Origin of the sequence: Streptomyces sp. NPDC002088, assembly GCF_040296605.1 — a bacterium.
In the GTDB taxonomy this organism is placed as follows: domain Bacteria; phylum Actinomycetota; class Actinomycetes; order Streptomycetales; family Streptomycetaceae; genus Streptomyces.
Window position 1 is genome coordinate 112630 of sequence record NZ_JBEOXO010000013.1, and the last position, 56064, is coordinate 168693.

The following is a 56064-nucleotide window of genomic DNA, read 5'->3' on the forward strand; positions in this document are numbered from 1 at the left end:
GTCGACTACTAATACCTTTGCAAGCAAAGCATCTTTGTCATCAAAGGTAAATGCTGAGGAGTGCGTGATGGCTGAATCCGCGCGGCGTAAGGCCGGGGCGGACGTGGACGCCGCGGTGCGTGAGCTGCTGTTGCTCATGCCACGGATGGCGAGCCGGGTGAAGCGCATTCCGGTGCCCGAGGTGCTGCAGCCGCAGGCATTGGCGCCACGTCACCTCTCGTTGCTGTCCTGCCTGTTGTTCGACGGGCCCATGACCGTCAACGAACTGGCCGCGCGCCTGGAGGTGGCGCCCACCACGGTCAGCCTGATGGTCGGGGACCTGAACGGGAAGGGCATCCTGGACCGGCGCGAGGATCCGTCCGACCGGCGGCGCCGGATCGTGGCCATCACCCCCGACCAGCACGACGCGATCGCCGCCTGGCTCGCCCCCGGCGCCGCTGCCTGGCGCCGCGTACTCACCCCGCTGACCCCGGCGCAGCGACGCCTCTTCGTCGACACCCTGCGCGCCTACGAGGTGGCGGTGGCGGAAGAGCGGGAGCACTGAAACTCGCCGAAGGGGAAAGAAAGCTGTCCGCCGGCACGGGCCCTGCTGCCGGCGGACGCCATTGTGATCCAGCCACCAACGCAGGTGCGTGACGTCCTCGATCTCGTCATGTGTCGGCGTCAAAGGAGATGGCGTCCAGTGCGCTCGGCCACCGAGCCGCCCAGCTGTGGGAGAGGTCCGACCGCTACCGCCGCCTCGGCCTCGAACTCCCGTCCGGCGCCGAGCCCCGCACCCGCGACCTGGAGGAACACCACCGCCTCGTCGCTCTCGTCGTCGACGGCCGAGCCGCCGAAGCGGGCCGGCTCATGCGCGACCACATCACGCCACGCCTCACCGCGACCGCCATCAGCGCCCGCGAAAACCGCGAAAGCCACCGCAACGACTGACTCGACCGCTGCGCTGCGGTGGCGGTGGCGGTGTACCGCGCCCTGTTCATCGTCTACCCGGCCTACCGGCTCCTCGAGCACGGACTGCGCCACACCCCCGCGTCGATGGCCACGTCGTTGCCCCTGGCTGAGCCCTCCGTTGCAGCGGTTCCGGGCGTCACCGTCCTCGGTGAACGCCTGCCGACCGCCTCCTGGTACGGGCTGGCTGTCCTCGCTCTGGGCCTGGTCTTCCTGACCAGGCCCGTCGGCGCCGACAGCCGCGGCCGAGAGTCGCCGGGCACCCTTCCGGCCCGCCGCTACGGCGTCGACTACCCCGAGCGCGAGCGGCCCGTCGTCGACGCCGTCCCGCCTCTGCCGCCATCGTCACCCGCGGCGAGTCGAAACAGATGACGAGTCGAAACAGATGAGAGGACTCGTCTCACGGTGTCCGCGCGGGCCTCGGTCAGGCGCCGACGTAGTCCGCGAGGTGCTCGCCGGTGAGGGTGGAGCGGGCGGCGACGAGGTCGGCGGGGGTGCCCTCGAAGACGATCCGGCCGCCGTCGTGACCGGCGCCGGGGCCGAGGTCGATGATCCAGTCGGCGTGCGCCATGACCGCCGGGTGGTGCTCGACGACGATGACCGACTTGCCGGAGTCGACGAGCCGGTCGAGCAGCCCGAGCAGTTGCTCGACGTCGGCGAGGTGGAGGCCGTTGGTCGGCTCGTCGAGGACGTAGACGCCGCCCTTGTCGGCCATGTGGGTGGCCAGCTTGAGCCGCTGCCGCTCGCCGCCGGAGAGCGTGGTGAGCGGCTGACCGAGGCTGAGGTAGCCGAGCCCGACGTCCGCGAGCCGTTCGAGGATCCGGTGCGCGGCCGGCGTGGCCGCCTCACCGGCGCCGAAGAACTCCTCGGCCTCGGTCACCGGCATCGCCAGCACCTCGCTGATGTCCCGGCCGCCGAGGTGGTACTCCAGCACCGAGGCCTGGAACCGCTTCCCCTCGCACTCCTCGCAGGTGGTGGCGACGCCGGCCATCATCGCCAGGTCGGTGTAAATGACGCCGGCGCCGTTGCAGGTGGGGCAGGCGCCCTCGGAGTTGGCGCTGAACAGCGCCGGCTTGACGCCGTTGGCCTTGGCGAACGCCTTGCGGATCGGTTCGAGCAGTCCGGTGTACGTCGCCGGATTGCTGCGCCGCGAGCCGCGGATCGGGCTCTGGTCGACCGAGACCACGCCCTCGCCGGCCGGGATCGACCCGTGCACGAGCGAGCTCTTGCCGGAGCCCGCCACGCCGGTGACCACACAGAGCACCCCGAGCGGGATGTCGACGTCGACCTGCTGCAGGTTGTGCTCCGTCGCGCCACGGATCTCCAGCGCGCCGGTGGGCTTGCGCACCATCTCCTTGACGGCGGCCCGGTCGTCGAGATGGCGGCCGGTGACGGTGGAGCCGGCCCGCAGCCCCTCGACGGTGCCCTCGAAACAGACGGTGCCGCCGGCGGTACCGGCGCCGGGGCCGAGGTCGACGACGTGGTCGGCGATGGCGATCGCCTGCGGCTTGTGCTCCACGACGAGCACCGTGTTGCCCTTGTCCCGCAGCCGCAGCAGCAGGTCGTTCATCCGCTGGATGTCATGGGGGTGCAGGCCCGAGGTGGGCTCGTCGAAGACGTAGGTGACGTCGGTGAGCGAGGAGCCGAGGTGGCGGATCATCTTGACGCGCTGCGCCTCGCCGCCCGACAGCGTGCCCGACGGCCGGTCGAGCGCAAGGTAGCCGAGGCCGATCTCCACGAACGAGTCGAGGGTCTGCTGCAGTGCGGTGAGCAGCGGCCCCACCGACGGCTCATCGAGGCCGCGGACCCAATCGGCCAGATCGCTGATCTGCATCGCGCAGGCGTCGGCGATGCTGATCTTCTTGATCTTCGACGACCGGGCCGCCTCGGTGAGCCTGGTGCCGTCGCAGTCGGGGCAGGTGGTGAAGGTGATCGCCCGGTCCACGAACTCCCGGATGTGCGGCTGCATCGCCTCCCGGTCCTTGGAGAGCATCGACTTCTGGATCCGCGGGATCAGACCCTCATAGGTCATATTGATGCCCGCGATCTTCATCCGGGTCGGTTCGAGGTGCAGGAAGTCGTGCAGCTCCTTCTTGGTGTACTTGCGGATCGGCTTGTCCGGGTCGACCAGGCCGGACTCGGTGTAGAGCCGGTAGTTCCAGCCGCCCGACTTGTAGCCGGGGATGGTGAGCGCACCCTCGTTGAGCGACTTGGAGTCGTCGTAGAGCTGGGTGAGGTCCACGTCGGTGACCGAGCCCCGGCCCTCGCAGCGCGGGCACATGCCGCCGGTGATGCTGAACGAGCGACGCTCCTTCACCTTCTGCCCGGCGCGCTCCAGGGTGACCGCACCCGCTCCGCTGATCGAGGCGACGTTGAAGGAGAACGCCTTGGGCGAGCCGATGTGCGGCTTGCCGAGCCGGCTGAAGAGGATGCGTAGCATCGCGTTGGCGTCGGTGGCGGTGCCGACCGTGGAGCGGGGGTCGGCGCCCATCCGCTGCTGGTCGACGATGATCGCGGTCGTCAGCCCGTCGAGTACGTCGACCTCGGGCCGCGCCAGCGTCGGCATGAAGCCCTGTACGAAGGCGCTGTAGGTCTCGTTGATCAGACGCTGCGACTCCGCGGCGATCGTGTCGAACACCAGCGAACTCTTGCCCGAGCCGGAGACACCGGTGAACACCGTCAGCCGACGCTTCGGGATCTCGATGCTGACGTCCTTGAGGTTGTTCTCGCGCGCCCCGTGCACGCGGATCAGATCGTGGCTGTCGGCAACGTGCAGCGTGGGCGACTGCGTGTCCGCCCTCGTGGCCATGCTCATCGTGTCTCCATCTGTAACGCGGAGCCGCCTTCGCGGTCTCCGTCGGCGTCGCCGGGACCGATCTAACCAGCCGCGCACACAGATCGAACCCGGTGTGCGCGACGAACCGGTCGCCCCGCTCGTGCGGCAGCGCGTCGATCTCGAGGACCTCGACTTCGCCCTCGTCATGGACAGGTCGCGGGCGTGGCCCAGCCCCAGCCGAAAGGCCCGGGTGGTGACGCTGAGCGCGGGAGCCGCCACGAACGTGTTGGGCTCAGTGAACGGAGAACCCGCCGTCGACGTAGATCGCCTGCCCGGTGACGTAGCCGGATGCGCGGCCGGCCAGGAACACCGCCGCTCCGGCGAAGTCCTCGGCCAGGCCGTTGCGCCCGACCATCGTGCGCGCGGCCAGTGCAGCCACCCTCTCCGGGTCGGACGACAACCGCGCATTGAGCGGGGTCATGACGAAGCCGGGCACCAGCGTGTTGCAGGTGACGCCATGCGGTGACCACGCCTCGGCCTGAGAGCGGGCCAACGACTCCAGCGCGCCCTTGGAGACCCCGTAGGCGCCGCTCTGGACGAATGCCCGGTGCGCCTGCTGGGAGGTGATGTGGATGATCCGTCCGAAGCCCCGCTCGGCCATGCCCGGCCCGAACCGCTGGCCCAACAAGTAGGGCGCCTCCAGGTTCACCGCCATCGTGGCGTCCCACACCTCCTCGCCCAGCTCGCCCATCGGCGGCCGCAGGTTGATCCCGGCGCTGTTGACGAGAATGTCGGGCTCTCCGAACACCTCGGCTGCCTGCTCCGCCGCCGCGCGCACCCCGTCGCGGGTGCTCAGGTCGGCGCTCACCCAGGCCGCCCGGCAGCCGTCCGCCGCCAGCTCGTCGACCGTGGCGGCCAGTTCCGACTCCTTGCGCGCCACGATCACCACGCTCGCCCCCGCTCTCGCGAGAGCCCCGGCGATGGCTCGGCCGATGCCGGAACTGCCGCCCGTCACCACGGCAACCCGGCCGTCCAGCGAGAACAGTTCGGAGAGGTAACTGTGCGAGATCATGCCCGCACCCTAGACGGCACGTCCACGGCGACAGTGCCCGGGGCGCGCATCGGCGGACACCCGGCGAGCGCCCGGTCGGCCAAGCGCCGAGAGGCGAGGTCGATGACCGTGGCCGGATACGGGACGGGCACGAGTACCACGCGTCCGTCCGAGCCTGTTCGCCCGCGGAGACGACGTCGTGCGCACCGTCCGGCCGACAACTGCGTGTCGGTGGGGGCATCGGGTACTCGTCGTGCCACGGTGAGCTGATCTGTTCATCGTTGGCTGGAGAAGGAGGAACCTGGAATGGGGCAAGACGGGAATGTCATCACGGAGCTGACAACGGACCACCGTAAGATTGATGCGCTCTTCGAACAGATCGAATTGCAGCCGGTGGGCGACCAGCGGCGGCGCCAATTGGCGGACGAGCTGACGGTCGAGCTGGTGCAGCACTCGGTCGCCGAGGAGCAGTATCTGTACCCGTCGGTCCGCAGGTTCGTCGACGGCGGGGACGACCTGGCAGACAAGGAGATCGAGGACCACGCCAGGGTCGAGCAGCTTTTGAAGGATCTCGAGGGGCGTGACGCCGAAGACGACCAGTTCGACCACCTGGTCGCAAAGCTCAGGCTCGAGGTGGCTGAGCACGTCCGTGATGAGGAGAACCGGCTCTTCCCACTGCTCGCGGAAGTCTGCACACCGGAGGCGTTGGAGCATCTGGGGGGCAAGATCCGCGATGCGAAGAAGGCGGCTCCGACCCACCCCCACCCGGCGGCGCCGGACACTGCTCCCGCCAACAAGATCCTGGGTCCCGGGATCGGCCTGGTGGACCGGGTACGCGATCTGCTGGCGGGCCGGAACCGCTGAGAGAAGTCGCTCAACGAGCGATGACGCCGCCGCCCATGAAGCCGGGTGGTAGGGGCGAGGAACGAATGCTCAGGAGCTTGATGACGGCGGAGAGCAGACGCAGGACACGATGGCAATCAGCGATCGTGCTGCTCGCGGCGCCACCTGCCACCATGTCGCCTTCCCAGTCCGGATGATCACGCCGTCCGCCGCGCCGGACACGGCGAACGGGCCACGACGACGACGGTGGCGCGGGACGGGACCGCGTAAGCCGGCGTGGCGTCGGCCGGCTCACAGACCGTGCTCCTCCATCAGGCGCAGTAGGTTCCGCTTGCGTTTCTGGGCGGTGCGCAGGGTGGTGACGTGTTCGGCAAACTCGTCCGGTGTGCCCAGGCTGCGGTGACAGTCGCGGATGCTCAGCAGCAGGCTGACAAGCTGCTGGTACACCGCGTTGCCGGTCTGCTTGGTGAGTGGCTCGGCCAGGCGCAGGTAGACGCCGAGTGCGTCGGCGGGTCGGACTGCACGGGCCAGGTCGGCGAGGGTGAGCCACTGCCGGTCGTGGGCGCCGTTTTCGGTTGCGGCCTGCCAGGCGGCGTCGACGTCCTTGTCGTCGAGCAGCGCGTCGACCAGGAGCGGTCCGCCGTACCAGCCCCGTTCCCGCCGCCCCGCGTCGGTGCGCAACAGCGCCAGCGCCCCCTCGCGCTCGGCCGGCCAGCAGTCGGCGGCCCGCGCGGCGGCGCGCAGCTGCTGGTAGGCGGGCAGGGTACGGCGGGCGCGGAACTGGTCGCGGCGCAGGTCGACGGCGTCGGGGAGCCGGTCCGCCCGTGCGTAACGCTCGCAGAGGTAGTCGACGAGGGCGCTGTCGACGGTGGAGGAGTCCCGGGCTTCCGCAACGCCGCGCTCCGCCCAGCGCAGTGCCTCGTCGGGGCGCCCGGCGCTGTCCAGCTCATGGGCGATGACGAGGTGCGTGTGGCCGTTGTCCGCAAGGTCGGCCGCGTGCACGGCGATCACCGCGTCGATGTCACCTCCCGCCTTGGCCAGACGTTCCATCAGGTACTTCTCGGCCCAGCCGGTGCGGTTGCCGCGCCACGCCTCGACCGCGAGCCTCTGCAGAACGGTCATCCCGGGTTCGCCGAGCATGTCCTCGTAGTCGAGCGGATCGATGTCGGTGAGGTCGTCGAAGTCGCCGAGCACATGGCCGACCAGCCAGCGCGCGAGCTCCTCCGGGTCGGGGCGGGCCGCGCGGCACGCCTGGAGATGGGCGTCGGCGAGGTCGGCGCCGACCTGCCCGAGCCATCCGCCGGAGTCGTCGACGCTCTCCACCGCCTCGGCCAGCAGCCGCACCGCCTCCCGCGTCAGGGTGATCGCGTCGGCAGCCCGGCCCGAGCCGGTGAGCGCCCCGATCGCGGACACCGCCTGCCCGGCCTGGTCGGCATAGGCACGGGCATCGGCGTACTCGACGTACCCGTACTGCGCGAACGGGCCGATGTCGAGCAGCTCACGGATGCGCGCCCGGACCCCGGCGAGGTCCCCACCGGCGCTCGCGGCCCGCAGCTCCAGGCGGCGGCGCAACTGCCGGTCCTCGGTGATCTGCTCCCGTACGAGGACGAGCAGTTGGTCCTTGGAGAGGCCGGACAGCCAGGCGTCGAGGTCCTCTGCGCGGTCCCGGGCCGCCTTCCGCTGCCGCGGCAGGCTCTCCCGCTGGGCGAGTACGGTCAGGCCAAGGGCGACCAGGTGCTTGCAGAAGTTGCCCTCCAGGCCGTACGGGCAGTCGCACTCGCCGTTCGGTCCTGCGGACCCGCCGAGGGTCAACTCCACCGCGTACCGCTCCGTGCCGTGGACGGTCGCGGTGACCCAGTCGTCACCGACCTCGACTCCGGACACGGCGTCGAGATACCCGCGCCCACGCTCAAAGGAACGGGCGCCGGCCAGCGCCTTGAGAGTCGCCTCGGTGAGGCTGCCCATGGTGTTCCGCCCTGCTGTGACTGTGTGCTTGAGGTATGGCCTAGCAGAGGGTCGGCGGGAGTGTGCCGTCGTCGCCCGCGATGGTGACTTCCGCAGTGCCGTCCCCGCCCTCCGCGTACGCGGCCGTGCACACGAGCTGACGTAGCGCGGTCTTCGCGAGCGGCCGCACCGGGAGCGGGAGGCGGATGGTGATGGTGCTGGAGGTCGACTTGAACACCATTTTGGCGCCCTTTGCCGGCAGGCCCGTGTGGAGTCCGGCCGCGCGCTCGTTCGCCGAGGGGCCGGCGAACAACGCGGCTAGGGTTTTACCGATCCACTCCTGCTTGGCGTTCGGCGGAACGTCCGTTGTGCTGAGTCGGGTCACCGGTGTCAGGCGGCCGTCCGAGGCGAGGAAGAACAGGAGCATCCGCTGGTCGGACGCGGGGAAGACGGTGATGGTGGCCGGCCCGCCGGCCTCGACGACGCCGGTCTCCTGGACTCCGCAGCCGGTCAGCAGGGCGGCCGTCGTGGCGCAGGCCGCGACGGCACGGCCGGTGGTGGAGCCCGTCCGGGTCATGCCGTCGCCTCCGTGCCCCTCAGGGGTATCTCCACGGTGAAGACGGCGCCGCCCTGCGGGCCGTTCGTGGCTCGGATCGTGCCGCCGTGCAGCCGTACGTTCTCCAGGGTGATGGCGAGGCCGAGGCCGCTGCCCGTCGAGCGGCTGCGGGCCGCGTCCGCCTTGTAGAAGCGGTCGAAGATGTGCGGCAGCACGTCGGCGGGTATGCCTGGGCCGCTGTCCGCGACCTCGGTGACGAGCCGGGCGGGCAGCAGGCTCGCATCGTGCGCGCCGGTCGCCATGGCCGCCCCGGGCGCGCCTTCGCCGTAGGGCTCGGTGCGCAGCCGCAGCACGACGGGCGCGCTTCCATGCTTCAGCGCGTTGCCGACGAGGTTGGCGATGACGATGTCGAAGCGCCGGGGGTCGATCCGGGCCCGGATGCCGTCGGGCAGGTCGGTGACGACCTGGGCCGGGTCGATCCAGTGACGGCTCTTCAGGGTCTTGCGGATGGTCTGGGCGATGTCGACCTCGTCGGTGTTCAGCTCGGCGGCCCGGGCGTCGAAGCGGGATATCTCCATCAAGTCCTCGACGAGCAAGGCCAGTTTGCCCGTCTCGGCGCTGATCAGCCGTACGGCGGCTGCGGTGTCGGGGGCGAGGCCGGCCGCGTCCTCGTCCAGGACCTCGGTGACGGCCAGCATCCCGGCGAGCGGGGTGCGCAGTTCGTGGGAGACGTCGGAGGCGAAACGACGGGCACGTGCCTCGGCCGCCCGGAGTTCGCCCACGGTCCGCTCCAGTTCGCCGGACGACTCGTTGAAAGTGCGGGCCAGATCGGCGAGTTCGTCGCTGCCCCGGACCTGGATACGGGTGTCGAGGCGTCCGTCGCCCATGCTTCGCGCGGCCTTCCGCAGGTCGCGGACCGGGCGCAGCACGCTGCGTGCCGACAGCAGGGCCGGGACGAGGGCCACCGCGAGCCCGGGGACGGCCCCGTCACGAGCCGCGTCGAGCATGGCCTGGATGTTGGCCTCCTCGTCGGTCAGCGGCATCACGGCGTACAGCACCAGCCCGGTGGGACGTGTGGTCTGGCCGGCCTGGAAAACGGTCGGGACTCCCACGGTCAGCCACGGGGTGCCGTTCCTGTCGACTCGCTGGAAGTTGCCGCGCGGGTGGGCGCGCGCGGCACGGCGCAGTTCGGGAGTGATCACGCTCGAAACGGGCTTGTCGGCCGAGGAGACCCGGACCGAACCGTACTCGGCGAACACCACCCACGGGTGGGGGTTGCCCTGCCGGGCGAGTCGGCGCAGCTGTTCCTGGAGCGACAGGGGCTCGACGGGCAGCGGCGTGGCGAGCTCCTGGACCCGCTCGCGGAAGGCGGACACAGCCGTGTCCTGGGCCTGCTGGAGGATCGCGTTGCGTGCCTCGCGGTAGGCGAGGGTCGCGGTGGTTCCGGCGCTGACAGCAGCGACCAGCAGAAAGGCGAGCACCAGTCGGGTGCGCAGCCCGATACGGGTTTTGCGGCGGTTCACCAAGGGCTCACAGGGGTCCGAAGCGGTAGCCGAAGCCCCGCAGGGTCTGGATGTAGCGGGGGTTGCCGGGTAGGTCCTCGATCTTGTGGCGCAGCCGCCGCACGCAGGCGTCGACCAGGCGGGCGTCGCCGTGGTAGCTGTGTTCCCAGACGTGCTCCAGCAGTTGCTGACGGCTGAAGACCTGCTCGGGCGCGGCCGTCAGATACAGCAGGAGCTTGAGTTCGGAGGGGGCGAGCGCCACGCGCTCCCCCGCCTTGGCGACGTTCAGCCCGGCACGGTCGATGGCGAGGTCGCCGTGGAACTCCACGGCGGGCCGGCCGCCCGGCTCCTCGATGCGGCGCAGTACGGCCCGGATGCGGGCCTCGATGACCTCCGTGCGGGCGGGTTTGACGATGTAGTCGTCGGCCCCGGCCTCCAGCCCGACCACGACGTCGAAGTCGTCGCCGCGGGCGGTGAGCATGATGATCGGCAGCTGACCGGCCTCGCGTACCTGGCGGCAGACCTGGACGCCGTTGATGCCGGGCAGCATGAGGTCGAGGAGCAGCAGATCGGGGCGGAATTCACCGATGGCCGCGAGCCCCGCCTCGCCGGTGGGGGCGGTGCGTACCTCGTGCCCACGGCGGCGCAGGCCGAGTTCGATGCCTTCTCGCACGGAGGCGTCGTCTTCGATGAGCAGGACACGTGGCATGTGCGGAGTATTCCATTCGATCAAGTGACGAACGTATCCGGTCAGTTGAATGACAAAAGGTGGCCGGTGGGCCTCCTTGTCAGCCCCGGCGGCGGAGTAGGCGGGGCACCGCCCGCAGGACGGCCTCCAGCTCGGTCAGGCGCAGGGGACGGGTCAGCAGTGCGAAGGTCGCCAGGATGGCCACCGTGCCCGCCGTCGCCGCCGCGAGCGGGCCGAGCGAGGCGGTGCGCCCGGCCGCGAGGTGACCGAGCAGGGCGGCCGGGATCGCGGCCAGCAGCAGTCGGGCCAACCCGGCCGCGGCCGGCGAGCGCCACGGCGGGCGCCGGGGGCCTGCGGCCGCCGCGAGCCTGCGGTCGAGGACGTACGCGGTGACCGCACAGCCCACGAAGAGCGCCACCGAGTACGCCCCGGCCATCCCTGTGACCGCCCAGCGTGCGGGCAGCAGCACACAAGCGGCCGCGGACAGAGCCGCGTTGAGCCCGGCGATCACCAGGTTCAGCAGAAAGGGCGTGCGGGTGTCGGAGAGCGCGTAGAAGGCGCGCGAGAGGACGTACTGCCCGGAGAAGGCGATCAGTCCAGGCGCGAAGGCTGCCAACGCCCCTGCCATGACCGCGATGTCGTCCGCGCCGGTCCTGCCGTACTGGAAGGCCACCGCCATGGTCGGCCCGGCGACCGCGAGGAGCACGCACGCGGCGGGCACGACGGCGGCGGCGCTGCTACGCAGGGCGTACGAGACGTCCCGTCGCACGCCGGCCGTGTCACCGTCCGCCGCCGACCTGCTCATCCGTGGCATCAGCGCGGTGACCAGGGAGACGGTCACGATGCCGTGCGGCACCGCCCACAGCAGATACGCGTTGCCGTAGGCGCTGAATCCGGCGCCGCCGTCGATGCCCTCGGCCGCGGCGCGCTGCCCCGCCGTCGTCGCGAGCCTGGTCACCACCCAGTACGCGAGCTGGTTGGTGAACACGAGCAGCACCAGCCAGCCGGCCGAGCGCAGCGGCCGCGACAGCCCGCTGCCCCGCCAGTCGAACCTGGGCCGCCAGCGAAAGCGCGCCGCCCGCAGGGACGGCAGCAGCGCCACCGCCTGTACGACGATCCCGGCCGTGGTGCCCCAGCCGAGCAGCGCGGTCTCTGCGGGAGTGAGCGTTCCCCCGTCTACGGCCGTGGCCAGGTAGAGGCCGAAGACGGCAATGACGACCACGTTGTTGAGGACCGGGGTCCACATCATGGCGCCGAACCGGCTGCGGGCGTTCAGCACCTGTCCCAGCAGGGTGAACAGGCCGAGGAAGAATATCTGGGGCAGGCAGGAACGCGCGAACGCGACCGTCGTCGCCGCCTGCGCGCCGGTGTAGTCGGTGTAGGCCGCCACCAGCGCGGGCGCGGCGAGCACCGCCCCGGCCGTGATCAGCAGCAGGGCGGCCGTGCAGGCGGTGAGAAGGCGGTCCGTGTACGCGGCCCCGCCGTCCTCGTGTTCCTTCGCGGCCTTGACCAGTTCGGGGACGAAGACGGCGTTGAGCGCGCCGCCGAGGAGCAGGGTGTAGACGATGTTGGGGACGGTGTTGCCGACCGCGTAGCCGTCGGCGGCCAGGCCCACGCCGAGCGCTGCGGCGACCACGGCGGAGCGTACGAAGCCGGTGGCGCGGGAGACCAGGGACCCGGCGGCCATGACCGCGCCGCTGCGCAGCACGGATCCGGGCCGGTGGGCCGGCTGCTCGGTCGTGGGAGTCCCGTCGGTGGATCGGGTATCGCGATCGCCCGGGGTGGCCCGGGCCTGGGAGGCGCTCATCGGCGGGCCAGGTACATCTGGAAGGCGCGGTACAGCGCGTGGTTGGCGGTGCCGTTCAAAGGTGTCTCCCACTCCCCCAGCGTCTCGACGACCTTCCCCCCGGTGCCGAGCTTCCAGCGCAGCAGCCCGAACGAGCGTTCGTCGGGGTCGAGTGTGGAGGGTACCCCGCGCATGTCGTAGACCTCCGCGCCCCGGGCGTGGGCGTCGAGCATCATCTGCCACTGCAGGGCGTTGGAGGGGCGGACCTCGCGCCGGTGGTCGGCGGAGGCCCCGGTCTGGTACCAGACCCGCCGGCCTACGGTGATCATGGTGTGGGCGGCCAGGATCTCGCCCCCGTGGCGGGCGAGGTAGAGCCTCATCCGGCCCGGTTCCTCGGCGTTGAGGGCCGCGTACTGGCGCTCGTAGTACGCGAGTGAGCGGCCGAGGCGGAAGCCGTCGCGCTCTTCGGTGATCCGCAACAGCCGGTAGAAATCGGGGAGTTCGGCGGCGCCGCCCACCGTCACCTGCACGCCCGACTTCTGCGCCCGGCGGATGTTGCGCCGCCACTCCTGGCTGAGCCCGGACCACAGGTCGTCGCTGGTCCGCCCGGCCAGCGGCACCTGGAAGACGTAGCGAGGCTGGGCGTCCCCGTCGTCGTCCCCGTCGCCGCAGCGCCGCCAGCCGCGGGCCCGCAGCCGCTCGGCCACGGCGGTGCCCAGCGGGTCGACCTCGCAGTCCAGCACGTCGGACAGGCTTCGCCCGGGCCCGGTTGCCGCCTTGAGCGCGGCGGCGTTCCACCGGCGGTGGGCGGGCGAGGGACCGATGCGTACGGCGAACGCTCCCAGGGTGCGCAGATGACTCAGCAGCGGGGAGAGCCAGTCGAGATCCGGGTCGGCCCAGTCGGCGACGGGCCCCTCGGGCAGGTAGGCGAAGTACTTGCGGGTGCCGGGGAACTGACGCAGCAGCACCAGCGCGACTCCGCTCAGCCGCCCGGCCCCGAGCCCGGTCTGCGGTCCCCAGCCGAGCAGTTGGGCGCGCCAGCCGTCCTTCACCGCGGCCCAGGACGGGCACTGCAGAAAGCCGGGAGCCAGGGCGGAGCCGGTGCGGGATGCCAGGAAGGCTCGGTACGCTTCGGCGGAGACGGGTCCCAGCCACGCTTCCTGCTGACCGCGGCCTGCCGTCACGAGCAGCACTGACACTGCGCCTCCTCGGGTGCCGTTGTTGTCGGATGGGGAACCGAGCCGTTCGGCACGGAACGCGAGGAAGATTCACAGGCGCCCGTGACCGTGCCGCGCGGCGAATGTGACCGGACCATGACCGTTTCTGTGCGGCCGCTGTCACACGCTCCAGAGCCGGTGTCCTGGTCGACGGACTCGCCCCCTTCACCACACACATGACAAAAGGCCAGGTCAGACAGGTGTCTGACCTGGCCTCAGCGGGCCATGCCGCGGCCGCGGTCGGTCCGGCGAAGGTCCGTCAGTCCTGTACGGCGACGTACGGCACATGGAGGCCGGAGGGATCGTCGTTCGTCCCTGACACCCAAATCCGGCCCTGCTCGTCGATGTCCGTGCCGTAGAGCCGCCCGGAGCCGGGCGGCTGCTGTCCCCGCACCAGGTGTCCGGCCCGGTCCAGGGTCAGGACGTAGGTGAAGTCCGGGTCCACCGCGGGGTCGAAGGTCTCGCCGACGATCACCGGCCGGTCCTGCTCGTCGAAGGTGATGCCCTGTAGCTGCGCCGTCTCCTTCGGGGTGCGTACCTCTTCCCAGCGGCCGTGGTACAGCCGCAACACCACCGGGCGGCGCCACAGCTCGTCGTCCTGGACAAGACCCACGGTCCATATCTCGCCGGGTTGCCGTTGCGCGATGCCGTCGAGGTAGAAGGTCTGGCCGTCGAGGTGGGCGGGGAGCCGCTGGCGGGTCCAGGTCGTTCCGTCGAAGTGCGAGACGCCCTTGACCCCGACCAGCCACACGTCGTCCTCCGCCAGGGGGAGGATCGAGATCGTGGAGCCGACGGCCGCGTCGGCCGGGATCTCGGTGTTGCGCCACTCCCCCTGCGGGCTACGGGTCATCAGCAACGAGTCCTGGTAGCCGTCCGGGTCGTCGCCGAAGAGGCCGCCGCCGGCCCAGACCGTGCCCCGGGGCGAGACGGCGACCGCGTAGAAGCCGCCGACCGCGTCCGCGGGCAGGGGCAGGTCCTCCAACTGCCAGGAGGCGCCGTCCCAGTGCTGGACGGTCGGCATGTCGGTCTTCGTTCCCTCGTCCTTGGACCCGACCGCCCAGGCCTCACCGCCAGGGGCCGCGACGATGTCGTCCAGGCGACCGTGCGCCGCGGGCTGCGGCGTCCTGGTCCAGCCGGTGCCGTTCCAGCGCAGGGCGAGCGGGGACCAGTCGGTCACGTCGATCCCGGCCGTCCACGTCGCCCCCTGCTCGCTGGAGACGTGGTAGAGGATGGCATCGCTCAGGCCCTCCGGTGCGACGGAGCGCCACGAGGCGGTGTCCGCGGACGCCGGGGCCACGCCGATCGTGAACGCGACGGCGCCGGCGAGCAGGGCCACGACGAGGGGGCGGCGGCGCGGAGCGGCGGGGCGAGATGTGGTGTCGGACAAGGAACATCCCCTTCCTCAGGACGGTCACAACGCGGGGAAGATTCACAGCCGTCCATGACCGTCTCGCGCGGCGTGTGTGACCGGACGATGACCGTTCCTCTGCAACTGCCGTCATGCGGCCGACATGCCGATGTCCGGCGTTTTTCGCGGCTTAGGGTCCCCCACGTTCCGGTGTCTTCCCGACGTCCACGGAGGTTTCCCGTTGAGCCAGATACGTGTCGCGATACGCAGGGGCCGGGTCCGCTGCAGCGCCTCCGCCACTGTCGCGGCGGCCGCCGTCCTGCTGACCACGGCCCTCTCCGCCTGCTCCGCCGACGGCACGACACCGTCCGGGTCGGACGCGAAAGCCGGCGGCGGGACCACGAACGGCCGGGTGGCGACGGTCACCGTGACGCCCCGCGGCGCCCGGGCGAAGGCGGGCGAGCCGGTCAAGGTCGTCGCCCACGGCGGCACCCTCACCTCGGTCACCGTCACCGACGCCGGAGGTGACACACTCGCCGGCGCACTGTCGGACGACGGCCTGACCTGGACGTCGGACCGCAACGCCGTGCCCGGCACCACCTACACCGTCAAGGCGGCCACCCGCGCGGACAGCGGCACGGCGGGGACCGAGCGGGCGTCCTTCACCACCGCCACCGCCGACAAGGTCAACAAAGTGGACTGGCGGCCCGGCGACACCACCACGGTCGGCGTGGCCCAGCCGATCTCCCTGGTCTTCGACTACCCGGTGCGGAACAAGGCGGCGGTGGAGAAGCAGCTCAAGGTCACCACCTCGAACCGGACCGAAGGCTCCTGGGGCTGGATGAAGGACTGGTCGGGCAAGGACCGCGTCGACTGGCGGCCCAGGGAGTACTGGCAGTCCGGCACCAAGGTGACCCTGGACGCCCGGCTGAACGGCACCGACTCGGGGCCCGGCGGCGGCTGGTTCGTACGCGACTACAGGCTCGGCTTCACCGTCGGCGCCCGGCAGGTGTTCAAGGTCGACCTCGACAGCAAGCGGCTCACCCTGGAGCGCGACGGCCGGCCGGTACGGACCTTCCCGGTGTCCGGCGGCACGCCCGGCCCCGACACGGGCTCCTGGCGCGGCACGGAGGTACTGATGGCGAAGGAGGGCACGATCCGGATGAACTCCGAGACCGTGGGCCTCGGCGACGCCTACGACCAGAAGGTCGACTACGCGATGCGCCTGACCTGGTCGGGTACCTACGCACACGCCGCGCCCTGGAACGCCGCCTACTTCGGCAGGGCCAACAGAAGCCACGGCTGCATCGGCATGAGCGACGCCGACGCCCGATGGCTCTACGAGAATGCCCGCATCGGCGACCCGTTCGAGGTCAAGGGCGCGGAGACAAAGGGGGAAGTGGCCCTGAACAACGGCCTCGGCGACTGGAACGTCGGCTGGGAGCAGTGGCGTACCAGGAGCGCCTTGCGGTGATCAGCGGCGGTATCCGTCGGAGTCGTGGGCCGGGGTACCGACGGGCCCGGTGCTCGCCCGCAGGGAGATCGGCGGCGCGAGCAGATGGTGCCGGGCGGGTGCGTCGGGCCGGTCGATCCGTTCGACGAGCAGGTCGACGGCCAGCCGGCCCATCTGCTCCGCGGGTACGTCGGCTGCCGTGAGCTGCGGGGTCACCGTCTCCGCCCAGCGACTGGCCACGACCCCGGTGATGGAGAAGTCGCGCGGCACATGGCGGTCGGCCCGGGCCAATCCCCGGTACAGGCCGCCCAGTGCGGCCTCGTTCAGCGTGACCAGGGCGGTGGTGGCCGGGTCGTCGTGCAGGATCCGCTCCACGCACGCCTCGCCCGCGGGGGCGTCATCACCGCAGCTGTACGTCCGTACGGTGAGCCCGCGCTCCGCCGCCGCCTTCGTGAACCCGTCGAGACCCCGATGGGCGGACTCGTAGCCGGCTCGAAGCAGTTGCTCGGGCCGGTTGACGAAGGCGATCCTGCGGTGCCCGAGGTCGGCGAGGTGGTGAACGCATGCCGCCGCCAGCGCGGTGTGGTCCAGGCCGACCCACCAGCTGCCCTCGGGGTGTGCGGTGCGGCCGATGCAGACGGCGGGAAAGCCCAGTGCGCCGAGGTGGTCGACCCGGTCGTCATCCAGCCTGATCTCCATCAGGATCGCGCCGTCGACCCGGCGCTCGGCGAGCAGGCGCTGGAAGGAGCGGTCGCTGTCCACACCACTGGGAGAGAGCAGGACGTCGTAGTCGTACAGCGCGGCCGCCTCCACCACGCTGCCGATGAAGTCCAGCTGCATGCCGGTGTAATGGTTCCCGGCCGGCGGGAACGCCAGGCCGATGGTGCTGGTCCGGCCGTTCGCCAGAGCCCGCGCGCTCGCGTTGGGCCGGTAGCCCAGCTCGTCGATGACCTGCTGGATCTTGCGGCGGGTCCCCTCCGACAACGAGCGCTTGCCACTCAGGGCATAGGACACAGTGCTCCGCGAGACACCGGCCCGCTTGGCGATCTCACCGATGTTCACGGGACTCCTTCGTCAACTTCGTCGAACAGGTTCGATTCCGAAGCGGCCATCGAACCGGACGTCGAACCGGTTCGATGAAGGGAAGTTAGGAGCGACGGGAACGAGTGTCAATGCCTTGCGCTCACTTTCCGATAGCCGCTCTTCGATCGGCGTCGGGGGTATTGCCGCTCCGTTTCCGGCGGTGCTAGCTTCCGGCGAACCGGTTCGACAGAGCCACTTGGGATCACCATGCCCGCCGAGCGAGGCCTCGCCGGCTCGGGCCGTCGTCCAGCGCGTCCCGTACAACAACGGGGCGGCGGTGGCCGGTCCGGAGACCGTCTCCGACACCACCCTCACCGTCAGCGCAACGCCGCCTCGCTGAGCATCCCCTGGTCCAACGCCAAGGACGGCTACACCGTCACCCTGCTGCCACCGTCCAGCACCACCGTCTCCACGGTCGCCGTCAGCCAGAACAGCGGCCAGTGCCTGGACGACACCGACCTCAGCAAGGCCGACGGCACGCAGTATCAGCAGTACTACTGCGAGGGCGGCTACCAGCAGATGCTCGACCTCAAGCCGGTCTCGGGCCGCACCAACACCTACACCGTCGTCAACGAGCACAGCGGCAAGTGCCTGGACATCTCGGGCTCCTCCACGGCCGACGGCGCGGCCGTCACCCAGTACACCTGCACCGGCGGCACCAACCAGATGTTCACCCTCAGCCCCGTCACCGCGCTCGGCAACAGCCACGACTACCAGCTCGTCGCCGTCCACAGCGGCAAATGCGTCGACGTCTCCAACGTCTCCACCCAGCCACGGGCCCTGATCCACCAGTGGACCTGCGACGCCGCCGGCGCCCTCGCCAACAAGAAGAACCATCTCATTCCCCCGGATGGCGAAGTGCTCCTGCCGGTGAAGGTGTTGAGCTGCTGGTACGGGGTGTCGCGGTCATTCCGTGGGCCGGCGTGCCTGTCCTACTTCGCGGTGGATTGCCCAGGCGTCCGCCACCGGACCCACGTGGCCGAGCTTGTCGGGGTTGATCACCGAGCGGATCGTCTGGATCTGCCCGTCGAGTACATCGAGCGCCATGATGGTGAGGACCTTGCCGTCCCGGTCGCGGAAGATCGCGCCCGGCTGGCCGTTGACCTCGCGCGGCTCCCATGTCACGTCGATCCGGGCCATCCGGGGGAAGACGGAGGCAAGCAGCCGGGCCACGTTCTCGGCGCCGATGACGGCCCTGGCCAGCTGCGGGGCCTTGCCGCCGCCGTCGCCGACCATCGATACGTCGGCGGCGAGCAGGTCCCGCAGACCGGCGACCTCACCCTCGCGGAGGGCGTCGAAGAACCGCGACGCCAGTTCCTCCCGCTCTTTGCGGTCCGCTTCGAAGCGGGGCCGGCCTGCGGCCATATGGCGCCGCGCCCGCACCGTCAGCTGGCGGCACGCCGCCTCCGAGCGCCCCACCGCCGACGCGACCTCGGGAAAGCCGAAGCCGAACACCTCCCGCAGGACGAAGACCGCCCGCTCGAGCGGGCTGAGCCGCTCGAGCAGCAACAGGGCCGCCATCGACACCGAGTCGGCCAGCTCCGCCGACCGCACCGGATCCTCATAGGGGTCGGCGAGCAGCGGCTCGGGGAACCACGACCCCACGTACTGCTCCCGCCGGACCCGGGCCGAGCGCAGCACGTCGATCGAGATCCGGGTCACCGCGGCCGAGAGGAAGGCCTTGACCGACCTCGGTTGTGTCGGGGAGGCCTCGAAGCGCAGCCAGGTCTCCTGGACCGCGTCCTCGGCCTCGCTCACGCTGCCCAGGATCCGGTAGGCGATCGAGAACAGCAGCGGCCGCAGCTCCTGGAACTCCTCGGTCCTGTTCATGCCAGCTCCTCCTTGAAGCCCTGGCGCCACGAGGGGTAACGCAGCTGCCGGCCGAGTTTCCGCTTCACCTTGGCGTTGGAGACGCCGAGCCCCTCGGTCATCATCGTCATCGCCATGTCCCCGGCCAACAGTCGGACCGGCCACTTGCGGGTGCGCATCGGCCACTTCGCCCGCGCGCACGCGGCCAGGACGGTAGCGCGCGCCGCGTCCTCGAGACGCACCCACGGGAAGTGGTGCCGCCGGTCAGCCGGTGAAGGACTCGGGGCCGAAGCGGCCCCACGCAATGAGTGCTGCAAGCACGAGATAGATCAGGTTCAGCACCACAAACTTGGATTCGCCGCGTCGGCCATGGGTGATCATCGCGCCGACCATCAGCCCGACCCAGCAGACGGCAGTCACCGGCACCAGCACCGGTGTGATGTCGACCACGGCGGGCAGGATCAGGCCCGCCGCGGCCAGGAGCTCGAGGACGCCGAGGGTCTTGACGAAGCCGGCGCCGGCGTCTGCGGTCCATCCCCCACCATCGGCCGCGGCCAGCTTCTCCCTGGGCACGAATGTCTTGGTGATGCCGCCGACCAGGGCTACTGCGGCCAGCAGTCCGGCAGCGATCCACAGCGCGAGGTTCATCGTCCACTCCTTGATCGAAAATTGCCTGCGCCTCGTACGACGAGACAGCAACCCCGCCTGTGACATCTCCCAACACCTGGACAGGGGAAGGCGGAGGCGCGTACGGCCTTCCCGGACACGCCCTCATCCCGACGTGTGTCTGACCGTGCGGGGCGATGAGCGGACGATCTCGGCCTTCCGACGTCGTTGGCCAGGTAACAGCAAGCGGGCCTGCGCCTCGGCTCCCGATGCCCTCCGGCTGGAGACGTCCCCGCAGCGTCGCGCGGTGTCACGACACGTGCCACTGCGGCCCGACCACTCCACGCATCGACCACCTGGCCGGTGGCCTCAGTGGGAGCAGCGCCGCGGGACCCGGGTAGCCGACCCTGATGTGACGTCCCCCACCTGCTCTTGCCCCAGCCAGGAAGGTGTACCTAAGTTCGGCGACATGTCCCCCCATACCCCTCGCCTTCCCGACGATCCGGACGAGCCCGTCGAGCCGCGCCGACCCGAGGCAGGCCCACCGGACAACGCCCCGCTGGTCGACTTCACCGTGGACCTGACCTCGCACGAGATGCTGCGGCGCGCCCATGTGCTGGACGCTCTCGGCCCCGACTGGGATCCCCTGGCGGCGCTGCGCGGCGAAGACGCGGCGTACGACCTGTTGTACTCCGGCCTCAGCGAGGAACAAGAACGCCTGTACGACGACCTGGTCTCGGCCGGTGTCCTTCCCCGGAGGGGAGGCGGCCGTGCTGCCCCTTGATCCACAGGCAGATCGCGGACGCCGGGCCTGGGTGCCCTGCCCGAGCTGCGCCGACAGCCGCGGGTGCGTCGCCTGCGAGCAGCGGCGTACGTGCTCCGAGCACTGGCGCTACCTCCTGTCCAACACCGGAAGCCTGCTCCACCTGCAGTGCCCGTCGTGCACCCATGTGTGGGACCACGAAACCGGCTTCGGAGCCACTCGTTCCCGCTCGGAGCGCATCATCAGCCACCTTTGGCGGCAGTGACCGCCACGGCCGTCGTCGGCAGCCTCGTTCGCCCTCCAGGCAGAGACGACGCCTCCTCGGGGATCTGGCGGCGCTCCCGCAGGGATGCGTTCCTCTCCCGCAGGGACGCGTTCCTAGGTCGTCACACCACCTGTTGCACCTTCCACATGAGAGCGTCGAACTCCTCGGCGAGGGCCGTGCCCGGACGACCCGCGTTGCAGACCGCGCTCCAGGCACGGCCGTTGGACGGGCGCACCAGAATGGACTGGGTGCCGGGCAGGGTGCCGTCGTGCCAGATGGTGTCAATGGTGTTGACGGCCCATCCCCGCGCGTAGCCGGGGGTTGTCGCCGAGGCAGGGCGCGCCGCGGACGCGGTCGTCATGGCCGTACGTGTCATCGGCTGCAGCAGATCGGGCGGTGACGGCAGACCGTCGACCGAGAAGCAGAACCGAAGTACGTCGGCCGGTGTCGCGGCCCAGCCTCCATGGGCGTCCATGCGGTCGACACGGATGCCGTACGGAGCGGCGCTGTCGAGGCCGACGTACATCGCCTCCTGGGCCGCCCGGTCCGGAGCCGTGGCCCCTGCCAGGAACGCCCGCCCGGCACCGCTGGGGTTGAGTACGGACTGGAGCACTGAGGCCCCGTACGACATGCCGGTGACACGCTCGACGATTCGTCCGAGCAGGCAGTAACCGAAGTTCGAGTAGTTCCATGTCGTGCCCGGGTCGAATTCGAGTGGCCGGTTGTTGAGAGTCCAGGTGATCAGCGCGTTCCGGTCGAGCGCCGTCTGCTGGAACATGGGGTCGTTGGCGTCGTTGCTCCAGCCCCCGGCCGTGTGCTCCAGCAGGTGCTGCACCGTCACGGCCCGCACTCGGTCGCTGTAGGGCTGCGTCCCGTACGTGGTGCCGAGGAGGGCTCCCGGTCCGAATACCCGGTCCGTGAGAGCGAGCCGGCCTCGCTCGAGCAGCAGGTGCACCGCGGTGGACGTGATGGGCTTGCTGACGCTTGCGATGCGGAACCGGTGGTCGGGCGTGGCGATTTCGCGGGTGATGCGGTTGGCGTAGCCGAAGGCGCGGGCGGAGCTGACCGAACCATTGCGGGCCACGGCGAAGGAGAAACCCGGAACGGCCCACTTCTGCATGAAGGGCACCACGAGACCTGTGGCGGCGTCGCCGCTGAGGTCGGCCTCGGGCGTGGACTCCCAGATCGTTGTGTAGCGTGCCGAGGCGCCGTCGCGGGCGCCGCTGATGTCGACCAGCCGTAGACCGGCTCGGGAGTTGGCGTCGAACTGGCCTTGGTAGTCGCTGTGGGTCACTCCGTGCATGGCCGTCCCGGGGTGCCCGGGCGACTGCTCCCAGATGCCCGCGTACCGGATGTCGTTGCCGATGGTGTAACCGACGGCGCGCACGAGCCGGAACCCGAGATCGCGTTGCCTGTTGAATTCGCGCTGGTACTCGTCACTGGTCAGGCCATGTCGGGCTGACCAGGCGGGGCCGGCGTAACGGTCCCAGATACAGGCGAACCGCTCCCCGCCCGCGTTTTCGTAGGGGGAGACGCAGCGCAGGCGGAAGCCCCGGCGTGACAGGTCATCGAACAGGGCCTGGTACTCATTGCTGGTCAGGCCGTGCCGTGCGACCCATTCCAGGCCCTGTTCCTGTTCCCAGACGGCGCTGAACAAGGGCGAGTCCCCTGACCGGAACACCGACAGGTCGACGGGTCGGAAGCCGCTGCCGCCCAGCGATGTCACCGTAGCCTGGTAGTCGGTGGCGGAGATGCCGTGGCGTGCCTGCCACGAACTTCCGTTCTGCACAGCCCACACACTCGCGAACCGAGGCCGGCCGCCCAGTTCATAGCCTGAGATCTTGATCAGCCGGTACCCTCGCCCGCTGAGGCGGTCGAACTCGGCTTGATGCTCCGCCGCCGTAAGGCCATGACGCGCTTGCCAGTCAGTCACAATCATGAGTCAACTCCGGTGCTCAGGCACCCTGGCGATGTGCCTGTTCGGCGAACGCATGTGGGGGGAGCGGCAGGCGTCACTTTCAGCGGCTGAAGCGCTGAGTTTTCCGTGGTGATCCTGCATGGCAGTCAGCTCGATCACGCAGTCAGGGACCGCCTTGTTCGCTCACGTGCCCCTACTACGAACCGCAGTATCACGCTAATCGGCCCGTATCAGGGCTGCAAGTCGACCAAGATCCGGTCGACCGTACGCCTGCCCCCCCCCGCAGGCCAGGGACACCCCGGTAGCCGTCGAGAAAGCAGCCGCCGTAGCCGCGTGCGTTGGACGATCTCCAAGACGACGCGGCCCACGGCGGCCGGGGAGCAGGTCGGCAGGCGCAAGGCCGTTCCCACCAGGCTCGGGTTCAGTGCAGGTCGGCCCGCGCGGGGTTGTCGTCGAGGAAGCCGCCCGACTGGTGCTTCCACAGCTTCGCGTAGGCGCCGTCCGACGCGAGCAGCTCCTGGTGCGTGCCCAGCTCGACGATCCGTCCGCGGTCGAGGACGACGAGCTGGTCCATGGTGGCGACCGTGCTCAGCCGGTGTGCCACCACGAGCGCCGTCCGCCCCTCCATCAGTCGCCACAGCGCCTCCTGGACAAGGATCTCGCTCTCGGAGTCCAGGGCGCTGGTCGCCTCGTCGAGCAGCAGGACCGGCGCGTCGCGCAGGATCGCCCTGGCGAGGGCGACCCGCTGGCGCTGTCCGCCGGACAGCTTGACACCGCGCTCGCCCACCATGGTGTCGAAGCCGTCGGGCAGCGCGTCGGCGAACTCCGTGACGTGCGCCGCCTCGGCCGCGCGACGGATCTCGGCGTCGGTCGCGTCCGGCCGCGCGAACGCGATGTTGTCCCGTAGCGTGCGGTGGAACATCGCCGGGTCCTGCGGCACGTAGGCGATCAGGCTGCGCAGGTCGGCCTGGCGCAGCCTGCTGATGTCCTGACCCCCGATCAGGATCCGGCCTTCGTCGATGTCCGTCATCCGCAGCAGCAGTCGGGTGAGCGTGGTCTTGCCCCCGCCGGACCGGCCGACGAGACCGATCTTCGTCCCGCTCGGCACGGCCAGGTCGAGGCCTTCGAAGAGCGGCTCCGCGCCCGCGTGGGTGAAGGTCACCTGCTCGAAGCGGACGTCGGCGGCCCGGGGCAGCAGCGGCTCCGGCGACGCCGGGTCGAGCACGGTCGGCGGCTTCAGCAGCAGTTCGGTGAACTGCGCGGCCTCCGTCATCGAGCTTTCCAGTCGGCGGTAGATCTGGTTGAACTCGAACATGATCCGCGTCGCGTTGCTGTAGTACGTGAAGGCGACCACGACAGCCTCCACGCCGTGCTCGCCTCCGCCGAGCGCGACCGCGAGCAGCAGGCCCAGCGCGTTGGTCAGCACGGACATCGGCGCGACCAGCGTGTCGATGCGCAGGTTGCCGTAGTCCCACGACCTCAGCATGAGCCGCCGCGACGCCGCGACGCGGGACCGGTGCTCGGCGGCCTCGCGTTCCTCGGCGGCGAACGCACGGACCGTGTCCATGTTCATCAGGCTGTCGGCGACGTGGCCCGACACCCGGGCGATCGCCTCCTCGCGCTGGTCGACCAGCGCCTGGCGGCGACGGATGAGGGGCACCACACAGAAGGCCGTCAGTACGATCATCACCAAGAGCCCGACCACGAGCAGCGGATCGTACTGCCACAGCACCACCGACCCGAACAGCAACGGCACGAAGCTGCCCACGACCTGGAAGGTCATCGTGTCGACGAACTCCTCGAAACGGGAGGCAAAGCTCAGCACCCGCTTGGTCAGCGATCCGGCGAAGTTGTCGTGGAAGAACGCGGCGTCCTTGGCGAACAGCTCGTCCATGCCGATCACGTACAGGTGCTCGATGCCGAGGGCGTCAACGCGGTTCAGGCAGTGCAGGCCGATACGCCACAGCGTCTCCGCGAGCAGCAGGACGCCGGCGAAGGCGAGAACGTAGGGCAGCGTCGAGCCGACGGTGACAGCGGCGTCGCCGGCGATTCGGCCGACGAGCTTCGCCACGACCAGCGGCGCCACGTAGTTCAAGCCGATGTTGCCCAGCGCCGACAGCAGCACCGCGGGCACCGTCAGCCGCCGGAGCCGGGCCAACTCCCGTGCGTAGTAACGAAGTGCGAGCAGCACCGGGCCCCTGCCCGACGAGACCTCGCGCGATTCAGACGATCCCATCTCCACCCCGTGTTGTCGTGCAGCCCGTCACGTGCTTCTGTCGGGGATGCCGTTGCTAAAGGGCCGTGCGGAGCTTCGGTTCGAGTGAGTGCCCTCGCCCGGGTCTTCCTCCGGCAGGCGGGCACGACGACGGAGCCCCCGCGCAGCCCGCGGCGACGCCGACGTGCGAGTACGGGCAGGCCATGAATCGCAGTGTCCCGCGAAGGCGCACGCGGAGTCCAAGCCTTTTTCGCACAGCCCGCTCCAAGGTGGAAGGACGTGCTACTCGTGCCACCGCGAGGCGTGCCGGCGGTGAGCGTCCGTCAGTCCGTCACGGAAGAACCGCTCGTAGTATTCGGACTCCAGGTGGTGCGTCTGCAGCCAGACGCCGGGCACGTGGATGGCGTCGGTATGCGCGGGGAACCGCCCGTGGGTCGCGTGGATGTACACGCAGATGTCCCGTGCACAGTCGATCACTTGCTGGTCGTACTCGCCGGCCTCGGTGAGGTAGCGCTGTGCGTAGCCGTTCTTGTAGATACGGGTGAAGACATCCTGGTCCTCATAGATGCCGCCCTTCCCGAACTTGCCCCGTACGACGGAGTCGACAGCGTCCTCCATCGACGGGTGGTTCGGTGGGCAGGCACACTTGATGAGGTGTTCGCCACCGGCCCGCAGCCCCACCGGGTGGGCGCGCAGGTCCGCGTACTTCGGCAGCGGCACCTGCCAGCGCAGGATGTCGGCAGGCCGGAAGCGCGGGGTGACGAAGTCGAAGCCGAGCATGCGGCCGTAGGTACGGGAGAACTTCGGGTCGCCCAGCGCTATCTGCGGGCTGAGCGAGGCGTGGATCCAGGCGCCGAGTCCCATGGCGTCCGCGGCCAGCATCATGTTCTGCAGCAGCAGATCGGCTTCGATCTGGGTGCGCATCGGCCCCAGGGCCCCCAGCGGCAGCTTGAGGTCGGGGTTGAGGAAGCCGTTCTTCACCCACTTCCGCACCCCGGCCGGGCGGTAGAAGTTGCGGTCGTCGACGAGCGTGGGCCGGGCTCCGTCGGGCTGGGTGAGCAGGTACATCAACGCGTTGATGTACTGGTGGGAGAGGTCTACGACCGGCAGGAACAGTGTGGTGCCCGCAAGGTTGGACAAGAAGCGGTTGGAGTCCAGGTAGGCGGGGAAGTCGCGCATGCCCTCGGCGACGTCCAGGCGGTGGTCGAGCACCCTGACCTTCGACTGGCGCGCCCGTTCGATCAGCGCGTCGGGGTCGAAGGCCGCCTGCCGGGAAGGCGGCAGCTTCCTCAGGTAGTACGTACCGCTGTCGTTGATCAGGAAGAAGTGGGTGCCCTGCGCGTTGTCGGGACTGCCCGCCGTACGCCCCACCATGTTCAGGTTCGGCTTGGCCATGATGGGCTTGTGATCGCGCGGGTCCTCGAAGGGCCGGTCGGGCATGCTGAGCCCCGAGCAGCCGGTGAGGGCGATGAGCACCGCTTCCTCCAGCTCCCCCAGCGGCATCGACTGATGGGGGGAGGTGTAGCTCATCGAGCCGGCCGGGACGGAGGCTCCCCGGCTGACCCGGTGGGTACGCCGTCTGAAGACTGTCTCCCACAGGGGCCGGGCGAGGAGGTCTTCGAGGCCGGCGTGCCTGGTTTTCTCGGGTGCGGACATGTCGCTCTTCCGTTCCCGGTCAGCTCTGGACGGCGTCGTTGTGGTTCCGGACGGGCTGGACTGCGCGCCAGGGCGCGAACGCACTGGCCCCACCCGTGCGGGACAGGATGCTTGCCAGCTCGGGGCAGTGCCGGAGGATGACGCTCGTCATGCCGTTGCGTTCGATCCAGTCCATGCCCAGCGGCGTGTAGACCTCGGGCCTGAAGTCGACCGTGAGGAAGCGGTCGCTCTGCAGCCGTCGGCTGGCCATCAGAATGAAGATCCGGAAGGCGGTGTCGCTGAAGCCGAAGCCACTGGGGGGATTCTCGGCGAAGAGCCCCACCACGGTGTCGATCTCGTCGACCGAGCGGTACACGTCCTTCAGTCGCGCGACTGTCTCCGGATCGGAGGAGAGGTCCTCGAACCCCCGGATCCGCGGCTTGTGGAGGCCTTCCAGGAAGTCGTTGTAGCGGGGGACGCCGCGGCGCCGGGTGCGCGCCAGGTCGACCACCGACAGGTCGATCACCTCCCCCTCGCGCTCGAAGGCCTGGAGTCCGCGCGGGAAGTTGTGCAGGGTGATCGCGCCCGGGTTGGCGATGCCCAGGGAGTACAGCGTGTCCACCAGACCGGTCTTGCGGATGAGCGGCTCCGCGGCGGCCCCCTGGACGTCGTGGAACGCCAGGGTGTCGAGCCGGTGGCCGAACCGGTGGTCGACGATCTCGTAGTCGTCCGGGATGAGCGGGTGCATCCGGTAGACGGTGACGAACTCCTCCGTGAGGCAGTACGGCGCACCGTGGTGGTCGGGCATGGTCTTGGGAATGCCTCCCAGGTCGTGCGCCTCGAGCAGCCATGTGCCCAGTTGGTCGAGCCAGGTCTTCGGCGGTCCCTGCCAGTTGGTCTTCAGGCCGATGTCGATCGCCTTGGTGGCGAGGATCGCGGGGGTCCACTCGACAGTGTGGATCTTGGCGATCAGGGCCGCCACGACGAGTCGCGCCGTGTGGTAGATACGGTCCTCGTCCAGGTGCGGATACTCGTCCCGCAGTGCCCGGCAGACGGCGTTGTGCTCACGGGCGAACAGGGTGGTCATGGCGCTGAGGCCGAGCCACCAGCTGTTCTGGAAGCCGGTGAGCGGCACGCCGTTCGCGATCGGCAGGTGTCCGTCCTCCAGGCGCAGCTCGGCGCCGCCGCCGGGCTCGCGCAGGGACTTCGCGACGGATTCCGAGCCGCCGTAGACCTCCGAACCGTCCCACCAGTGCGAGACAGTGTTGCGGAACAGGATCGGCGGCTCCTTGCTGCCGGGCTGCTGCACCACCTCGTTCTCGGCGAACCGCATCACCTTCTCCGGCGGCCCGCCTGGCGTGTTGTGCCAGGTCATGCCAGGCGGCAGCGGCACCTCGACCGACTTCCCACCGACCGGGTGACGCTTGTGTTCGACCCAGTCGTGCACCTGGAACTGGATCCACGCGGCGGCGAGGACGTTCAGCGACGACGCGGGGATGAACCTGTCGCGGTGCAGCAGCTCCCTGCTGACAATGACCGGGTTCGGCGTGTCGAACAGGTCAGGTCGATAGAGGGGTGGCATGTTGCGGCCGAAGGTGGCGCCGGCGGCGCCCATGCGCGGAGCCGAGAGGTCGTTCCAGGTGCCGTCGTAGCTACGCCGGACCCGCAGCTCCTCGTCTACGGATGACGGTGCCTGCTGGGCGGTGGGCGGAGCCTCGTGCATGTCGGTGTCGATGAGGTTGTGCCGGCGGAGCACCTGCCGGAGGGCGATGAGATTGAGCAGACCCAGCCGGGTGGGCAGCCGATGCCACGGCACGAAACGGTCCACGACGCGGAAGGTGGCTCTCAGCGGTATCCCGAGCAGGGTGTTGCGCCGCGGCTCGACGGTGAGGAAGCGGTGGCCCAGGCGGTGAGCGCTGCCGGCCTCGTAGGCCACCTTGCGGGCGCGGTTGAGGTTGCCCAGGGGGCGGAAGGCCTCGGTGGTGTTCCACGGGTTGAACGCCAGCTGGTCGATCCGCGACATGGCGGCCCGCGCCTCGACGGCGGTGATGTCCTGGCGGGGAATCGTCAACGTCGCCACTGGCACGACGGGCGCGTCCTGCACCTTCCACTCCACCGAGCCGTCCTCGATGGGTGTACGCCTGGCGTCCGCGTAGCGCTGCACGCACAGCTCGAAGACGATGTCCGCCCGCTTCAGCCGGTCCGAGAGCTCACGCCGCAGGTGGTCGGGGTCGGTGCGGGACGGATCCGGGGCCGCAGGGGTACCGGTGGCGGGACGTAGTTGATAGCGGACCGGTCCGGCGTCGCCCCACAGGATCGCGCCACGGCTCCAGTACGTCTCCAGCGCCAGGCTGCGCACCGCGCGCCTGGCTCCCGCCATCACGTTGCGCCGCATGCGCGCGGCCGTGGACCAGCCGACGGCGAGGGGCAGCTTGACGAAGAACGCGAACGCCTTGGCGGGCCGCGAGTCCGCACCTGCCATGGCCTTCGCGAAGGCGACGAACTCGCGGGCGTTACGAGCATGGGAGACCGGGAAGCTCGTCATCAGCAGGTCGTGGGCCTGATCGTGGCCCGCCTCCACACGCAGCGCCACACCGCGCAGGTCGGGCGCGAAGTCGGGCTGACGGACGCCGCTCGCGTTGGACAGCCGGACCGTTGCCGGGTACTCGGCTCCGGGCCTGGCGAAACCCGTCCGCAGAGCCTCGGGAAGGTCGTCGTGGAACCTCAGCCGCGCGTTCTCCACGCCGAGGACCGCCTTGGCATGGAATGTCCGTTGGACGGCGGCGGAGCCACTCCGTTTCTTCAGCTTGAGCTGGATCTGCAGCAGGTCGTGTGCGAGCCGCTCGAAGACCAGCCGCTCGGCTTCCGGGCTCCCACCTATGTAGCGCTCATACTGCTGGATCTCATCCATGCGTGCCTCTTCGTGACGGGTGTCGCCCTCGCCGCATGGAGACATGGACGATCCTCTGGGAGGAGCGACAGCACACGGAGTCCCTTGCCGGTGACCGTGGGGGTTCTGCTCTACACTCCGCAACCCTGACGGCCGAGTGCGGCAATGTCGCACGCAGCAGGGCAAACGGGTGTAATCGTGGCACGCTCGAAGACCCTGCCGAGCGGGATCACCGGCTGGCACGTGCGACGGGCCGAGCGGGCGGCCGTGCCACACATTGCGACGCTCGGATGGAGTCGAACCGCCATGCCCGTCAGTGATCATCGGGACGCCCCGCAAGGGATCCCCCTATCCAGAAGGGCAGTTCCCCCTGGTCTTTGCTCAGCGAGCGTCGCATGGCATTGACCAACCGCACCTGCGCCTGAGCGGGCGCCCTGTTGGCCTGAGCAAACTCCTCCTCGCTCAAGGGATCAGTCCTCGCGTCGCGTGCCACCTGGTCCAGGAACGCGTTGATGGCTTGGTCGAAGTTGTCGATCTCCGCCGCGACGTCCGCGGGGGCGACCAGGCCCGCTCGCGTCAGGGCTGCGCTCCACTCGCCCCAGTCGTAGTCCCATCTCTGCCGGCCGGCATGGGCTCGGCTGATCGTCATCGTGAACTTGGCGTAGTGGCTGACCAGTTCCTGATAGGCGATGAGCTGCCGACCCCGCAACCACTGACGGTCCTGGGCACGGTGCGTGACGATGCCCCCGACCAGAACACCGATCGTGGCAGACAGCGCTCCAACGGCCGTTGTCACCAGCGTGCCCAGCAGTGCCTGCAACCCTGCCCGGGTCGACGGGTACACAGGGCGCACAGGGCGAAAGCGTGAGCCCTGTATACGCCTCCGTGCGCCTGGCAGTATGCGCAAAGTCAGCGCTCATGTCGACGAGTATCGAGCCCCTCATCCTCAACTCGCCGGAGAAAGCAGGTCGGTTGCTGTGTTGTTGCATCTGCCCACGTCCGTGTCCGAAGCACAGGAGTGCATAGCCGAGGGGGCCGTGCCGATAGGCGGGGCGACACTCGTGTGGGCCACCTGGCAGCGGGACGGCTTCCCTGAACAGGCCGTGTCGCTGCGCAACGTGCCAGAGGCCAACGTGATGGGGCGCGAGGTGCTGGGAGCGGCGGTGGTGCTGAACCGGATCGACGGCCGGGTGCCCGAGGTGCTGAGTCGGGCGGCCGCCACGGTGGGGACCGGAGCCGTGCGCCGGACAGCCACGGTCGGCGGCAACCTTGTCGGCAGCACGCTGCGCTGCCTGCTGCCCGCCGCGCTCGTACTGGACGCCCGTGCAGTGGTGCTGGAACCGGACAGGACCTACGAGACCGACCTGGCCGAGGTTCTGGCGAAGAGCCACCTACTGCTCAGCCTCCGCTGGCACGAACCGGTGACCAGCGGATATCTCAAGCTGCCCGGCGAAGCGGGCGGACCGCCGCCCCTCGTCGTCGCCGCGGCTGTGCACGCCGACAGTGAGGGACCAGGCGCCCTTCGCGTCGCCATCCGCGACGGCTACGAGGTGCTGAGCGAGAGCACTGCGTATGACGCCGACGCCGAGCAGGTCCTCCACGCCCTGGCCCGTACGGCTGTCGGCGCCCTTCCCGCCACAGCCCGGGAAGCGGTGCGCCAACAGGTCACCGACGTCTTGGCCCGCGCCGCCGACCGTTGAGTACGCCGTCTCGGGCGACCTGTGCCTCACTGGCGCGCGGCCGCCCGCCCGCCGCGCGACCTCGACGCGCCCCATGGTTGGCAACTGCGCGAAGTCATCCGCCACCGACACCACCGTCCCGGCGACTGCTCCACATCGGCCTCTCCACGGAGGCTGCGGAGCGCCTGCAGGCGGCCGGTGGCGGCGCGAACCTGTTGTGCACGTGGTGCGAGCACACGACGAACGCCGAAACCACTGATCCGCTGGACGCGGGACCATGCACGTCCCCCTACTGGTCGACGACAAGCTGTCCGGCAAGCCGCCCTGGTTCCTGACCTGGGCCGCCACACGGCGGCGCCATCGGCCGGCCCGGAGGCCCGGACGGTACTGCACCTGCTTGCGCTGACCCTTCACATGCGAGACGTTCGTGGACCCGACGGGCGCGCCGCTCTGCGTCAGATGCGGCGGCGTGGCGTCGCTGCGCTCTGCCATCGTGTGCCCTATGGGTGAACTGGTTGAGCGAGTTGACGAGCAGGACGAAGTGCTGGCTGTTGTGGACCGAGGTGACGCGATTCGCCAGGGATGGCTGCATCGCATAGCAACGATTGTGTGCCGCGACACCGAGGGGCGGATCCTCGTGCACCGCCGTCCGGACGACGCTCCCCTCTTCCCGGCGCAGTTCAACTGGATGCTCGGAGGCGCCGTGGGCGTTGCCGAGTCGTACGAAGACGCCGCCGCACGAGAGTTGGCAGAGGAGCTCGGTGTCCGAGGCCGCCCGCAGTTCGTGTTCAAGTTCCTGTGTTCAGGAGCGATCAGTCCGTACTGGCTCGGTCTGCATGAGGTCGTAGTCACGGAACCAGCCCGGCCCGACCCCTCAGAAATCGCTTGGCATGACTGGCTTACCGAGTCCGAACTGATCGACCTGGTGCGTCATCAGGCGTTCGTTCCAGATGCCCGCGAAGCATTTGACCGATACCGCGCCCTGCCCGAGCACATTTTCAGCTGATCAGAAGTTCCGTGGCCTCCCGACCGTCGAAACAAGGCACGACCCCCATACGCGTCGGCGTCCGTGTGATGTTTCGCACGAGGGCGGAATGAACCGTGCGTAATCGGCAAGGTTGCCTTTCATGCTCGGCACGAAACATCCCCTGCCAGGTGAGACCACGACGGCCGCGACCGAGATGGCCCGGACGTCGCCGCACACCGCCTCAGCGACCGATTCCGATGCCTCTCCCCCCGCCTCGGCGCCCTCGCTGCCGTCCCTCACCGGGCTGCGGTGGGTGGCCGCGCTGCTCGTCTTCGGACTGCACGTGCGCAACGCCGGCTACTTCGGCGGCACCGGCGGCCGCATCCTGACGTGGGGGTTCGGGGCCGGCGGCACCGGGGTTTCGTTCTTCTTCATCCTGTCCGGCTTCGTACTGATGTGGTCCGCCCGACCGGGCGACCGCGCCCTTGACTTCTGGAGACGGCGCATCGCCCGCGTGTACCCCGTACACCTGGTCACCTCCGCCCTCGCGCTGCTCATGGCATGCACCCTGGGGATTCTGGCGACGCCCACCCCAGGTCAGGGCCTGGCCAACGTCTTGTTGGTGCACTCCTGGTGGCGCCCCTGGTGGCAGACGCTGGACCCGGTCAGCTGGTCGCTGGCCTGCGAGGCCTTCTTCTACGCGCTCTTCCCGCTGCTGGCACTCGTCCTGCGCCGCCTGGGCACACGTGGATCGGCGGTCCTGGCCGGAGCATCGGTGCTGGCGGTACTGATCCTGGCCTGGCACGACCCCCACGGCCGGCTGGGCCAGCAGCTGTACTCCCTTCCCGCGGCCCGTCTGCCCGAGTTCGTCCTCGGTGCCGCCGTGGCCCGCATGGTGGTCCTCGGCCGGTGGCGCGGCCCGGGTCTGGAGGCCTCACTCGCCCTGGCGATCGTCGGCTACTTCCTCGTACCTCAGGTCACCGCCGGATACCCGACCACAGCCTGCACCCTGATCGGTTTCGCCCTGCTCATCCCGGCGGCCGCCGTCGCCGACCTGCGCGGCCTGCCCTCCCTGTGGCGGCACCGGCGGCTGGTACGGCTCGGGGAGCTCTCGTTCGCCTTCTACATGGTCCACCTGCTGGTACTGCGAGCCGGCAGGAGCATCATCGGCACCCCCCGCTACGGTGTGCCCGGGGGCCTGGCCGCCACCGCCGTCGTGTTCGCCGCGTCACTGGGACTGTCGTGGGTCCTGTACGAGGCGGTGGAGCGCCCGGCCAGAAGACTGCTGCTCCGCAGCCGGCGTGCCTCGAACACGCGACGGTCGTCCACGGCGACACGTACCATGCCGGATCCGCTCACCCGAGACACTCCGGCTGCCGTACGAGACTGAAGCATGGTCACGTGAGAGAAGAACGCCACTGCCCTGCCTGTTCGGAGTCGCCGCGGGGCCTTTGAGCCGCGGGACCTTTGAGTGGAGGGCGCGCCACGCGGCGGCGGACGGGGCCGGCGGCAGCAAGGGCCTCGCCGCCGAGTCCGACCTCGAGGTGCGGTTCGTCGGCGTCGACGACCTCGTGAGCAGCCAGCACCGCCGGCCCGGCCGGGTTCGGGTCCAGCAGCAGTTCGGCCGACCGTGAACGTGGACCAAAGTGTGTGATCTCAGCCTCTGGGGGGACCATGGAAGCCGAGGCGCCTGCAAACCCAGGCAGGCCGTGCTCCCGGCCGGACAGAGGACGGCACCTCTCCGGCGGTCGGAAGGAGTGCCTGCGATGACGGAACCCGAGCGTCCTCCCGCCGGCCTCGGCCAGGGTGACACCGGCCCGCCGAGCGGGCTGATGGACCTCCTCGGTGTCGCCGCGGTCCTGCTGGACGCCGAGGGCCGGATCGTCCTGTGGAGCCCACAGGCCGAGGAGCTGTACGGCTACACCTCGGAGGAGGCCCTCGGGCAGTACGCCGCGCGCGTGCTCGTGCACGAAGAGCACTGGGACTGGGTGGCCAAGACGTTCATCGAGGTCATGGAGACCGGCCAGAGCTGGGCCGGGTCGTTCCCCATCCGGTGCAAGGACGGCAGTACGCGGCTGGTGGAGCTGCGCAACATGCGGCTGCTGAACGACCGCGGCGACTTCTACGCCCTGGGACTCGGCACCGACTCGCCCACGCTGCGTGACCTGGAGCGGGACGTCGCCCTGTCCACCCGGCTGATCTCCCAGTCGCCCGTCGGGGTGGCGATCTTCGACGCCGATCTGCGGTATGTGTCCGTGAACCCGGCTCTGGAGCGCATGCACGGTCGTCCGGCGGCGGACCACCTCGGCCACCACTACCGCGAGATCATGAGGGCTACGGCCTTCGAAGAGACCGAGGCCGCGATGCGGCAGGTCCTGCGGACCGGAAACCCGCTGGTCGAGGAGTCCACCATCGTCGGGCGTACCCCGGCCGACCCCGGGCATCAGCACGCATGGTCGGTCTCGATGTACCGGCTCGACGACACCCAGGGCCGCGTTCTCGGTGTGGCGCAGCTGGTCGTGGACGTCACCGAGCGGTACCGGTCGGATATGGAGGCCGGCGAGAATCGGCGGCGCCTGGCATTGATCGCCGACGGCTCCGCCCGTATCGGCACCACCCTGGAGGTCGACCAGACCGCCTGGGAACTGGCCGACGTGACCGTTCCCGAGTTCGCCGACGTCGTCGCCGTCGACGTGCTCGACTCCGTCCTCGACGAACACAGCCCCGTCTCCCGCAACGGCCCCGCGCTCTTCCGTGCCCTCGCGGTGAAGGCCGCCTACCCCACCGACGCCTTCACCGCCGCCGATCCGCCCGGCCGGATCACCAGGTATGACGCCGACCGTCTGGCCACCCGATGCGTGCGCACCGGCCGGCCCATCCTGATCCGGCACGCGGAGAGAGGCGACCTGACCCGAATCGCCCGTGACGACGACGCGGCCACGTTGCTGGCCCGGGCCGGAGTGCACTCGTACATGGCCGTCCCGCTCACCGCCCGTGGCGCCATCCTCGGTTTCCTGGGTCTCACCCGGGCCCGTGATCCGCGGCCCTTCGACGAGGACGACCTCGCCACCGCCACCGAGCTGGCCTCCCGGGCCGCGGTCTGCATCGACAACGCCCGCACGCACCAGAGCATGCGCAACGCCGCCGAGACCCTGCAGCGCAGCCTGCTTCCCGACCACCCGCCGCATCTTCCCGGCCTGCAGGTCGCCTCCCGCTACCTGCCCGCACAGGCAGCCTACGAAGTCGGCGGCGACTGGTACGACGTCCTGCCCCTGGCGGGCGACCGGACCGCACTCGTCGTGGGTGACGTCATGGGCAGCGGTATCGACGCGGCCGCCGCCATGGGCCGGCTGCGCACCGCCACCGCCGCTTTCACCGAACTCGACCTCGACCCCGCCCTGGTCCTCCAGCACCTCGACACGATCACATCACGGCTGGAGCAGTACATCGCCACCTGCCTGTACGCCGTTTACGACCCCCATCGCGCCGAGCTGCGCATCGCCAGCGCCGGCCACCTGCCTCCCGTCGTGGTCTGCGGCGGCGAGCAGCCCCGGCTGCTCGACCTGCCCACGGGCACCCCACTGGGCGTCGGCGGTGTCCCGTTCGAAACCACCACTGTCAGCTTCGGTCCGGGCCACCACCTGATCCTGTACACCGACGGTTTGGTCGAGACCCGCCACCACCCCATCGACGAACGCCTCGACACCCTGCTGCATCTCCTCGACGCACCCGGCTCTGCCTTGGAAGAAACCTGCGACCGGCTCCTTCAGAAACTCCGCCACCCCGACAACCACGACGACGTCGCCCTCCTGATCGCGCGCGCAGGCCCCTTCATGCCGGTCACCGACTCGCGGCGTTGAGCGTGGACCCACCGGCCGGGCCGTCCAGCAGGCGGGCGTGCCGGTTCCACCACCACGGCACGAGTTGGACGACGCCGAAAGCCACCTCGACCCCGAGGAACAGCCACAGCAGCCGTGTGGCACCGTGGGCCAGCGCGTACGCCTGCCACGCCGCGAACAGTGTGCGGGCGACGCCGTCGAACAGGCCGTGCGACGAAAGCGGTCTGACGAGTCGCAGGACGGCCCAGACGACCACGACCGAACCCATCAGATTCGCGTACAGGGTCTGCATCGGGTCGCGTTCGGGCAGACCGCCCATCCCGAGTGCGTCGCCCCACGTGGACAGGGCGTCGTGCACCAGCGCGTACGTCCACGGCGTCGCGAACCCGGCCGTGACGACGAGGTCGTACCAGGCACTCGCGCGTACCACGCGAAGATAGGCGGGGGATGCGGGGACGAAGAGACGGATCACGGTGAGGCTCCTGTTGGGCTCCGGGCAACCGACGCCTCACGGTAAACAGCGGAGTACGCTCCAAGGTCAAGCCCATCATCCGACGGAGGGTCATGCGCATCGGGGAGCTGGCCGCGCAGACGGGTCTGAGCAAGGACACCATCCGGTTCTACGAGAAGATCGGCCTCGTCGCAGGTCGGCGGCTGGCCAACGGTTATCGCGACTTCCCGCCCGAGGCGGTGCCCTGGCTGCAGTACGTCCGCACCGCGCAGACACTCGGATTCACCCTGGCGGAGATCGCGCGGCACGGCGAGGAACTGAGTCAGGCGCCGGACGCCGCGGAAGCGTTGTCCGCGTTGTTCCAGGAGAAGATCCAGGTCATCGACGCGCGCATGGCCGAACTCACCACCTTGCGGGCCGACCTGACGGCGCGTGTCGGCACCGGATGCCCGTTGCGGGCGGCCGGCCGACCAGGCTGAGCACGGCCTGAGAGCGTCAGGATCTGCCCGCCCGGCCTGGCCGACGAGTGGCTCTTGACCGGACCGTCCCGGAACTGGCCGCTCGCAGGCCCGCCGACCGGTCAGCCGGCGACACGCTCACCAGTTCGGCCGTTTCCGGTCAGCGGTCGCACTCATGTCTGCGTGCTGGAGGCGGAGGACTCGCACAACTCTCGCGGTGCCACCGACGTGGACCAGCGGACCGGCCCCACTGCACCGTGCGACGGCCGTGATGGCGGAGGGGGTGCCGAGGGAGTCACCCATGTCGACGGTGATGCCGGTCATGCCCTGGCGGGCCAGGTGGGCGGCAAGGCAGGCAGTGCTGTTGGCGTTGGCAATGTCCTCCGGGACACCGATCGAGGGGGCGAACATGCGGGCGGCGACACGGGCGTCGGCCGTCGGCACCGAGTGGACGTAGCAGCCCAGCAGGCCGAGCCGGTCGCAGGCCTCACGAAGCGCGCCGAAGTCCGGGACCAGCCCGGTCAGAGCGGCCCGCGTGGTCACGGGGACGAGCAGCCGCGGTCGTCCCAGGGAAGCGACGCACATACCGGGAGCGAGCGTGTCCGAGGTGACACCCAAGGCGCGGAGGACGGCACCATGCTCGCTCGCGGCGGGCTCACGCAAGCCGACCGACCCCGGGTCGAAGACGGCATCGAAGTGGCTGTTCTCCCGGACGACACGGCCGGTGAAGATCCGTCCCGCCGCGCTGAGGGTGACCTGACACTCCGACTGTCCGGCACGCTCGGCCAGCACGGCCAGAGCCGCGACCGTCCCATGGCCGCACGCGGGCAGTTCTCCCTCCGCGGTGAAGAAGCGCAACGACACATCGGCACCGTTGCGCTCGCCGCCGCTCGCAGAGATGAAGACAGCGTGGGAGGTACCCGCCAGAACAGGCACGTCACGGCGCTCGTCATCGCTCAGGGGTGTCTCGTCCAGGACCGCGGTAGGACTGCCGCCGAGGCCTTCACGCAGACACGCATTCACCATCGTGACGGGCAGACCGCTTCCGTTCACCGGGAATCCCGCAGGGTGGCAATGGCGTCAGTCACGGCGGCGATCGTAGTGCAGGCAGGTACCCGCGCAGTGCATACAAATGATGCAGGATCCACGGACAGACCCACTGCAACAGGCAGGCAGTGCTTCAGCCAGGTACCCACCGCCGGCCGACGGCCCGGGAGACGCACGTCAGGGCCCGGGTGATGACGCGGTCGGTGTCACCGACGTCCCCCGAGTCGGAACGGCCGGGGCGGTGGGGGAACTGGAGATGTCGGTCCGGGTACTCCTGGTGGGACTCGGGCCGGCCGGCTCAGGTGTCGCCGTAGGGGTGGGCGCGAACGAAGGACTGCTCCCGGACGAGGGACTGCTCGCGGGCGGCGGAGCGAGGGGGATCGTCGGGGACGCGGGTGCCTCGGATGCCGTCAGGTGGAGCGGGAGCGCGACGAGGGCAGCGACGGCGCACGTCAGGCCGACCCCGGCCGCGGCCCGGAACAGCCGGCGGCGGGTGGCGCTGCGGCGGATCGCTTCGTATTGACCGGGGGGAGGGCCGAGGTACTCGGTGGTGGGCCGCAGGATGACGGCGAGAGGGTCGTCGGGGTCGAAGTCCGGACCCTCGTCAGAGGCTGTGATCAAGGCTTCTCCTCAGGTGGGCGCGGAGCAGTTCTCGGGCCGCGTGGAGGTCGGCCTTGACGGTTCCTTCCTTGCGCCCGGTCAGCACGGACACTTCCCGGACCGGCATGTCAGCGTAGTAGTGCAGCAGGATCGGGACGCGCAGTCGTTCCGGCAGCGACTGCACGAGCAGACGGACCGAGGGGTCGGCCTGCTCGGTGTACGGGCGGACGGCGGCTTCGGAGGTGGCACGGCGCACGGCTCTGCGCTCGCGCTCCACCTTGCGCCAGTGGTCCCGGACGAGATTGGCCGCGGTGACGTAGAGGAAGCCGCGGGGCTCCTCCACGGATGTCCAGCGGGCCCAGAGCCGGGTGAACGCTTCCGAGGCGATCTCGTGGGCCGTCTCGTCGTCGTCGACCAGACGGCGGCACCAGCCGGCGAGGCGTGGGTAGAGGGCGGCGAACAGCTCGGACGCTGCCTTGTCGCGGGACCGTTTCAACGCTCTCCATGGTCGTGACGGCACTCGTAGGACTCGTATGGCTTGTATGGCTCGTATGGCTCGTATGGAAGGACCCCGGGCCGGTGGCGTACGTTCCATCGGTCCGGGATCCGCGATCCAGGTGGCGGGATCCGGTGTCGGGTCAGGGGCTCGCGGAGCTCGGCGCGGCGAAGACGATCACGTTGTCGAGGTACCCGTCACCGGTACGGGGACCGCCGCACGTGATGAGCCTCAGCTCCGGCCGGTCCACGTCCCCGTAGACCTGGTCCGCCGGGAAGTCCGCCTTGGCGACCGTCCGTACGGACTCGACGGCGAACACCGCCGCCTTGCCGTTCTCCAGGCGTGCCACGATCCGGTCGCCCTGGTGCAGGTCTGCGAGGTGACGGAAGACCCCGTCCCCGTAAGCGCCGACCGTGACATGGCCGAGGATCACCGACGGGCCGACCTGGCCCGGCGTCGGCGAGTACCGGTACCAGCCCGCCCGGTCGTGCGCCGTGATCGGGGGCACCTGCACACTGCCGTCCGCGGCCAGCCCCAGCTGCATGACCGGGGTGTCGACCCCGATGTCCGGGATCTGCAGCCTGACCGGGACCGAACGCCCGAGGGCCGGCGCCGTGTTCGCCTGTGCGGAGGGCCTCGAAGGCGGTGGCGCGCTCCTCGATCGTGCGGTCGTGGCCCGGCCGGTGCCGTGGCCGTCGCAGCCCACGAGCACCGAGGCCAGCGCCGCGGTGGCGAACGCCCGCCTGGAGAGCGAGGTCATGCCCCGTTCGCCCGCCGGCGTCGTACGACGAAGACCGCCGCGCCGCCCACGGCGAGCACCGCGGCAGCGCCGCCGCCGATCAGCCCGCCCTCGCCTCCGGACTGCGCGGACCCCGACGCCACGCCGGTGTCGGGGGCTCCGTTCGGCACGCGGCTGACCTGGCTCGGGGTAGCTGCCCGGGTAGGGGCGGTGCTCGGCTCCGGGGTGGGGGTGGCCGGGGCCGCGGACGGGGTGGCGTCGGCGGTCGGCTGAACCGTGGGGACCGGGCTCGGGCTCGTCCCGTCGGCGAACGCGGGTACCGCGCTCGCCAGCACGGCTGTGCACGCAAGTGCCATGGTACTGAGGACAGTTCGGCGCATGGATCGCTCTCTTTCGTCGTTCCGCCGACCCGGGAGACCGGCAGGCTGGGTTACGGATCGTGCAGAGAGACGAGGCAGCGAAGGAACAGGTTGCAAAGAAATGGCAAAGTCGCCGGAGGTCATCGCGGCGTGCCAGGCGGTGCTCTGAGCCTGCTCGCGCGGCGCCTGCGCGTCGGCCGCTGTCGCGCCCCCGCGGTCGATGGACGACGCTTTCCCACGTGAAGACCACCCATGTCACCCTCAGTTCTCCGTCCCCCGTCACGCTCGGGACTTGGCCGACGCCCGTGGAGCCACTGCCCAGACTCGCGGCTGCGCTGGGGCTCGGACAGCACGATCTTTTGATCAAGCGTGACGACCTGACCGGCCTGGGCGGAGGAGGAAACAAGGTACGCAAGCTGGAGTGGACCGTCGGCGCCGCGATCGCCGATGGAGCGGACACGCTCGTGACCACGGGCGCCCCTCAGAGCAATCACGCTCGCCTGACCGCCGCTGCGGCCGCTCGCCTGGGCATCCGCTCCGTACTCGTCTTCCCGGCGGCCGGGGGCCGGTCACAGTCGGGCAACCTGGTACTCGACGGGCTGTTGGGCGCCCACGTCGTGTGGTCCGACGCCGCTGACCGGGCAGCTCTGGACGCGGCAGCCGCAGCGGTGTGCGCACACCTGTCCGAGCAGGGCGCCCGTCCGGCCCTCATTCCCTTCGGTGGCTCGAGCGCGGTGGGGGCGCTGGGCTACGTCCGGTGCGGAGAAGAACTGAGCGAGCAGGTGCCCGACCTGGAAAGAGCGGTCGTGGCGCTGGGGTCGGGCGGAACCATGGCGGGGCTGGTCGCCTCGCTCGGCCCTGACCGCGTTCTCGGAGTCGATACCGGCGCCCTCGATGACCCCCTGCCGGTCGTGGCCGCGTTCGTGGCGGACCTCCTACCCGAACCCGTGCGACCCGAGCAACTGCAGATGCGCAGCGACCAAGTCGGTTCCGGCTACGGCAACTTGACGGAGGCGGTCAAGTCCGCGCTCACCGTCGCGGCCCGCACGGAAGGGATCATCCTGGATCCCATCTATACCGGCCGCGCCATGGCAGGACTGATCGCCGCCGTGGAAGACGGCAGCATCCGACCGGGCCGGACGACTGTGTTCGTCCATACGGGAGGTCTGCCGGGGCTCTTCGGACACCAGGCTGCCGTCGCCTACGGGGAGAACAGCGTGATCAGTGGTCTTTGACGTGGGCAAGGCATGGGTACGCGCCGCCGCCGGACGGGGAGATGACCGGGACGATCAGATCACCGAGTCTCCGGCTCGTCGCCGGGAGCGGGAGGCAGCGCCAGATGCGCGAGGTCACCCGGCGGCGGGGTCGTCACCGGCCAGAGTGGGGCGGGGGTACCGTCGGCGACCGCGGCCGGGGCGTCGGTCAGGTTCATGCGTTCACGCAGGCGGCCGTAGAAGTCCATCGGCCCCAGCCGGACGGCCCGCAGGCGGCGTGGCGCCGCGTACACGCCGATCCAGTCCCCCGGGTCGAGCACGCCCCGCAGTTGGCCGTCGATGCTGACTGCGGCCTGGCCCGACCGTTCCAGCACACGCAGAGCGATGGGTTCGTCGGGCGCGGCCACGACCGATCGGTTGAACGCCATGTGCGGGGCGACCGGCGTGAAGATGAGGGCTTCGGCGCGGGGGGAGACGACAGGGCCGCCGGCGGCGAAGCTGTAGGCCGTCGAGCCCGTCGGTGTCGCGACCAACACCGCGTCGGCGGAGTAGGACGCCAGGAGCCTGCCGGCGAGATAGACGCCGACCGACACCTGCCGGTCCCTCGCCAGTTTCTCCAGGACAACGTCGTTCAGCGCCGATACGTTCAGCGCGATGCCCCAGTCACCACCGGCCTCGCACTCGGTGCGGACCCGCGGTGGCGGCAGGAGTGGGCCGCGGCCGTAACGCATCAGCTCCTGCACGCCGGAGGGCACCTCCAGAAGACATGAGGCACGCACGGTCAGCAGCATTCGGCTTTCGACGGTCAGCCGGTCCTCCCGTACGGCGTCCAGCGCCGAGCGCACCACGGTGACGGGGACCTCCGTCAGGAAACCCACCCGCCCGAGGTCGACGCCCAGAACCAGGGCGTCGTGCTCGGCGGCCAGCCGAGCGCCGCGCAAGAAGGTCCCGTCACCGCCCAATGTGACGATGAGATCGGGATCGCCCGCGGACTCGACTTCCTCCCGGGCACTGTGGCGCCCGCCATCACGCCATACGTCGATGTCCGTGCACTGCACGGCGTTTTCGGCGCACCACGCACGGACGGTTCGAGCGGCGTCCACGGCTTCTCCGCGTCCTCCGTGAACGACCAAGCCGATACGACGCACCGTCACATCTGCCTCCGAGCCAACTCTCGCGAATGAACGCGGAGCCTGTCCGCACTCAACACCGACTGCCATCCTCACCGCACAGCGGACCCCGCCTCGAACGCCACGCCGCTGCGCGACTGGGCCGTGCGGCTGAGTCTGTTGTTCCCTCCCCGTACGTCGCCCGGGACACGACCGGTGTCCGACCCGCCTCAGCTCGCCGCAGACGCCAGCTTGCGAGTGAAGCGGTGCATGTGGGGGTCCAGGGAGTTCAGCGGCTCGCCGAGTACCTGCTCGGGGGTCAGCCACCGGATCGCCGTGAACTCCTCCTCGTCGTAGGAAACGATGCTGTCGACGGCGGCGCTGACGACGTACCAGAGCGAAACGTCCGTGTGCTCACCTTGGCCTCGGGTCCGGGTGACCGTCAGGAAGAAGGGCCGCCTTCCGGTGATCGTCGAGGCGAGTGCCGAGATGCCCAACTCCTCCCGGCACTCGCGTTCAACCGCAGCCCACGGCGTCTCACCGGGTTCGACGTGCCCACCCGTGGGAAGCCACAGGCCCGCCTTGCGGTGCGCGACGAGCAGCAGTACCCCGCGCTCCTCGTCCAGGACGACGAAGTAACTCACCAGATGCATCGCCGGGACGTCGGGCTTGCGCATCCTGTACACCGGCGCCCCGCTGGAGATCCACTCCGTGGCGGTCTCCAGGTGAGTCCGCTCCAGTTCGTCCCAGGGGTCGATACCGTCGACCATCTCCACAAGCTGGGTACGAAGGCGCGCGTCACCGATGCTCGGCCGACTGCGAGAGGAGGGCATCCAAGCATCCTGACACGGAGCTCTGACAGTCCGGACGCCTACCGTCCAAGCTCTTCAGCCGGCCTCCGCCGCGCGCGCGTGCAGGAGGACCGCGCCGGCGACGGCCACCGCCAGAGCTCCTGCCGCGGCCAGACGGCCATGGGAGCGCCACGACAGGACCGACCAGGAGGATTGGGCGGACAGCGCGGACCCGGTACTCAGCCAGGAACCGGCGGAAGCGAAGGACGCGGCGGAGCCGAGGGAGCCGACGGACAACACGCTGCCGATCGACGCGACGGACAGGGCGCTTCCCACGGAGCCGATGGAGAGAACCGAGTCCACCGACCCGATGGAAAGCACCGAGTCCTTCGACCACAGCGAACGCCAGGAACCCTCGGCGCGGGTACGCATCGTCATAGGCGGATACTGCCAGACACGGCCCTCACACAGAACCTTCCCGCAGGCGCCCCTTCCGCTGTTCAGCGGCGCCCGTGGCCCGGGTCCAGCCGTTCCGTCACCGCGCGCGCCATGGCTGCCTCGCCCTTGGCATTGGGGTGTGCGGGGGCCGCCGGAGACGCCGGCTGCAGCGGCTCGATCCAACGGTCCGCGGGCGCCTTGCACATGTCGTGGCCGCGCGTGGGCCCGTACGTGTCGACGTACTCCGCGCGGTTCGCCCGGGCCACCAGGCGCAGCATGAGGTTGAGGCGCTTGCTGGTGTCCCGCAGGTAGGGGAAGTCCTTCGCCGCGAAGGGTACCGACGGATAGCAGCCGCTGCCGTCGTCCGGCAGCAGGTCCGGGTAGCCGACGACCAGCACGCGGGCATGCGGTGCCCTGGCGTGCACCTCGCGCAGTACAGCGGCGACCTTGGGCATCGTGTCGAGGACGTTGAGCACCAACTGGTCGGTTCCGGACGAGGAGTAGTAGCGCTGGCACGGGTTGCCGGTCAGGTCCGTCGCGCCGAGCCGGGCGCAGGTGGCGATGATGGAGCCGAAGCCGACGTCATTGCCGCCGATCTGCACTGTCACCAGGTCGGTGTCGCGCTGCACCGCGTCCAGTTGCGGGCCGTTCGTACCCTGCGGCTTCCACATGTTCTCGGTGGTCGCCCCGGCGCAGCTCACGTCCTTGAACACGGTCGTTCTTCGCTCCGCCGACACGAGCGAGGGGTAGTTGTGGTCCGAGCGTGCACAGTTCGTGTCCACTTGCCGGGGGATCAGCGGTCCCGAGGTGTAGGAGTCCCCGAGGGCCACGTAGTGCGTACCGCGGCCGTGGCTCGCGCCATCGGGCGTGGCCATGGCCGGTGCCGCTGAAGCCAAACCGAGGGCGCAGGCACTCACCGCCGCTCCTACAGCTGTGACTCGGCGGCGCCGCAGGGCTGTCGCGTCCGGGTTCCGGTGATCCTTCATGAGCTACTCCCCCAAGGTCCAGGACTGCGCCCCGCCCCGGCGCCGGTGCGGCATTCGCACGTTCGGCTTGTATACCGGTCGGTACGTTCCTGGGGCCAGACGTCTGCACGGGTCAACTCGGCTCGGGTTCGGGGAAGTTGCTCTCGCCGCGGCCCGCCGACCAGAGCCGGCGAGGCGATATGTGCACCACGAGGGCTCCGAGTGAACGTGGGGCGGGACCGCGGCGTGCCGGCTCTGGCGGCCGGCAAACGGGCTCAGGACACCGGCAACTGGTTCTAGGTCTTGAACGTGTAGGTCGCGTCGTAGGTCATCAGGTTCCCGCTCGGCGCCGGGAGGCCGAGCCGCCGGTTGAGCGGTCCTGCCAGATCTCCCGGCGCGGCCACTCCCCCGCACCCGCCCGTCCGGGCGCGACCGCGCCCCCGCCCGGGGGACGAGGAACTGATCCAGCAGCTGGAGCGGGATCCCGACGTCTGGTCCATGATCACCGGCTGCGAACACGCCGTGGTACCGGCCCGCAGCAGCGGCGCCACCTCGTCGACGACGAGGTGAGCGGTCACGAGCACGAAGGCGGGGCGGCGCCCGGTTCCATGGATTGGTAGCCGAGGGTGAAGTCGCCTACCTGGGTGAACCGACTGCCCCTGGTAGAGCCGGTTCGGTCTCGTCCGAGTGGGTCACTCCGCTCCGCGCTCTTGCCGTCGGCCCTCGTCCTCCGGCGGCGGCCGGTTGTGCGGGGAGTCCCCCGCGGTGAGATGTCCCAGGACCTCGACCAGCTCCTGGCAGGCCCGTTCCACGGAACGTCTGGTGTTGAGCTGCTCGGTGATCACGGCTGAGAGGAGCAGGGCGGTCAGTGCCATGGCTCCGTTGAAGGCCTGAAGCTTGATCATCACCTCGATACGGGTCAGCCCTGCGAACGGGCCGACCGCGTCCGTCGCCGCGATGGTGGCCATGACGGAGGTGAACAGGGCGCACAGCATGCTGCCCACGAGCTGGAAACGCAGAGCAATCCAGATCAGCAGCGGGTAGACGAGGAACAGCATGCTGATGGTGCTGCGGGTGGCCAGCGGGACGATGACGCAGGCGATGAGGGCCAGCCCCAGGGCTTCCGGCCACCGCGCCAGGTTCGGGGGCCGACGCGTCTCGTGCAGTAAGAGCAGGAACGGGGTGACGATCAGGACACCCATCGCGTCGCCCACCCACCACGCCAGCCAGACGGGCCAGAAGTCGCCCGCGTCGAGTCTGCCCCTGAGGGCGATGAGGCCGACACCGACAGTCGCGCTGATCAGCATGCCGGCCAGGGCACCCAGGAACACCAGCGCGAGGCCGTCCCGCAGACGGCTGAGGTCGGGGCGGAAACCCACCTTGCGCAGCATGAGGCACGAGCAGACCGGAGCGGCGGTGTTTCCGAACAGATTGCCGATCACCACGGGCCGGAACGAGGTGATGGACATGATGACGAGAAATGCGCCGAGCGCGATACCGGGCCAGCAGCGCAGCCCGAAGATCAGCAGGCCGGCCAGCGCGATGCCCGTGGGCGGCCAGATGGGTGTGAACACCGCGCCCTCGACGACGAGCTGCCGCAGGAGTCCCAGCCGTCCCCCCGCGTAATAGCAGGCGGCGACAGCCAGCGTCTGGAGGCCGACGACGACAGGCCGGTGCAGGTCCTGGGTACGCACCACAGCAGCCATCAGACACCGACGCCAACGTGTCGGCGAGGCGAGAGGCGCGGGGTGCCGCCCTACGGCTGAGCGCCAGGCCCGTCGTGGCGGACGACGAGCACGGCGGCGTCGTCCTCGTGTCCCACGAGCTCGGAAACCTTGATCAGGGCTGCGGCCAGCGGCTCCGCGTCCATGCCTGCGACGGCGGCGATACCGGCCAGCCGTACGACGTGACCGAGCCCGTCGTCGACGTTCAGAGAGGGCCCTTCCACCACGCCGTCCGTGAGCAGGACGAACACCCCGCCCGTGGTGAGCCGGTACCGGGTCGTCGGGTATTCCATCCCCTCCTGGATGCCGAGGGGCGGTCCTCCCTCGTCACCGGTGATGCCGGACTTTCCGTCCGCCGTGGCCCAGACGCAGGGGATGTGTCCGGCCCGCGCGCTCTCGATCTCGCCGGTGGCCGGGTCGAGCCGCATGAAGTTGCAGGTGGCGAAGAGGTCGGTGCCGAGCGAGAGGAGCAGGTCGTTCGTCCGGGCGAGGAGTTCCCCCGGCTCGCTCGTGACGGAGGCAAGGGCACGCAGGCCGACCCTTACCTGGCCCATGAGCGCGGCGGCCTCGATGTTGTGGCCCTGGACGTCGCCGATGGACAGCCCGATGCGGCCGTCGGGCAGCATGAACGCGTCGTACCAGTCGCCGCCCACGTTGAGGCCGTGGCAGGCAGGCACGTATCGGGCGGCCACGCGGAATCCCGGGGCGGCGGGCAGCTCTCCGGGCAGCATGTCGCGCTGCAGGGCGATCGCCAGTTCGACCTGGGAGCGCTGCACTTCGGCGCGTTCGCGCGCCTGGGCGGTCAGTGACCCGAGTCTGGTCAGCAACTCGTCGGCGTCGCCCGTGGGGCGCTTATGAGGCATCGATCACTCCTGGCGCACATTACCCCCTTCAGAATAAAGAACGCATGCCGAGACATTAGCTAATGATCGTGAGATTACGGGCGGATAGGGGGTGGCGACGCCGAGCCGTCCGGTCCACCCTGCCCCACCACACCGCCTCGACGTAATCCGGAAAACCTTCGAAACTTTCGATGAGCCGACCCCGCCCCTTGATCTCGGCATCGACAATGCAAACGATCAGTCTCGCCAGGGGTGGTCACACCTCGCCACTGACCTGGGAACCTACCCTTCATGGAAATCCAGTGGTGAGCGAATGTTTCGGAGTCATTGCCGAAACAGTTGACAGTTGACGGGGACACACCAACACTGTTGGCCGTTGACAGGGCTCCCCCCTGCCGATCCGGGTCGCCACGTGACCCGGTCTTCCGGTCGCCGAGCACACCGCGACCGGCCAAGTCCGGCCGTGTTGCGCGGCGTCGACGCTCGGTCGCCGTCGTCTCCTGCTCAACGACAACATCCCAGAGTCGTGTCGCGCTGCCCGGCCCCCACCGGCCTCACCAGTACGAGGAGGAAGCACGCACATGAACGACGCACCCGCACACCCGTCGAACCGCGGCCGCGGCCGCTTCGGGTCGCTCAGCCGCCTCAGGCTGCTCATCAGCAGTGTCTGCACCATGCTGCTGGTCGCCGTGGCCGCACTGACCCTGCCCGGCACCGCCAATGCCGACACGGTCGTCACCACGAACCAGACCGGCACCAACAACGGCTACTACTACTCGTTCTGGACCGACTCCGCCGGGACGGTCTCCATGAACCTGGGCTCCGGCGGCAACTACGGCACCACATGGAGCAACACCGGGAACTTCGTCGCCGGCAAGGGCTGGGCCACCGGCGGACGCAGGAGCGTGACGTACTCGGGCAGCTTCAACCCGTCCGGCAACGCCTACCTGGCCCTGTACGGCTGGTCGACCAACCCGCTCGTGGAGTACTACATCGTCGACAACTGGGGCACCTACCGGCCCACGGGAACGTTCATGGGCACCGTCACCAGCGACGGCGGTACGTACGACATCTACAAGACGACGCGGTACAACGCCCCCTCCATCGAGGGCACTCGCACCTTCGATCAGTACTGGAGCGTCCGGCAGTCGAAGAGGACCGGCGGAACCATCACCACCGGCAACCACTTCGACGCCTGGGCCAGCCACGGAATGAACCTGGGCACCTTCAACTACATGATCCTCGCGACCGAGGGCTACCAGAGCAGCGGGAGCTCCAACATCACGGTGGACGGCTCCGGTTCGAGCGGTGGCGGCAGCAGCGGGTGCACCGCGACCCTGTCCGCGGGCCAGCAGTGGAGCGACCGGTACAACCTCAACGTCGCGGTCAGCGGCTCCAGCAGCTGGACCGTGACGATGAACGTCCCCTCCCCGGCGAAGATCCTCTCCACCTGGAACATCAACGCGAGCTACCCCAGCGCCCAAGTCCTGACCGCCACGCCCAACGGCAGCGGCAACAACTTCGGCGTCACCATCCAGGCCAACGGCAACTGGACCTGGCCAACGGTCTCCTGCAGCGCGACCTGATCCCCGAGAACACCCAAGAAGGCGCGGCGGTCCATGGCCGCCGCGCCACCCTGCCAACACCCTGCGCGAGCGAGGTGCATCAACGGATGTCACCCTCGTCATTCGCGGCCGGTCAGCCAGTCGCCGTCGGACCAGACGGCCGTGTCCGGGATCCGGTCCGCGTATCCCGGGTGCTTCTCCAGGCGGGCGCGGACACTCTCGTGCACGTGTGCGGCCGGGGGCAGCCTGCGGTGGCGGTAGGTGAGCAGGGCCCAGACCCAGCCCATCCGGTGCACCGTACCCAGGGCGTCCTCGGGGACGACGGTCAACTGGCGCGCGTAGGCCCCGGCCTTCAGTAGGAGGCCCGATGCGAGGGCGCCGTCCACGATCCACTTCAGGGCGAGGGTGGCAAGGCGGGGATCGTCCTCGAAGGTCCCGCCGACGTCGGAGTGCACCCCGGCGAACCACACTTGCTCGACGGAACCCGGCACCGCCTGCTCCGTGCCGCCGGACGTGACGAGGTACTCCCGGTACGGCCTGCGCTTCTCGTCGATGGAGACGGCGTGGCGGACCCGGCGGATGCTGCCGGCTTGACGCGTGTACGGCCACCGCAGGTTCCAGCGCAGCACACCGGCCGCCTTCACGGAGTCCCAGATCCCGAGGTACTCGACGGGGATGCCGACCCGACCGCCGACCGCGCCGCTGAACGCACCCGCGAAACGGTGGAGTTGGTCCCAGTCCTGCCGGGACCAGTCCTTGTTCCTGGCATACACGGACACGGCGTACGGGACGAGGTTCTCCATGCCGGGCCGCATCAGGCCGACCGCCCTGAGCATGCCGGTGAGCGCGCGGGCCGTGTAGGCGCCGCGGCTGAAGCCGAAGACGTAGATCCTGTCGCCCGGCTGGTAATGCTGCATCAGATACGTGTACGCCTCCGCCAGGTTGGCCCTCATCCCGGAGCCGAAGGCGAGTCCGAAGAGCCTGGACAGGTACCGGCTGGCGGGTGTCCAGGCACCCGCGGCGGAGAACGTGCCGACACCGGGGTCGTAGTAGGCGATCTGCACGTCGGGATGGGACAGGTCCAGCATCTCGAAGAGCCGGACCACGTTCGTGCTCCCTTTCGCCTTCAACTGGTTGCCCGTGCCGTCCAGGCAGATCACGAGATTCTTGGGCATGGCGGGCTCCGCGTTCCGAGGCGGATGCGATCACCTTCACATATCAGGATACAGGGTTCTTTGAGGGTTATATTGGGTGAAAAGCGTCTCCTCAAGCATGCTCAGGAACAGTCGAGTCACCGGAGGAACCATGGCCGGTGCCGTGATTCACGACGCTCAGGACACCGGCTCCCCGCGCACCCACGCACTGGTCGTCGGCGTCGGCAAGTACCCGCATCTGGCGGGCGGCGAGGCGCCGGTGCCCGACTCCGACGGGATGCAGCAACTCAGCTCACCGCCGGTGTCGGCGCGCGCCTTCGCGACCTGGCTGCTGGCCGAGTACAACGAGCCGCACAAGCCCCTCGGCAGTCTCGCCCTACTGCTGAGCGAGGAACAGCCCACCCCGTACGTCGATCCCCGTACCGGAACCGGCCATGACGTCGAGGTGGCCACCATCGACAACGTCATCGCGGCGGTCAGACAGTGGTACGACCGCGGCGACAGCCATGTCGACAACCGGCTCGTCTTCTACTTCTGCGGCCATGGAGTTTCGCAGGGCGAGGACATGGCCCTGCTCGCCGCCGACATCTTCAGCGACCGCTTCAACCCCCTCAACGGCGCGCTGGACTTCTCCGGTCTGATGAACGGGCTGAAACGGTGCAAGGCCACCGAGCAGGTGTTCTTCGTCGACGCCTGCCGGTCCAACTCCGATGTGCTCATCGAGAGTTCCGGCAACCGGTTCGCCGGGCAGACCCCGCTCGGCGCCGGAACGCGGCCGCTCGACCTGCCGCGGCGGTTCCACGTCCCGTACTACGCCACCCTCGCCGGGGACCGCTCGCACGCCAGGCCCGGGCAGGTCAGCCTGTTCACCGAGGCACTGTTGAGAAGCCTCGCGGGCGCGGCGAGCGACGACCCCGAGGGCGACTGGCTGATCAACACCTCCAATCTGCTGGAGGCCATCGACCACTTCATGCACCAGCGGCGCTTCGCCGGTGCCGTCGTGGGCGTCCAGGTCCCCTCGGTCGGCGAACTGCCGGTGTTCGTCCTGCACCGGCTGCCCGGACCGCCGCTTGTGCCGGTGTACGTGGGATGCGGCTGCGCGGAGGACAACGCCGCGGCCGAGTTCGTGTGCCGGGAGGGCGGACACGAACGGCTGCGCCGCCTGGCGGGTCAGGCGGACGACGCCGACCCGCAGAGCGAGTGGGCCATCGAACTGCGCTTCGGCAACTACGACTTCGAGGCACGGCTCGGCGACCAGGACGTGCGGACCAAATCCATCACCGTACGACCGGTGTTCCGCCGGATACATCTGGGGAAGTCATGACCGCCGCCCTGAGCGTGACCGTCGCCCTGAGCCTCCACGAGGCGGACCTGGCAGACGGCGCCAGGGTCGTCGGCAACATCTACTCCGCCGACGGCAGCGGCGCCACCCACCGCAACGTCGTCTTCCCGTGCGGGACTTCGGCGGAACCGGCGCGCTACGAGGTCACCCCCGGCCCCTACGTGGTGTCCGCCACACTGCCCTCCGGTGTCGTCCTGTCCAAGGACGCCGAGGCGACGGAGGGCGCGGACACACCGGTGACGCTGCGCACGGCTCCCTCGCCCTACGAGTCGCACTCCTGGCAGTACCTCATGGGCAACATCGAACCGTACGGGGCCTATCACGACGGGGAGAAGATCCCGGTGCCCCGCTCCCAGGGGTCTCGCTCCGGTGTCTGGGACAAGGGCGGACTCATCCCCCCGGGGCACGCGGTGTGGATCGGCGACCCGAAGCCCACGAGCTGGCACTTCACGTCCATGCTCACGCTGGCCGAGTCGCCCGGCCGGCAGCCGGTCGCGCTGGGCATCGCCAGGTCCGCGCCCCATTCCGTCGCCAGTCTCGAACTGGGCGACTCGGCCGCGCGGCTGTACCGGTTCGGTCCGCACGGCCCGGTCGACGAGCAGGGGAAGCCCACCCTGGGCGGGCCCACCGGCCACAGGCAGTTCCTCGTGGTCTCGCTGGCGGGCACCGAGTACCTCGTCACCCTGCCGGCACCATGGGATTCGGCCCAGATCGAGGTGCTCGTCAACGAACGTCAGAGCCCGACCGGCAGTGCCGTCTCGGTGACCGTGCGCGACAGCCGGGTAGGGCCCGCCCTCGCGTACATGGCCCGCGGGGCCTTCGACGCGGCGGCGGCCCTGGTCAGGGACATCGAGGAGCTGCTCTACGGCAGGATGGAGAACACCCTCGCCGCAGTCGCCGGAGCGTACATTCTGGTCGGCAGCGAGCTCACGGAGCGGCCGCAGCGCTGGGACCCGTGGCTGGACCAGTTGCGGGAGGGGTTCGACTGGCTCAGCGACGGCTCGGTGCTGTGGGCCATGCGTCACCTGCGCCGGGCGCACACCGAGAAGGAGCACCTGGCGGCGCGGGACGCGCTGATCGAGGCCTGCGACCGCGGAGTGCCGCTGTTCACCCTGGGCCTGAGCCGGCTCGTCCACGGGCTCTCCGAGTTCCCCGACGACCCGGTCTGCGCCCGCAGACTCGACCAGGCGCGCCGGCTGTCCTGGCACGTCGACAACCGTGAACCGTTCGTGATCGTCGCCCTGCGCGGGAGGCAGCAATGATCAGACTGACCATGATGCCCGGCGAGGACGGCGACTGCCTCCTCCTCGAATACGGCGACGGCGGCTTCGTACGCCGTATCCTCGTCGACGGCGGACGGACCGGCACGTATCCACGTGTCAAGTCCGTGCTCTCCGGCCTCGAAGGTTTCGTCGACCTGCTCGTCGTCACCCACGTCGACCAGGACCACATCCTGGGTGTGCTCGCTCTGCTGAACGATCACGACCGCCCGGTGGAGTTCGGTGACGTCTGGTTCAACGGGTTCGACCACCTCCTCGACACCGAGGGGTTCGGCGCCCAGGACGGTGAGAAGCTCACCAGTTCGCTGCTGGCGCAGAAGGTGCCGTGGAACGACGCGTTCGGCGGGCGCAGCGTCGAGGTCGGACGGGAGTTCGCCTGGTTCGACGACGGTTCCGCGCTGGAGGTGCTCTCCCCCGACCGGGGTCAGCTGGAGAAGCTGGCCCCCAAGTGGGTCGAGGAGTGCGCCCGCAACGGCCTGATACCGGGCCGGGACCCCGACGAGGTCGCCCCGGTGCTCGGCTTCGAGCACTTCGGCGGCGTGAACGTGGACCAGCTGGCCGAGACGGCGTTCGATCCGGACGGGTCGCCCACCAACCTCACCAGCATCGGCCTGCTCTTCGAGTTCGAGGACCGGAGGATCGTCCTCACCGGCGACGCGGACGACCGCCGGCTCGTGGCGTCACTGCGGTCACGCGCCGAGGCCGCAGGGGGCCGGCTGCACCTCGACGCGCTCAAGGTCGCCCACCACGGCAGCGCCCACAACCTCTCGAAGAACCTCCTCGACCTCCTCGACTGCGACCGCTATCTCATCTCCACGAACGGATCGCGGCACGGCCACCCGGACGACATCGCCATGGCCCGCATCCTCAAACACGGCGGCCCCGCGAAAGACATCGTCTTCAACTACCGGGACCGCGCGGCCCCTTGGCACCTCAAGGCCCTGGAGAACCGCTTCGGCTACACGGTGACGACGCCCGAGCCGGAGGCCGAGGACGGGTTCGTCACCATCGAGTTGTGAGACCGTTGCGACTCCGTCCGAGTGGTGCATCACCCGAGACGGTCGTAGCGTCGATAGAGAGACCGACGGGGCGCGGAAACGACAGGCGGCGGGGAGTTGGACATGCTGAGACACACACTGAGAGCAGCGGTCACGCTCTGTGCGGCTGCATCACTCGTAACAGCCCTGGGAACGGCCTCCGCCTCCCCCGCTGAGTCGCCCGCAGCGACGCACACCGTGAACCAGCAGTCAGGCGACACCGTACTCGTCGACTGCTTCTGGAAAGCGCAGGTACGCCCCAGTAACTTCATCCTCGCCTGCGGTGACGGCAACAGCCGCCTCGCCTCGCTTCAGTGGACGCACTGGGATCCTGGATCGGCGGTGGCCAGGGGCTTCAACTGGGTGAACGACTGCAAGCCGTACTGTGCGGCGGGCAAGTTCCACTCGTACCCGGTCATCGTGCTGCTCGAGAACCCGAAGGCGTGGAAGAAGCACACGCGGACGCAGCACTATGCCCAGATGAGCCTGGTCTACACCGACGCCAGGCCGGCCGGGTACGCACGCGTGGTCACGTACCCCCTGTGGAACTGATCCCGCACCGCGGCGGGCTCCGCGAGCGAAAGCCGCCGCGGCCGGCACTCCGACGTCGGCCGGCGGGCGCAGTTGTCGCCGCCCACGCCCGTCTGACGGTGGTTCAGCCGCAGCACGACCTCCTGAGGTAGCCGCCGAACCAGGATCACCCTAGGGTGCGCTCAGCGGCCGGTCGCGCCCGGTTGGGACCTCCGCGCGTTGTTGTAGATACGCAGAAGGTGTTTGGAGACGGCGCACGGCGTGGTGTCGACATGGCACTGACGGCACGTCCCGATGTGGTGCTCGTAGTTGACGCGTGCTTCGTGCAGGGCGTCGCTCTGTGTAGGCATACAGCTCTCCGGATGGGGGCGGCGCGCCTGTCACAGGGCGCCGGTTGACTGGATGGCACATCCAAGCGACAAGATCATCATGTTACTGGGAGTAGTGGGAATGTGGGTCGGACCACATGGGCCGGCCCCTCACCCGGTCTGGAACGGATGGCCCGTGAGGTGGGCAGGGGCCAGCTTGCGGAAGGCCGCGACCAGGCGGCTGCGGTCGTCGGCGCGGGTCGCCAGGACGACGTGGCTCGGTTCGACGCCGTGCAGGGGGACCGTGGTGAGGTCGGGGCGAAGGCTGTCACCGAGCGGGCGGGCCACGATGGCCACCGCGTCTCCGGCGGCGATGAGTTCGTACTTGTCCTCCATGGCCTGCACGAGGGGTCCGTCGGGGGCCGGGCTTCCGTCGGGTCGGGGGTCGACGCGCCAGAAGGCGTCCCAGAGCGGGTCGGTCGCCCGGGGCAGTGGTTCCTCGGCGATGTCGTCGAGGGTGACGGATTCCTTTCCGGCCAGGCGGTGGTCGACGGGGATGACGAGCACCCGGGGCTCGTCGTACAGGACCGTCACGTGCAGTCGGTCGGTGGGGAACGGCAGCCGGGCCACTACCGCGTCCACCCGGTGGTCGAGAAGGGCCGCCCGCGGTTCGTTCCAGGACAGGTGCGAGGACTGCACGTCGGCCTCCGGGTGCCGGCGTCGCAGCTCGCGCATGGCCGCGGTGACGATGAGGCCCTTCGTGTACCCGATGGTGATCCGGCTGGGCTCTGCGGCGGCGCGGGTGGCGGCGGAGGCCTGGGCAGCCGAGCGCAGCAGCGCCTTGGCCCGGGGCAGGAAGACTTCCCCGGCCTCGGTGAGCCGGGTGCCCTGCGGGGTACGGTCCAGCAGGCGGGCGCCCACCTGCTGTTCGAGACGCCGGATCTGACGACTCAGGGACGGCTGGGCGATGTGCAGGGCCTCGGCCGCGCGACCGAAATGCCGGTGCTCGGCGACAGCGGTGAAGTACCGCACCAGGCGCAGATCGAGGTCCGGCACAGGAGCTGACTCGGGCATGCGCGGAGTCTAGACCCGATGCCCGGGGACAGCCGCTGCACATGCTCACTGACCTTGGGTGATGCCTGAAACGCATTGCTCCTTGCGGAACAGGCCTTGGACGCGGACCACTTCCCGTTCGGACGATGGAGTCACCGCTCCCGGCGCCTGGCGAAGACGCCGGTCCGGAGCCGGCCCACGTCTTCGTTCATCCAAGGAGTGCACCATGCGTGTCTTCGTCACCGGCGCAACCGGGTTCATTGGTTCCGCCGTTGTGCGCGAGCTCATCGGCGCCGGGCATCAGGTCGTCGGCCTCGCCCGCTCGGACACGGCCGCCGCGTCACTGAGGGAAGCCGGGGCCGAGGTCCATCGTGGTTCCCTGGACGATCCCGACAGCCTGAGGAGCGCAGCGACCGCCTCGGACGGCGTCGTTCACCTTGCGTTCAAGCACGACTTCGCCGCCCTCGCGAGCGCGGGCGCAGCCGATCTGAGTGCCATCGAGACGATCGGAACCGCCCTCGCCGGCTCCGGCAAGCCCTTCGTGGTCAGCTCCGCAATGCTGGCGGTCACGCCGGGGCGCGCGACAACGGAGGAGGATCCCGCGGACCCTAGGTCGCCCGGGGCACACCGGGTGGCGTCGGAGAACACGGCGATCGCGCTGGCCGAGCGCGGGGTGCGGTCGTCGGTCCTCCGTCTCGCGCCATCCGTGCACGGCCGGGGCGACCACGCCTTCGTCCCGGCCCTGATCGGCGTTGCGCGCGAGAAGGGTGTCTCGGCCTT

54 protein-coding genes and 2 pseudogenes (1 of these 56 only partly in view) are annotated in these 56064 nt (G+C 69.7%); 21 read left to right on the forward strand and 35 right to left on the reverse strand.

What is annotated here, in order from left to right; translation table 11 throughout:
• Positions 1-67 precede the first annotated feature (67 nt).
• From ABT114_RS26695 to ABT114_RS26705, 3 genes are all read left to right on the forward strand, one after another.
• Complete coding sequence (locus tag ABT114_RS26695) at positions 68-544, forward strand: MarR family winged helix-turn-helix transcriptional regulator (protein WP_351145386.1); 477 nt, start codon at positions 68-70, stop codon at positions 542-544.
• 128 nt (positions 545-672) lie between these two features.
• Positions 673-930, forward strand: coding sequence for an FCD domain-containing protein (locus ABT114_RS26700; RefSeq protein WP_351145387.1), 258 nt, complete (start codon positions 673-675; stop codon positions 928-930).
• An 18-nt stretch (positions 931-948) separates the two neighbouring features.
• A complete protein-coding gene (locus ABT114_RS26705) occupies positions 949-1320 on the forward strand; it encodes a DMT family transporter (protein ID WP_351145388.1) in 372 nt (123 codons plus the stop codon).
• Between the two features lie 52 nt (positions 1321-1372).
• Here the strand turns inward: ABT114_RS26705 and ABT114_RS26710 are convergent, their stop codons facing one another.
• Complete coding sequence (locus ABT114_RS26710) at positions 1373-3763, reverse strand: ATP-binding cassette domain-containing protein (protein ID WP_351145389.1); 2391 nt, start codon at positions 3761-3763, stop codon at positions 1373-1375.
• Between the two features lie 253 nt (positions 3764-4016).
• Positions 4017-4796 carry an SDR family NAD(P)-dependent oxidoreductase gene (locus tag ABT114_RS26715; RefSeq protein ID WP_351145390.1) on the reverse strand — a complete coding sequence of 260 codons (780 nt, stop codon included), beginning with the start codon at positions 4794-4796 and terminating at the stop codon, positions 4017-4019.
• 285 nt (positions 4797-5081) lie between these two features.
• On the opposite strand from ABT114_RS26715, the gene ABT114_RS26720 reads away from it, so the two are divergent.
• Entirely contained in the window at positions 5082-5639 is a 558-nt protein-coding gene (locus tag ABT114_RS26720; RefSeq protein WP_351145391.1) for a hemerythrin domain-containing protein, read from the forward strand.
• Positions 5640-5909: 270 nt separating this feature from the next.
• On the opposite strand, the gene ABT114_RS26725 is transcribed toward ABT114_RS26720, so the two are convergent.
• The 7 genes from ABT114_RS26725 to ABT114_RS26755 all read right to left on the reverse strand — a co-directional run bounded on the left by ABT114_RS26725 (position 5910) and on the right by ABT114_RS26755 (position 14698).
• Entirely contained in the window at positions 5910-7583 is a 1674-nt protein-coding gene (locus ABT114_RS26725) for an SWIM zinc finger family protein (RefSeq protein ID WP_351145392.1), read from the reverse strand.
• A gap of 40 nt (positions 7584-7623) precedes the next feature.
• On the reverse strand, positions 7624-8139 hold the full coding sequence (locus ABT114_RS26730) for a hypothetical protein (protein WP_351145393.1): 516 nt from the start codon (positions 8137-8139) through the stop codon (positions 7624-7626).
• On the reverse strand, positions 8136-9641 hold the full coding sequence (locus tag ABT114_RS26735; protein WP_351145394.1) for an ATP-binding protein: 1506 nt from the start codon (positions 9639-9641) through the stop codon (positions 8136-8138). Before ABT114_RS26735 ends, ABT114_RS26730 begins: the two co-directional genes overlap by 4 nt.
• A gap of 7 nt (positions 9642-9648) precedes the next feature.
• Positions 9649-10329 carry a response regulator gene (locus ABT114_RS26740; protein ID WP_351145395.1) on the reverse strand — a complete coding sequence of 227 codons (681 nt, stop codon included), beginning with the start codon at positions 10327-10329 and terminating at the stop codon, positions 9649-9651.
• Between the two features lie 79 nt (positions 10330-10408).
• Positions 10409-12115, reverse strand: a complete 1707-nt coding sequence (murJ, locus tag ABT114_RS26745) for a murein biosynthesis integral membrane protein MurJ (protein ID WP_351145396.1) — start codon at positions 12113-12115, stop codon at positions 10409-10411.
• A complete protein-coding gene (locus ABT114_RS26750) occupies positions 12112-13293 on the reverse strand; it encodes a lipid II:glycine glycyltransferase FemX (RefSeq protein WP_351145397.1) in 1182 nt (393 codons plus the stop codon). The genes murJ and ABT114_RS26750 overlap by 4 nt, the downstream gene beginning before the upstream one ends.
• 277 nt (positions 13294-13570) lie before the next feature.
• The gene (locus ABT114_RS26755) at positions 13571-14698 is read right to left on the reverse strand and encodes a hypothetical protein (protein WP_351145398.1); all 1128 of its coding nucleotides are present in this window, start codon (positions 14696-14698) and stop codon (positions 13571-13573) included.
• 202 nt (positions 14699-14900) lie between these two features.
• Here ABT114_RS26755 and ABT114_RS26760 point away from each other — a divergent pair, with 202 nt between their 5' ends.
• Complete coding sequence (locus ABT114_RS26760; RefSeq protein ID WP_502988394.1) at positions 14901-16133, forward strand: L,D-transpeptidase; 1233 nt, start codon at positions 14901-14903, stop codon at positions 16131-16133.
• On the opposite strand, the gene ABT114_RS26765 is transcribed toward ABT114_RS26760, so the two are convergent.
• On the reverse strand, positions 16134-17174 hold the full coding sequence (locus ABT114_RS26765) for a LacI family DNA-binding transcriptional regulator (RefSeq protein ID WP_351145399.1): 1041 nt from the start codon (positions 17172-17174) through the stop codon (positions 16134-16136).
• A 540-nt stretch (positions 17175-17714) separates the two neighbouring features.
• Between ABT114_RS26765 and ABT114_RS26770 the strand changes: the two are divergent.
• Positions 17715-17945: pseudogene (locus ABT114_RS26770) on the forward strand (RICIN domain-containing protein); the annotation flags it as partial.
• Positions 17946-18101: 156 nt separating this feature from the next.
• On the opposite strand, the gene ABT114_RS26775 reads toward ABT114_RS26770, so the two are convergent.
• The 3 genes from ABT114_RS26775 to ABT114_RS26785 are packed head-to-tail and all read right to left on the reverse strand — an operon-like array spanning position 18102 to position 19652.
• A complete protein-coding gene (locus ABT114_RS26775; protein ID WP_351145400.1) occupies positions 18102-19025 on the reverse strand; it encodes an RNA polymerase sigma-70 factor in 924 nt (307 codons plus the stop codon).
• Positions 19022-19246, reverse strand: coding sequence for a hypothetical protein (locus tag ABT114_RS26780; protein ID WP_351145401.1), 225 nt, complete (start codon positions 19244-19246; stop codon positions 19022-19024). The genes ABT114_RS26775 and ABT114_RS26780 overlap by 4 nt, the downstream gene beginning before the upstream one ends.
• 22 nt (positions 19247-19268) lie before the next feature.
• The gene (locus ABT114_RS26785; protein WP_351145402.1) at positions 19269-19652 is read right to left on the reverse strand and encodes a DoxX family protein; all 384 of its coding nucleotides are present in this window, start codon (positions 19650-19652) and stop codon (positions 19269-19271) included.
• A gap of 427 nt (positions 19653-20079) precedes the next feature.
• On the opposite strand from ABT114_RS26785, the gene ABT114_RS26790 reads away from it, so the two are divergent.
• A complete protein-coding gene (locus ABT114_RS26790; RefSeq protein WP_351145403.1) occupies positions 20080-20394 on the forward strand; it encodes a DUF6400 family protein in 315 nt (104 codons plus the stop codon).
• Positions 20381-20638, forward strand: coding sequence for a hypothetical protein (locus ABT114_RS26795; protein WP_351145404.1), 258 nt, complete (start codon positions 20381-20383; stop codon positions 20636-20638). Before ABT114_RS26790 ends, ABT114_RS26795 begins: the two co-directional genes overlap by 14 nt.
• 121 nt (positions 20639-20759) lie before the next feature.
• On the opposite strand, the gene ABT114_RS26800 is transcribed toward ABT114_RS26795, so the two are convergent.
• The 6 genes and pseudogenes from ABT114_RS26800 to ABT114_RS26825 all read right to left on the reverse strand — a co-directional run bounded on the left by ABT114_RS26800 (position 20760) and on the right by ABT114_RS26825 (position 30116).
• The gene (locus ABT114_RS26800; RefSeq protein WP_351145526.1) at positions 20760-22427 is read right to left on the reverse strand and encodes a serine hydrolase; all 1668 of its coding nucleotides are present in this window, start codon (positions 22425-22427) and stop codon (positions 20760-20762) included.
• Positions 22428-22442: 15 nt separating this feature from the next.
• Positions 22443-22577: pseudogene (locus ABT114_RS26805) on the reverse strand (hypothetical protein); the annotation flags it as partial.
• A 400-nt stretch (positions 22578-22977) separates the two neighbouring features.
• The gene (locus tag ABT114_RS26810) at positions 22978-24792 is read right to left on the reverse strand and encodes an ABC transporter ATP-binding protein (protein WP_351145405.1); all 1815 of its coding nucleotides are present in this window, start codon (positions 24790-24792) and stop codon (positions 22978-22980) included.
• Between the two features lie 261 nt (positions 24793-25053).
• Positions 25054-26427, reverse strand: a complete 1374-nt coding sequence (locus ABT114_RS26815) for a hypothetical protein (protein WP_351145406.1) — start codon at positions 26425-26427, stop codon at positions 25054-25056.
• Between the two features lie 19 nt (positions 26428-26446).
• Positions 26447-29317 (reverse strand): peroxidase family protein, encoded by a 2871-nt coding sequence (locus tag ABT114_RS26820; protein ID WP_351145407.1) that lies wholly within the window; start codon positions 29315-29317, stop codon positions 26447-26449.
• Between the two features lie 292 nt (positions 29318-29609).
• On the reverse strand, positions 29610-30116 hold the full coding sequence (locus tag ABT114_RS26825; RefSeq protein WP_351145408.1) for a hypothetical protein: 507 nt from the start codon (positions 30114-30116) through the stop codon (positions 29610-29612).
• 157 nt (positions 30117-30273) lie between these two features.
• Between ABT114_RS26825 and ABT114_RS26830 the strand changes: the two genes are divergently transcribed.
• From ABT114_RS26830 to ABT114_RS26850, 5 genes are all read left to right on the forward strand, one after another.
• Positions 30274-30996 (forward strand): FAD binding domain-containing protein, encoded by a 723-nt coding sequence (locus ABT114_RS26830; RefSeq protein ID WP_351145410.1) that lies wholly within the window; start codon positions 30274-30276, stop codon positions 30994-30996.
• Between the two features lie 481 nt (positions 30997-31477).
• On the forward strand, positions 31478-31981 hold the full coding sequence (locus ABT114_RS26835; RefSeq protein ID WP_351145412.1) for an NUDIX hydrolase: 504 nt from the start codon (positions 31478-31480) through the stop codon (positions 31979-31981).
• A 121-nt stretch (positions 31982-32102) separates the two neighbouring features.
• On the forward strand, positions 32103-33332 hold the full coding sequence (locus tag ABT114_RS26840) for an acyltransferase family protein (protein ID WP_351145413.1): 1230 nt from the start codon (positions 32103-32105) through the stop codon (positions 33330-33332).
• Positions 33333-33393: 61 nt separating this feature from the next.
• Positions 33394-33576, forward strand: a complete 183-nt coding sequence (locus ABT114_RS26845) for a hypothetical protein (RefSeq protein ID WP_351145414.1) — start codon at positions 33394-33396, stop codon at positions 33574-33576.
• A gap of 132 nt (positions 33577-33708) precedes the next feature.
• Positions 33709-35802 (forward strand): SpoIIE family protein phosphatase, encoded by a 2094-nt coding sequence (locus ABT114_RS26850; RefSeq protein ID WP_351145415.1) that lies wholly within the window; start codon positions 33709-33711, stop codon positions 35800-35802.
• Here the strand turns inward: ABT114_RS26850 and ABT114_RS26855 are convergent.
• Positions 35783-36253: a hypothetical protein gene (locus ABT114_RS26855; RefSeq protein WP_351145416.1), complete on the reverse strand. Its 471-nt coding sequence runs from the start codon at positions 36251-36253 to the stop codon at positions 35783-35785. The two genes, ABT114_RS26850 and ABT114_RS26855, sit on opposite strands and share 20 nt — an antisense overlap.
• Positions 36254-36345: 92 nt before the next feature.
• On the opposite strand from ABT114_RS26855, the gene ABT114_RS26860 reads away from it, so the two are divergent.
• Positions 36346-36711 carry a MerR family transcriptional regulator gene (locus ABT114_RS26860; protein WP_351145417.1) on the forward strand — a complete coding sequence of 122 codons (366 nt, stop codon included), beginning with the start codon at positions 36346-36348 and terminating at the stop codon, positions 36709-36711.
• A gap of 117 nt (positions 36712-36828) precedes the next feature.
• On the opposite strand, the gene ABT114_RS26865 is transcribed toward ABT114_RS26860, so the two are convergent.
• The 5 genes from ABT114_RS26865 to ABT114_RS26885 all read right to left on the reverse strand — a co-directional run bounded on the left by ABT114_RS26865 (position 36829) and on the right by ABT114_RS26885 (position 39952).
• Positions 36829-37743 carry a PhzF family phenazine biosynthesis protein gene (locus tag ABT114_RS26865; protein ID WP_351145418.1) on the reverse strand — a complete coding sequence of 305 codons (915 nt, stop codon included), beginning with the start codon at positions 37741-37743 and terminating at the stop codon, positions 36829-36831.
• A gap of 171 nt (positions 37744-37914) precedes the next feature.
• On the reverse strand, positions 37915-38358 hold the full coding sequence (locus tag ABT114_RS26870; protein WP_351145420.1) for a hypothetical protein: 444 nt from the start codon (positions 38356-38358) through the stop codon (positions 37915-37917).
• Positions 38342-38833 (reverse strand): RNA polymerase sigma factor, encoded by a 492-nt coding sequence (locus ABT114_RS26875; protein WP_351145421.1) that lies wholly within the window; start codon positions 38831-38833, stop codon positions 38342-38344. The genes ABT114_RS26870 and ABT114_RS26875 overlap by 17 nt, the downstream gene beginning before the upstream one ends.
• 142 nt (positions 38834-38975) lie before the next feature.
• Positions 38976-39593: a class F sortase gene (locus ABT114_RS26880; RefSeq protein WP_351145422.1), complete on the reverse strand. Its 618-nt coding sequence runs from the start codon at positions 39591-39593 to the stop codon at positions 38976-38978.
• Entirely contained in the window at positions 39590-39952 is a 363-nt protein-coding gene (locus tag ABT114_RS26885; RefSeq protein ID WP_351145423.1) for a sortase-dependent protein, read from the reverse strand. The genes ABT114_RS26880 and ABT114_RS26885 overlap by 4 nt, the downstream gene beginning before the upstream one ends.
• Positions 39953-40170: 218 nt before the next feature.
• Here ABT114_RS26885 and ABT114_RS26890 point away from each other — a divergent pair, with 218 nt between their 5' ends.
• On the forward strand, positions 40171-41166 hold the full coding sequence (locus ABT114_RS26890) for a pyridoxal-phosphate dependent enzyme (RefSeq protein WP_351145424.1): 996 nt from the start codon (positions 40171-40173) through the stop codon (positions 41164-41166).
• A gap of 59 nt (positions 41167-41225) precedes the next feature.
• Here the strand turns inward: ABT114_RS26890 and ABT114_RS26895 are convergent, their stop codons facing one another.
• The 7 genes from ABT114_RS26895 to ABT114_RS26925 form a co-directional block, all read right to left on the reverse strand.
• Positions 41226-42299: an NAD(+)/NADH kinase gene (locus ABT114_RS26895; RefSeq protein WP_351145425.1), complete on the reverse strand. Its 1074-nt coding sequence runs from the start codon at positions 42297-42299 to the stop codon at positions 41226-41228.
• Positions 42300-42484: 185 nt separating this feature from the next.
• The gene (locus ABT114_RS26900) at positions 42485-43024 is read right to left on the reverse strand and encodes an NUDIX hydrolase (RefSeq protein ID WP_351145426.1); all 540 of its coding nucleotides are present in this window, start codon (positions 43022-43024) and stop codon (positions 42485-42487) included.
• Positions 43025-43141: 117 nt separating this feature from the next.
• The gene (locus tag ABT114_RS26905) at positions 43142-43483 is read right to left on the reverse strand and encodes a hypothetical protein (RefSeq protein ID WP_351145427.1); all 342 of its coding nucleotides are present in this window, start codon (positions 43481-43483) and stop codon (positions 43142-43144) included.
• A gap of 62 nt (positions 43484-43545) precedes the next feature.
• On the reverse strand, positions 43546-44469 hold the full coding sequence (locus tag ABT114_RS26910; protein WP_351145428.1) for an SGNH/GDSL hydrolase family protein: 924 nt from the start codon (positions 44467-44469) through the stop codon (positions 43546-43548).
• 275 nt (positions 44470-44744) lie between these two features.
• Positions 44745-45026 (reverse strand): hypothetical protein, encoded by a 282-nt coding sequence (locus ABT114_RS26915; protein WP_351145429.1) that lies wholly within the window; start codon positions 45024-45026, stop codon positions 44745-44747.
• Between the two features lie 114 nt (positions 45027-45140).
• Complete coding sequence (locus tag ABT114_RS26920; protein ID WP_351145430.1) at positions 45141-46154, reverse strand: MASE1 domain-containing protein; 1014 nt, start codon at positions 46152-46154, stop codon at positions 45141-45143.
• 50 nt (positions 46155-46204) lie between these two features.
• Positions 46205-47035 (reverse strand): PP2C family protein-serine/threonine phosphatase, encoded by an 831-nt coding sequence (locus tag ABT114_RS26925; RefSeq protein WP_351145431.1) that lies wholly within the window; start codon positions 47033-47035, stop codon positions 46205-46207.
• A 560-nt stretch (positions 47036-47595) separates the two neighbouring features.
• On the opposite strand from ABT114_RS26925, the gene xynA reads away from it, so the two are divergent.
• Positions 47596-48600: an endo-1,4-beta-xylanase XynA gene (gene xynA, locus ABT114_RS26930; RefSeq protein ID WP_502988395.1), complete on the forward strand. Its 1005-nt coding sequence runs from the start codon at positions 47596-47598 to the stop codon at positions 48598-48600.
• 98 nt (positions 48601-48698) lie between these two features.
• Here xynA and ABT114_RS26935 read toward each other — a convergent pair whose 3' ends face one another.
• On the reverse strand, positions 48699-49754 hold the full coding sequence (locus tag ABT114_RS26935; protein ID WP_351145433.1) for a T6SS phospholipase effector Tle1-like catalytic domain-containing protein: 1056 nt from the start codon (positions 49752-49754) through the stop codon (positions 48699-48701).
• Positions 49755-49884: 130 nt separating this feature from the next.
• Between ABT114_RS26935 and ABT114_RS26940 the strand changes: the two genes are divergently transcribed.
• From ABT114_RS26940 to ABT114_RS26955, 4 genes are all read left to right on the forward strand, one after another.
• Positions 49885-51057, forward strand: a complete 1173-nt coding sequence (locus tag ABT114_RS26940) for a caspase family protein (protein WP_351145434.1) — start codon at positions 49885-49887, stop codon at positions 51055-51057.
• Positions 51054-52337: a hypothetical protein gene (locus ABT114_RS26945; protein ID WP_351145435.1), complete on the forward strand. Its 1284-nt coding sequence runs from the start codon at positions 51054-51056 to the stop codon at positions 52335-52337. Before ABT114_RS26940 ends, ABT114_RS26945 begins: the two co-directional genes overlap by 4 nt.
• Positions 52334-53374: a ComEC/Rec2 family competence protein gene (locus tag ABT114_RS26950; protein ID WP_351145436.1), complete on the forward strand. Its 1041-nt coding sequence runs from the start codon at positions 52334-52336 to the stop codon at positions 53372-53374. The genes ABT114_RS26945 and ABT114_RS26950 overlap by 4 nt, the downstream gene beginning before the upstream one ends.
• A 216-nt stretch (positions 53375-53590) precedes the next feature.
• Positions 53591-53944 (forward strand): hypothetical protein, encoded by a 354-nt coding sequence (locus ABT114_RS26955; RefSeq protein WP_351145437.1) that lies wholly within the window; start codon positions 53591-53593, stop codon positions 53942-53944.
• Between the two features lie 161 nt (positions 53945-54105).
• Here ABT114_RS26955 and ABT114_RS26960 read toward each other — a convergent pair whose 3' ends face one another.
• Both ABT114_RS26960 and ABT114_RS26965 read right to left on the reverse strand, forming a co-directional pair.
• Positions 54106-54273: a hypothetical protein gene (locus ABT114_RS26960; RefSeq protein WP_351145438.1), complete on the reverse strand. Its 168-nt coding sequence runs from the start codon at positions 54271-54273 to the stop codon at positions 54106-54108.
• Between the two features lie 129 nt (positions 54274-54402).
• Entirely contained in the window at positions 54403-55305 is a 903-nt protein-coding gene (locus tag ABT114_RS26965) for a LysR family transcriptional regulator (RefSeq protein WP_351145439.1), read from the reverse strand.
• A 205-nt stretch (positions 55306-55510) separates the two neighbouring features.
• Here ABT114_RS26965 and ABT114_RS26970 point away from each other — a divergent pair, with 205 nt between their 5' ends.
• A protein-coding gene (locus ABT114_RS26970) for an SDR family oxidoreductase (RefSeq protein ID WP_351145440.1) crosses the window boundary here: on the forward strand, positions 55511-56064 show its 5' portion. It continues 367 nt past the right edge of the window; the window shows 554 of its 921 coding nt (coding positions 1-554); the start codon lies at positions 55511-55513; its stop codon lies off the right edge, out of view.

What these genes read in the sequence shown, in the direction of transcription:
- ABT114_RS26960 (WP_351145438.1), bottom strand. Translation starts at nt 54,273, where the DNA reads ATGCCTACACAGAGCGACGCCCTGCACGAAGCACGCGTCAACTACGAG.
- murJ (WP_351145396.1), bottom strand. Translation starts at nt 12,115, where the DNA reads ATGAGCGCCTCCCAGGCCCGGGCCACCCCGGGCGATCGCGATACCCGA.
- ABT114_RS26720 (WP_351145391.1), top strand. Translation starts at nt 5,082, where the DNA reads ATGGGGCAAGACGGGAATGTCATCACGGAGCTGACAACGGACCACCGT.
- ABT114_RS26820 (WP_351145407.1), bottom strand. Translation starts at nt 29,317, where the DNA reads ATGGATGAGATCCAGCAGTATGAGCGCTACATAGGTGGGAGCCCGGAA.
- ABT114_RS26950 (WP_351145436.1), top strand. Translation starts at nt 52,334, where the DNA reads ATGATCAGACTGACCATGATGCCCGGCGAGGACGGCGACTGCCTCCTC.
- ABT114_RS26850 (WP_351145415.1), top strand. Translation starts at nt 33,709, where the DNA reads ATGACGGAACCCGAGCGTCCTCCCGCCGGCCTCGGCCAGGGTGACACC.
- ABT114_RS26860 (WP_351145417.1), top strand. Translation starts at nt 36,346, where the DNA reads ATGCGCATCGGGGAGCTGGCCGCGCAGACGGGTCTGAGCAAGGACACC.
- ABT114_RS26835 (WP_351145412.1), top strand. Translation starts at nt 31,478, where the DNA reads ATGGGTGAACTGGTTGAGCGAGTTGACGAGCAGGACGAAGTGCTGGCT.
- ABT114_RS26920 (WP_351145430.1), bottom strand. Translation starts at nt 46,154, where the DNA reads ATGGCTGCTGTGGTGCGTACCCAGGACCTGCACCGGCCTGTCGTCGTC.
- ABT114_RS26730 (WP_351145393.1), bottom strand. Translation starts at nt 8,139, where the DNA reads ATGACCCGGACGGGCTCCACCACCGGCCGTGCCGTCGCGGCCTGCGCC.
- ABT114_RS26885 (WP_351145423.1), bottom strand. Translation starts at nt 39,952, where the DNA reads ATGCGCCGAACTGTCCTCAGTACCATGGCACTTGCGTGCACAGCCGTG.
- ABT114_RS26905 (WP_351145427.1), bottom strand. Translation starts at nt 43,483, where the DNA reads ATGACGATGCGTACCCGCGCCGAGGGTTCCTGGCGTTCGCTGTGGTCG.
- ABT114_RS26965 (WP_351145439.1), bottom strand. Translation starts at nt 55,305, where the DNA reads ATGCCCGAGTCAGCTCCTGTGCCGGACCTCGATCTGCGCCTGGTGCGG.
- ABT114_RS26775 (WP_351145400.1), bottom strand. Translation starts at nt 19,025, where the DNA reads ATGAACAGGACCGAGGAGTTCCAGGAGCTGCGGCCGCTGCTGTTCTCG.
- ABT114_RS26935 (WP_351145433.1), bottom strand. Translation starts at nt 49,754, where the DNA reads ATGCCCAAGAATCTCGTGATCTGCCTGGACGGCACGGGCAACCAGTTG.
- ABT114_RS26695 (WP_351145386.1), top strand. Translation starts at nt 68, where the DNA reads ATGGCTGAATCCGCGCGGCGTAAGGCCGGGGCGGACGTGGACGCCGCG.
- ABT114_RS26840 (WP_351145413.1), top strand. Translation starts at nt 32,103, where the DNA reads ATGCTCGGCACGAAACATCCCCTGCCAGGTGAGACCACGACGGCCGCG.
- ABT114_RS26790 (WP_351145403.1), top strand. Translation starts at nt 20,080, where the DNA reads ATGTCCCCCCATACCCCTCGCCTTCCCGACGATCCGGACGAGCCCGTC.
- ABT114_RS26700 (WP_351145387.1), top strand. Translation starts at nt 673, where the DNA reads ATGGCGTCCAGTGCGCTCGGCCACCGAGCCGCCCAGCTGTGGGAGAGG.
- ABT114_RS26715 (WP_351145390.1), bottom strand. Translation starts at nt 4,796, where the DNA reads ATGATCTCGCACAGTTACCTCTCCGAACTGTTCTCGCTGGACGGCCGG.
- ABT114_RS26945 (WP_351145435.1), top strand. Translation starts at nt 51,054, where the DNA reads ATGACCGCCGCCCTGAGCGTGACCGTCGCCCTGAGCCTCCACGAGGCG.
- ABT114_RS26815 (WP_351145406.1), bottom strand. Translation starts at nt 26,427, where the DNA reads ATGTCCGCACCCGAGAAAACCAGGCACGCCGGCCTCGAAGACCTCCTC.
- ABT114_RS26810 (WP_351145405.1), bottom strand. Translation starts at nt 24,792, where the DNA reads ATGGGATCGTCTGAATCGCGCGAGGTCTCGTCGGGCAGGGGCCCGGTG.
- xynA (WP_502988395.1), top strand. Translation starts at nt 47,596, where the DNA reads ATGAACGACGCACCCGCACACCCGTCGAACCGCGGCCGCGGCCGCTTC.
- ABT114_RS26785 (WP_351145402.1), bottom strand. Translation starts at nt 19,652, where the DNA reads ATGAACCTCGCGCTGTGGATCGCTGCCGGACTGCTGGCCGCAGTAGCC.
- ABT114_RS26740 (WP_351145395.1), bottom strand. Translation starts at nt 10,329, where the DNA reads ATGCCACGTGTCCTGCTCATCGAAGACGACGCCTCCGTGCGAGAAGGC.
- ABT114_RS26710 (WP_351145389.1), bottom strand. Translation starts at nt 3,763, where the DNA reads ATGAGCATGGCCACGAGGGCGGACACGCAGTCGCCCACGCTGCACGTT.
- ABT114_RS26910 (WP_351145428.1), bottom strand. Translation starts at nt 44,469, where the DNA reads ATGAAGGATCACCGGAACCCGGACGCGACAGCCCTGCGGCGCCGCCGA.
- ABT114_RS26925 (WP_351145431.1), bottom strand. Translation starts at nt 47,035, where the DNA reads ATGCCTCATAAGCGCCCCACGGGCGACGCCGACGAGTTGCTGACCAGA.
- ABT114_RS26880 (WP_351145422.1), bottom strand. Translation starts at nt 39,593, where the DNA reads ATGACCTCGCTCTCCAGGCGGGCGTTCGCCACCGCGGCGCTGGCCTCG.
- ABT114_RS26940 (WP_351145434.1), top strand. Translation starts at nt 49,885, where the DNA reads ATGGCCGGTGCCGTGATTCACGACGCTCAGGACACCGGCTCCCCGCGC.
- ABT114_RS26725 (WP_351145392.1), bottom strand. Translation starts at nt 7,583, where the DNA reads ATGGGCAGCCTCACCGAGGCGACTCTCAAGGCGCTGGCCGGCGCCCGT.
- ABT114_RS26900 (WP_351145426.1), bottom strand. Translation starts at nt 43,024, where the DNA reads ATGGTCGACGGTATCGACCCCTGGGACGAACTGGAGCGGACTCACCTG.